Here is a 50,215-nt window from a genome sequence, read left to right on the forward strand (position 1 = left end):
CTTCTTAACGCTTGTACCTATACTCGGTTTCATCTTCAACAAGAAATCGTTCAACTATCATCGAGACGATTCCTATACCGTAAATCTGGCGCATTTGCGTTCAATGCCGATTTCGTTCGAGGCCATGATAGCCAGCCGGATTATCCAGATGATTATACCGTTAACCGTGAATGGAACGATATTTTTTACCGTACAGTATCTGTTCGCGGAGCGATTAGTTGGTGGCATGACCTTGGCACAATATATAAGTTATGCATTGGTGTGGCTTGGGTATGCAGTATTGATGTCAGCGGTATACATTTATACGGAATTAACGCGAAGCGGCAAAGTGTATTTAGGGGTAACAATCGTCCTGATGGTCTGCAACACAGCTGCTGCACTTATCTGTTGGTTCGCCAAAGTAAACGTCATTGTATTCACGGTTGAAGTCGCGAAGCAAAGCCCCCTGTTAGCGCCAATTATCATGTCTTTGGTTAGCTGGCTAGCGATTTATATATCGATTATAGGCGTCAGACGGAAGTTGAAGACACGAGACCTCATGTAGCCATAAGCCATAACAAGAGATTCAGAAGAGAAGAGGTGGGAAGGTGTGGATCCCCATTCAAATAAATGAGAATAGTGCAGAGCCTTTGTACCACCAGATTGAAGTGCAGCTTCGGTCATTGATCTTAAGTGGTCAAGTGGAGGAAGGGACTCTGCTGCCATCGATCCGGGAGTTCGCGAATGATCTGAAATGCAGTGTGATCACCGTCCGACGCGTCTATCAAGATCTTGAATCTGAAGGGCTGCTGCGGACGAAGCAAGGGACAGGAACCTTTGTAGCTAAGGTTGGATCCGATGAACGAGACAGACATCGTAGAACAGCGGTTGTTGAGGCGATGGAATCGGCCGTGGATGTTGGCATGCAGGTGCAATGTACGAAGGAAGATCTCAAGGCGATTTTCAAGGAAGTACTAGATGCGAAATATAAGGGATAACGGCAAAAGATGCAATGATTGAATATGGGGTGAGCGCATGGAAAATATGGTTGTTCGTATGAAAGGCATTGTGAAGGAGCGAGGGAAGCTCCAGATTGGGCCGATGGATCTGGACATTCCGAGCGGCTATGTGACCGCAATCGTAGGGTCCAATGGTTCAGGGAAGAGCACATTGATGAATATGGTGATGCAGCTTGTCCATCCCGATCAAGGGCAGATTGAACTGCTTGGTCATACGCTTAGAGGAGAACATCAGTGGGAGTTAAAGAAACGAATTGGCTATGTGATGGAGAAGTCATGGAACGATCAGAATGGAGATACGCTCGAGCGGATCGTCACAGAAATGAAATATTGGTATCCAACATGGAACCAGGAGCTCTATGAACGAATGGTTGACGTGTTCGAGATCGATCCGAAGCAGCGGTTCGGCAAAATGTCTAAGGGAACCCGCAGGAAGTGCGAGTTCATTATCGGATTTGTTCATGAGCCGGATTTACTGCTGCTGGATGAGCCTTCTTCCGGATTAGACCCTTTGTCATGGAAGTTCATGTTAGATGAGATTAGAGCGTATATGGATCGTGGAGATCGTGCTGTTATTTTAGCCTCACATATCATCGATGAAGTCAAACGATTAGCCGATTATGTTGTATTCATGCACAAAGGGAAACTGCTGGGTAGATATGAAAAGGACCAATTGATCGATGACTGGAAGGCTTTGTGGGTAGAAGCTTCGCCAGAGGTGGTGGATCGTGTATCGTTAAGACGGCTTGGCGGTGTGATGGCGCTGGAGAATGAAAGTCGGAATGTCGTTAAAATTGTAACGTTAGATGTCTCGATGACTGAGATGGCGCTAGAGCAAGCTGGGCTTCGTGTACTTCGTACCGGTGGCGTGGAGTTGGATGAAATTTTAACGTATTTGATTCAGCAATCTTAAGGTTATTTTTTAGAAGGATTCGGATGAGGAGGTTGATGGGATGAATGCATTGCAAGTGGAACAAGTGGTTAAAGTTTATGGGGATAAACGTGCGGTGAATCAGATCAATCTTGAAGTGAGCCGAGGCGAAATTTATGGGCTCTTAGGTGCCAATGGTGCGGGGAAGACCACGACGATGCGGATGGTGCTCGGTCTAATCTATCCTGATGAAGGTAACATTCGCTATAACGGGAAGGGATATAGCAAGGAACTGAACCGTTTGATGGGTTATTTGCCGGAAGAGCGGGGATTGTACCCGAAGATTAAAGTCAGTGAGCAGCTCGTTTATTTGGCACAACTGCGCGGGATGTCGAAAGCGGATGCCGACCGCAGCTTGAAGTATTGGCTAGATCGCTTCAACGTACCGGAATATTACGATAAGAAGATCGAAGAGTTGTCCAAAGGAAATCAACAAAAAATGCAGTTTATCGCGGCGGTGATTCATAAGCCACAAATCATCATTATGGATGAAGCGTTTAGTGGTCTCGATCCGGTCAATGTGGAGCTGTTGAAGGAGACGGTCAAAGAGGTTCGCGACGAAGGAGCGAGCATTCTGTTCTCGACGCACCGTATGGAGCATGTTGAAGAGCTATGCCAGAACATCACGATTTTGCATAAGTCGAACACCGTATTACAGGGGAATTTGAAGGACATCAAGCGTCAATTCCCGCGTGAGAGCGTCATTCTTGGGACGGATGGCGAGGTTGCAGGACTCCATCAAATTACAGGAGTTACGAAGGTGGATCGCCTAGAGACGGGCTACAAGATTGGCATTTCGGATGAGCAAGCAGCGCAGGAGATTCTTAGAACGGCGATGCAGCAGCGCACGGTGAATCGCTTCGAAGTGGTGGAACCGACGTTGAACCAAATCTTTATTAAGGCGGTGGGTGAGCGTCATGAGTAATATGAAGACAATCGTAGGGTTTACCTTTAAAAATAAAGTAAAAACAAAATCGTTCATCGTCACGACAATCATTCTCATATTACTCGTGACGGCAGGGATTAATAGTTTCTATGTGATGTCGCTGTTCAATAAAGACGAAGGCGGCCCGGCAAAAGCGGAAGTCGTCGCTATGGTCAATGACTCGGAAGGGGTCGCACCTGCATTACAGGCATATTATAAGAAGCAGTCAGACTCCAAATTGTCCATTCAAGTAAATGATGGTTCGGGTGATCCGGCAACGGACGAAGCGAAGCTGAAGCAGGATCTTGCAGCGAAGAAAATTGCAGGGTATTTGGTCGCAAGCGAAGGGAAAGCGGGAGAATTTCCGAAATTCATCTACAAATCTAGCAATATCCGAGTAACTGGAGATTCGACGACGAAATCTCTCGAGACCGCACTTGGCTCGGTGAAGACGGACTTCATCGTGTCGGATTCTCTTACCGATGCGCAGAAGAAGCAGTTGTCTGAACCAATCACGATGAATCTGGAGCAGGTCGCTGTAAGTGAAGGCAATGCCGGAACGAATCAGACGGAGGAACAGAAGATTGCCGCGAATATTCTGGTGTATGTGATGTTGTTCTTGTTCTTCATGACGGCTTACATGACCGGTAATATGATTGCTGCGGAAGTTACGGCAGAGAAGAGCTCGCGCATCATGGAGATCTTGATTACAAGTGTGTCGCCGTTATCGCAAATGTTCGGGAAAGTAATGGGGATGTTCCTCGTCGGTCTTACACAGATTGCCGTCTTCGTCGCTGCTGTCGCAGTGAACGTAAACTTACCGCATAACGTCGCGGTCTTAAAAGAAGCCCATATTGATATGTCACAAATTGACCCGATGCTCTTAATCTATGGACTTGTATTCTATATTCTAGGCTACTTCTTGTTCGCGGTGCTATTCGCAGCGGTTGGTTCAATGGTCAGCCGTACGGAAGACCTTGGTCAGGCAATCATGCCGATTACACTGTTATCGCTGGCGTCATTCTACATCAGTATGTTCAGCCTAGCGACACCGAACACGATGCTGGTGAAGGTCGCATCCTTCATTCCGTTTACGTCGCCAACCTCGATGATCTTACGTCTTGGTCTTGGTGAAGTGGCTTACTGGGAAGTATGGCTCTCGATCGTCCTTTTGCTTGTAGCGATCTTCATCTTCGGCTGGCTCTCTGCGAAGATTTATCGCACGGGTGTACTGATGTACGGCAAACGTCCATCGTGGAAAGAGCTTCGCAAAGCGATGAAGGCGTATAAGATTTAAGGATAAAATGATGTAATACGGGTCACTATAGCTCAATGAGGCTGCCGGCAACGGCAGCCTCATTGAGCTATAGTGCAGGTTTAGTTTTAATAAATTAGTTACTCTATTTACGATCTCTCACAAATACTTTTATGAAGGTTAGGAAATATGCGGTAAAATGGATATAGTAGGAAATTGAAATTTATTGAGTGTTCGCAACATTGAAATTAGACGCATAAAAACGGAGGGATTTCTTATGACGCAAGATGAATATATTGCATTAGGGCTAAATGGAGAAGAAGCCTTAAAAATTATAATGAAAGGTTCTATAGAAGAATTGGAAAATAATAAAGTCGGTATTGTATCAGTAGTATTTGCTACAACCAATAAGGAGTTAGCTCAACAAAAAATCGAAAAACTAATATCAACCCCCGATTCAAAAGACTACTATATGGTTTATAGTGTGCCATTGGACACAGACCTAACAACTCTTGAACACTACCCGTCTATAGCAATCAGCAAAGAAGAGTTATCTTAATCAAATACGCATTTTTTCAACAAAATGAAGCTACAAGTTTTGATTTATAGCAAGCCGCTACCCCTATCCAGCCAGTCAAGGGACGAGTAGTATTTTACTAACGCAAAATCTCCGCTCTCAAACTGTTTTACTAACTGGATTTTTACCGTAACATGTTCGGGACATTTGTGACATTAGCTTAAAGAAGAATATATATTTTTCCAATGACACAAAAGTGCCAACAATAACTTAACGATAAAAAGCTTGATAAACCAGGCTTTACCTTTTTTTATGTAGGAACATTTGTGTCATACAAAAATGTTCCTACATAATAGTTTTTTGACACAAAGTTACCTACATTGTTGCGATGGTGGCTAAAATAGAAAAACAATCATTATTGATAACGGGCAGATTAACGTGAAGTTTTCATGAATAAATAGCAGACGGCTTTTTAGGAAAGAGGGTATGCCATGAAACTTAAAGGGACTAATACAGAACAAGCTTATAGAAAAGAATTACAAGCCTCAAGAATTCGTCTTTTCGATGATATATCCATGCAAAGGTTCTTGAACATTATCAAAGAAACTTTTCCCTCAATGAAAACAGCGTATATCTTATATTGGACTCCTGAGCAGGGGGAAGATATTATCACTTTTCTTGTGGATACACACTCAGTTATTAATATTGAGTTGGATCGTTACGATGATAAAATAGCTCCGATAGTAGATATTTATCCAATAGAGAATTTGCTTAGGGGACGTAGCAAAACGAATCAGATAAAAATAGCTGTAGCTTTGGAATTAGCAAAGAACGATCTTAAATTTTGAAAAGAAGATTACGCTAACGGGACACGAGAGCTCAACAACAAGGCTGCTGAGCGCCAGTCTCCGAAAATAAATGACCAAAGGGATAATCAATATTAGGAGTAAAGGAGAGATTGTAATGGACGACTGTATATTCTGCAAAATCGTAAAAGGTGAGGCTAACTCTTGGAAGGTTTATGAAAATGAGTCCGTCTATGCATTTCTCGATATAAATCCTGTAAATGAATATCACACATTAGTTATTCCAAAAAAGCATTATGAGAATATCTTTGACACACCTGAGGATGAATTAACAAAAGTAATGAGTGTTGTTAAAAAGATAGCTATGTTATATAACACAAAATTAGGAATCAAAAATGTTCAGATAATTAACAGTTCAGGGCCCGAGGCACAACAAGATGCATTCCACATTCATTTCCATATTGTGCCGAGAAAACTTGGTGACAATCAAGACGTTAAATGGACGACTCACCGTGAATGGCGAGGAAATTTTGATGCTTTGTTGTTAGCTTTAGGGTAACTTTAAAAGTATAGAGTTGTACTTAAGGGACGCGCTATTTTAAACTCTCTGATTACGAGATAATCGATAGCATTATTAAGCTAACGAGACACGTTAGTTGAATGCAAGCAGTTTAAAACCTTCTATTAGAGTCAAACTAGAGTTTCTCTATAGCACAGGCTGTCGAATTGGAGAGGTCGAGAAGATAAACATGGAGAATCTGAACTGGGAAAACTGTTCTGCCATTGTAAATGGCAAGGGTTCAAAGCAAAGAGAGGTTTACTTCACCACAGAGTGTAAAGTATGGTTGAAGAAGTATTTAGCCAGTCGTTCAGACTCATGTAAGGCTTTATTTGTAACCAATACAATTCCGATAAAACGAATGGCGATTCCAACGCTTAGGTGGGCATTAAAGCGGCTTGCAGACCGGGGTGAGATCGAAGCAAATGTATACCCGCATCGCTTTCGTCATACCTATGCATGTCAGCTCCTTGATAACGGTGCACCTTTAGATTTCATACAAGGCATGCTGGGGCATGAAAAGGCATCAACTACCCAAATATATGCTCAGCTGCGCGGCGAACGCCGGCGAGAACTTTATCGCAGGTTCTTTTAGTGCCACATTGCTTATGAACATGGTATTTTAACTGGCATATTCCAATAAAAGAGAGGAAAGAAACTTGGATAGCAAATTAACTCCTAAACAACAAAGACGGCAGCACGAGCGTGAAATTATTGATGAATATCACAAATTGGTAACGGAAGAAGCTCTGGAACCCTTATATCAATCTTTTTTGGACTGGAAATCAGGATCTTTGCCGTATTTCGAACTTACAGAGCTAATCCATCTATTCCATAAGAAGAATCAGGAGATATATAAGGACTTCACGTTCAATGATCATAAAGATCTCGTTCTACTTGCCAAGTTGAAATTGGGCCGTTTAACTGAAGATGAAATTAAAGAAAATAAGCGACTTTTAGAATTTTGGGGATTTGAAGACAGAAACTTCGACTAAATAAATGTGTGCCGCTCAGATGGCGCCATTGAACCAACAGCGTCTGAAAATCTCATTTATAGATATAATAAATACAGAAAATCTCGATCGTAACCATAAATTCGCCCGATTTCCCATCATTTAGTCTCATTTCTAACCATTACGCACAAAATATAAAAATGATTTCTTTTCGCACCGTGCGCAGCTCCCAGCGCGCGGTGTTTTTCTGCATGACGGCGCTATAACCACCGAATGACAAGTGAACATCGCCCACCCTCTTATTTTTTAGTAGAATAAATATACATCAAACGATTAGGATCGTACAATGCTCACATACAACGATGAGCGGCGAAAGGAGAGTTGGCGTATGATTACGACGCTGTTATACATTGAGGATGATCAAGAGATTGGAAGCTTCGTTGAGAAGCATCTTCGCTCGCATCAATACGAAGTGAAATGGCTTCGAAGCGGAGATCGGGCCACGGAGGAGGTTGAGGGTTGCAGCCTGATCATTCTGGATGTCATGCTGCCTGGTCTGGACGGATTTACCGTAGGCCAGCGTTTGAAGAAGGCGGAGCCTTCGATCCCGATCCTTATGCTGTCAGCGCGGACAGCGATTGATGATAAGCTTCAGGGACTTCAATTCGCGGATGACTATGTGACAAAGCCATTCCATCCCGATGAGTTAATAGCTCGAATTGAGGTATTGCTGCGGCGTTCCAGCACATGTTCCAACGTTCCAACGAAAGCGAAGCACTTGCGCGTCTATGAAGAAGAGAACCGGATCGTGAATACAGATACCGAAGAAGAGATCACATTAAGCGGCAAGCAGTTCCATATCTTTATGTATCTGATCCGCCATCTCGGCCAGATTATGACGAAGGAGCAAATCTATGAATCGGTGTGGGGCGAGCCCTTTTTTGAAGGGGATAAGACATTGATGGTACATATCCGCTATCTTCGCGAGAAGATCGAAAGAGATCCTTCGTCTCCAGAAATTATCGAGACCATACGAGGCATAGGATATCGGGTTAGAGGGTGAAGAAAGCATGAAGAGAGGCATTCGTAAACCCTATAGGTCGAAATGGTTCGCAAGACAATCCCTAAGAAACAAGTACCTGCTTATTGTCCTGGGATCTTTATTGTTCCTTCCCATTGTCCTGCCCGCCATAAGCGTGTCCTATATCGTATTGGAGAATATGGTGAACAGCAATCAGGAAAGTGATTTGAAGTATGGTGACGCGTCTCAGGTAAGGACCTTGTGGTATGCCGCTGCAGCAGAAATGGAGGGAAAATCAACGCTCGAGATCAATCGCCGTTTGCAGGAGCTGAAAGCACAGTTTCCTGAGGCTTCGATGTTCTGGGTGAACAGCGAAGGGGTAACAGGGTTAGAGCTTCCCCCACAAGTCGGAATACCTGATCGATGGACACCTGGTGATGCAGTGGCCTTCATGAAAAAGAGTGTGAACAGTGATCCATATACAGTTGTAGCCTTCATGGGGAAGGACAATACCCGCTCAAGCTTTATGGTGCTGCAAATACCGAGGAATCTGGTCGAAAGACCTCCGATGATAGGGACACCTGTATATATCGCCATGATCTTTACGGTGTTAGTGCTCTTCATAACCATATCCATTCTCTTCTTCCGGCACATCCAGAAGCGCTTGCTCCATCTGCAAACCGCAATGGCTCAACAGGATGAGCATGGGATCCCAAAACCTGTAGAAATCAGGAAACAGGATGAGATTGGAGCGCTGGAAGCGGCGTTTAATGGAATGATAGAACAGCTGAGTACCAGTCGGAGGCGACAAGTCGAAGAGGAGACCTTGCGGAAATCACTCATCGCCAATCTTTCGCATGACCTACGGACGCCGCTGACCGTCATGAGTGGACATTTGTATGGCCTGCAGAGGGAAGCGCTGAGCGATCGCGGGCGGAACTCACTGGACATCGTGCAGGACAAGGTATCGGGATTAAGTGAGCTGATCGATAACTTGTTGACCCACACGTTGATGACGAGCGGCCGGTATCAGCTGGCGCCAGAGCCGCTCGATGTGCTGCGGCTGGTACGAGAGAGTGCTGCAAGCTGGTATCCGATCTGGGAGCGTGAACGTATGGAGATCGAGGTGCTGCTGCCCGAAGAGGCATGGGTATGGAACGTGGACAAGGCGGGTTTCCAGCGTATTTTGGATAATCTGTTCCAAAATATTGTGCGTCACGCTTCGCAAGGCAGATATATCGGGCTGTGTGCCCAGCAACGTGCAGGTAAGAGCGTGCTAGTTATCGCTGATCGCGGCACCGGCATGCAGTCCGATTCGGAGGCTAAGGGAGCCGGTATCGGGCTGGCAATCGTGAACTATCTGATCGTCGAGATGGGGTTAGGCATGGAAACGGATAGCTCGAATGAAGGAACTCGAATTTATATTTACGTACTGAAGAATTAGCTAGTGAATCCCGATAATTTAAACCAAATTTAAACTTTCGTCGCTGTTCATTTAACCTTGAGTAGATATGCTAGTTCTCGAGGTGATACAGATGAGTAAATGGATTATAGAGACGAAAGGTCTTAGTAAAAAGTATAAAGGGCGCTATGCGGTGTCTGATCTGAACTTGAAAATAGCGAAAGGTGAAATATACGGCTTTCTTGGCCCGAACGGCGCGGGCAAAACAACGACGATCCGTATGCTGTTAGGCTTAATCAAACCATCCAGCGGGAGTATAGAAGTGTTCGGACAGTCGCTGGCAAAAGAACGGCTATCTATTTTGCGAAAGGTAGGCTCACTGGTTGAGTATCCTTCTTACTACGGGCATTTAAATGCGGTGGAGAATTTGGAGGCGATACGACGCATCATCGACGCGCCTCGCAAGCGCATTGATGAAGTGCTGGAGATCGTGGGGCTGACGAAAGAGGCGAAGCGCGCGGTTAAAGGCTATTCCCTTGGCATGAAGCAGCGGCTCGGCATCGCCAGCGCGCTGCTCGGCAGTCCGGAGCTGCTCATTCTGGATGAACCGACGAATGGACTCGATCCTTCTGGTATTCTGGAAATTAGGGAACTCATCAAAAATATGCCGAAGCAGCATGGCATCACCGTGCTCATCTCCAGCCACTTATTAAGCGAGGTGGAACAGATGGCCTCCATCGTCGGCATTATTCGGCAGGGCGAGCTTGTGTTCCAAGATACGATTCAGAACATGCAGCTTCAGTCGCAGAGCGTCGTAACCCTGCGTGTATCGGAGGTGCAGCGTGCACTAAGGCTGCTGCGCGAACAAGGTATTGAAGCCTCCATCCAAGCTGTGGGCTCGACTTTGACGATGGGTAATACCGATGACGATCGAGTAGCTAGCGCGGTGAGGAGTCTTGTGAGCGCAGGCCACTCCGTCTATCGTGTAGAGGAAAATCGCAAGTCGCTTGAGGAGCTGTTCCTTCATATTGTCGGGGAGGGACGAAGCTTATGATCGGCAGAGCTATAAGGGCAGATCTCCTGAAGCTTAAGGGCAAAGGGCTCTGGTTTCTGGTGTTTCTGGCTCCGATTGGATTGATTGCCATGCAGGCGCTTAACTACGGCTTGCGATACGATTATTTGATGAAACAATATGCGGATGATGTATGGAGATACTTACTGGAGAACATAGCGATGTTCGTTCCTATCGCGCTCCTCATGGGCATTACAATTCTAAGCTCAATGCTCGCGAATATCGAGCACCACACGAGCGCATGGAAGCAGCTGTTGGCATTGCCGATATCGCGTTATTCCGTATTTGGCGCCAAGTTTGCGGTTGTGATATTCATGCTGACTATATCGTGCATTTTATTGGCTCTGGGTTCAATCGCATTAGGCTTGATGCTAAAATTCGGGACGAATATTCCGATCGTCGATGTGGCCAAGTTGGCCTTCTATCCATTTATCGCTTCCTGGCCCATTCTAGCATTTGTGCTATGGATGTGCATGACATATCGGAATCAGTCACTTCCCATAACGATTGGCGTAGTCCTGGCTGTGCTGTCCATCTTTCCGATCTCAGAATGGCTCCCCGTGAGTTGGCCGCTCGCTGCATTCAAAGCTTCTCAGGGGGAAGTGTTCGTAGGGGTAGGCTTCCTCTGCGGCTTCGTCGTTCTGTTGCTCGGCTCCATTCACTTCAACCGGAAGGATGTGAACTGAGATGAATATCAAATCATTTATGGGATTAATGGCTTCTGAAAGACTAAAGCTGAGCCGATCCCCCATCTGGATATTGGTTCTTGTAAGCCCGCTTATCTCGCTCATCATCGGTTTGATGGCATCGCTCGATGATAAGCCAGCACTTATACAGTACGTTCAGTTGCAGTCCGTCGTCTTCACACTTCACGCTATGCTGCTGCTTCCGATTTTGACGGGAATATTCTCTGCGTTTGTGTGCAGATATGAACATAGCGGCGGAGGCTGGAAATCACTGCTATGCTTGCCCGTATCTAGAACGGGCTTATTTATGGCAAAGTTCAGTATTGTTGTGCTGCTGCTTGCGGTTACCCAACTGCTCATGCTCGCTTCCCTAGCTGCGTCAGTAAGCTTTCATAATATTTCCGGAGGAATGAACTGGGAGTTGACGCTTCCAGCTATCATCAGCGGTTGGGTCGCTTGTCTGCCGCTCGCGGCTTTACAATTATGGGTATCGATCGGATGGAGCAGCTTTGCCGCACCGCTGGCTATTAATGTAGCACTGACGTTGCCCAATATGCTGATCGTCAACTCTGCCCAGTTCGGACCTTACTATCCTTGGGCACAACCTTCACTGGCCATGTTGACACATAGTGAGATGGACTTCGGTGCCTTCACGCTGCCGATCGAAAATATTCTGATTACGATTACGTGCAGTTTCATTCTATTCTTCATTGGAGGATTACTGCATTTGAAGCGGAAAGAGGTATAGGGATTAGAAAGCTGAATCCTAATATATCGTAAAGAACTAGGGCAACTAGCCCTAGTTTTTTTGGGTTGAGATAAAGGATTGATATTCAAATAAGTTGACCTTTGAAAAATAATGAAAAATCTTTGAATAACATGAAAAATTTTCAGTTTTTTTATTTTCATAAATTGACATTCATATATCCGTGTTATATATTGGGTTATGCTAATGGTTCGTATATACTGTTTTGCAACACATTATCTATACTCCATGCTGTATTAAGGGTATATCTGAACTGACGGCAATTACATAATTTTGGCACCCTAATCGAAAGATTAGCTCGCAAAGCTTAGGAATCTAAGAGTTCATGACTTATGATCGTCCGGCCGCAATTAACATCGTTAATGCAGTCGGGCGTTTTTGTGTTGAAAGGACAGAAGAGGAGGGTAGAAAGGGAAAATGAACAAAAAAATCACGGCCATCCTGCTTATGGTGATCGGAATCATGTTATTGGTAACTCCAAAACTGACAGAGATGTATCAAGATTATCAGCAGGAACAGCTATTAAAGGAGTGGCAGGACAGTCTTCTTAATATTGATAGCGCAGAAGAACCTACAGAGCAAGCACAGAAGGGAGCCGTGAAGCCTACATCTACCCTTCCCGCAATCCGAGGCAGTGAAGACAATACAACAGTCAAGTCTCCAGAGCATGAAGCTGCAGAAGGAATTCTGACGATTGACAAAATAGACTTAAAGCTTCCCATCCTTCATGGAGCAACGCAAGCCAACATGAGGAAAACCGTCGCTAGTATTGCTAATACAGGCAAGGCTGGTGAAGTTGGGAATTATGCCATAGCGGGTCACCGAAATCGTACATATGGAAGGAATTTCAACAGGTTGGACGAGCTGGCTGTGGGGGATTACATCAAGGTCAATAATGGAAAAGAGCAGTTCGAATACACAGTAACGGAAAAGTTACGCGTCAAGCCAGATGAGGTGTGGGTGCTTAACCCTGACGGCAAGGATAAGGAGATTACACTTGTTACTTGTGACCCCATGATAAACCCAACGCATCGTCTGATTATTAAAGGGAAAATAATAGATTAGCCCAAATGCAGCCTAGGAGAAAACAGAAAATAGGAGGACACAGTATGAAAAGGCAGTCAAAAAGAGTATTTTCAATGTTTTTAACGCTCATGATACTTATGTTTACGATAGGTCAGAGCTTTGTACCTATGATCGCAAATGCACAAGAATTGAATACTACTGGATTTGTTGATCGTTTTACGATTGACAAAAAGGAACTAAATTATGGTGAACAGACGCAAATCACAGTGAACTTTAGTGATAAATCCGGAAATCAGATGAAGACTGGAGATACACTAACATTAACATTGCCTCCAGAATTGCAAGGATTTAGTGCATCCATCCCGTTAAAAAATGAAGAAGGCGTTGATTTTGGTACTGTTCAAATTACGCCAACAAATGTGATATGCACATTTACGGATACAGTTGAGAAACTTCAAAATATTAGAGGGCAATTTTATTTTACAGTTCGGGGTACTAATGTAGCAACGGATCAAAAGAAAGATGTTGAAACAAATTTAGATACAAATTTAGATATGCAAACTGTAACGATTACCGGTCCAACCAGTGGCGGTTCTGGTTCTAAGCCATTTTTCTACAAAGCTGGTGATATCCAGCCGGATAAGGCCGATCAAGTGCGTTGGTTTTTAAATATAAACTTAAACAAAGAATATTTAAGCCGCGATATTGTAGTGTCTGATCGTTTGCAGGAAGGTCAAACTCTTAATAAAGATAGTTTTCGGATAACAGTTGATAATAGAGAGTCATTATCTATTGAAGAATTCCAAAAGCAACGTTATGGAAATATTCAGTTTAATGACGATGGTCTTTCATTTAAAGTCGTGATTAACTGGAATATGGGAAGTGCTAGGTCTTTTACCGTTTATTATACAAGTACGATAACGGAAAGCGGAAAGAGCCTAGAATTTTTGAAGAATAATTACGAGCTTGATTACCAAATTCTGTACAAAGACCCGGTTACTGAGTCGGATAGTGCCACAGTCAAAAATATTTCATTTGGCGGGGATGCTCAGGGTGATTTACCACCTAAAGGAACTTTAAGAATCGTTAAGCACATTGAAGGGAATAAAGAAAAAGTCATCCCGAATGTCTCGTTTAAGTTGTACAAAGAGTCAGGTGAACAAATTGGAGATACCTATACAACAGATGATCAAGGTATGGTTGAAGCTCCTGCTTTAGATGTAGGAAATTACTATGTACAAGAGATTGCAGCTCCAGACTATCTGGATTTCGATCCTCAAGCCAAAGTAAACTTTTCGATTGATGCGAGTGCTGAAAAAGGCGTTAAGCTGATGATTCCGAATAAAGTGAAGACGACATCCATTTCAGGAACAAAAACATGGAATGATAACAACACACCAGATCGTCCAAGTACCATTCAAGTAGACTTACTGAAGAACGGTACTGTGATCAAAACGCAAGAAGTAACAGCAGCCAACGGTTGGAACTATACATTTGCAGATGTATCTGCGTATGATGCTGATGGAAATGCTTATACGTATACTGTCAAAGAACAGTCGGTAGCAGGATATACATCCGAAGTACACGGTTATGACATTACGAATACAAAAGTGGTGCAAACAACTACCGTAGAAGGAACGAAAACGTGGAAAGATGACAATGCGGCAGATCGTCCAAGCGTCATTAAAGTCGATTTATTACAAAACGGTCAAGTCATCAACACACAAGATGTAACAGCATCCAACGGTTGGAAGTATACATTTGACAAGCTAGCAGCCTATGATGCTGATGGAAATGCCTATACGTATACAGTGAAAGAACAACCAGTAGCAGGATATACATCCGAAGTACACGGTTATGACATCACGAATACAAAAGTGGTGCAAACAACTACTGTAGAAGGAAAAAAAACGTGGAAAGATGACAATGCGGCAGATCGTCCAAGCGCCATTAAAGTCGATTTATTACAAAACGGTCAAGTCATCAACACACAAGACGTAACAGCAGCGAATGGTTGGAAATATACATTTGCGAATTTGGCAGTAAATGATGCTGATGGCAAAGCATACACGTATACAGTAAAAGAACAACCAGTAGCAGGATATCAATCCGAAGTACACGGTTATGACATCACGAATACAAAAGTGAAGGATCCAGTAGTTCCTCCTACAGATGGTGGTACACCTACAAACCCAGGAGGTTCAACTACAGATCCAGTAAATCCGCCTACGGTCGTTAAAACCAAAGTAGCAGGAACCAAAACGTGGAAAGACGACAATACAACAGATCGTCCAAGCAGCATCAATGTAGACCTGCTACAAAACGGTACTGTGATCCGGACCCAAGAAGTAACAGCAGCTAACGGTTGGAAATATACATTTACAGATTTAGCAGCAAATGATGCAAATGACAAAGCGTATATGTATGTAGTGAAAGAACAACCCGTGGATGGATATACATCCGAAGTACACGGTTATGACATTACGAATACAAAAATAAAGGATCCAGTAAATCCACTTCCACCAATTCCAGGTGGTTCAACAACTGTCGAAGGAACGAAAATCTGGAAGGGTGATAAGGCGTCTGACCGTCCAAGCATGATCCTCGTAGACTTATTACAAAACGGTACTGTGATCCAAACCCAAGAAGTAACAGCAGCAAATGGTTGGAATTATACGTTTGCAAAATTGGCAACATATGATGATGATGGCAACGAATATTTGTACGAAGTAAAAGAACAACCGGTAGCAGGGTACAAATCCGAAGTACACGGTTATGACATTACCAATACAAAGATTAAGAATTCCAAACCTACAGACACAACAACAGGTGGTTCTACACCTAGTAAAGGTGATGATAAGGTGGAATCTCTTCTTCCTAAAACGGGAGAATCATCTGCAGGAGTGATCCTTGAGGTTGTTGGTATGTTGTTGTTAATCCTTGGAGTCATGCTATTCGTTCGTTATAGAACTCAACAAAAAATTTAGGTATCTACGCCATACCCCAGAGCTGCAGAGGCCAGACGAATGATTGCATTCGGCCTGTCCTTTTTGTTGGCTTCAAATAGGAACATACTGTATTCACGTGTTAAAGATTACTTTTCCCATGATCAGAAATGGGGGAAAGTAATCTTTTTTCTTTACAAAATATTTACGTTCAGTTGATTTGTTGAAAACATTGCGATTCTACAATCAAATTGTCCTTAAAAACAACTTAAACACACAAATAACCAAAATACGGAGGAATTCATTGTGAAAAAACATCTTTCATTGAAGTCTGCCTTAATGATCAGCTTGATGGCTTTGAGCATCTCGGCGTGCGGTGCGCCTCAACAATCCTCTCCATCGACCACGAGCACTCCGGCCAAAGAACAGACTTTGGAAGAGATTCAAAAGCAGGCTAAGCAAGAAGGCAAAATTGTCAGTGTCGGGATGCCTGATGACTGGGCTAACTGGAAAGAAACGTGGGGCAACATCACTTCCAAATACAGTTTAACGCATTCGGATACGGATTTGACAAGTTCAGAGGAAATCGCCAAGTTCGATGCTGAGAAAAACAACCCAACGGCGGATATCGGGGATGTAGGCATGGCATTCGGTCCGATCGCCGTGCAAAAGGGTGTGACTATGCCTTATAAAACTTCTTACTGGAACGAGATTCCGGATTGGGCGAAGGATAAGGACGGCCACTGGCTGGTTGGTTATCAAGGGACAATCTCCGTACTTGTCGATAAATCGCAAGTGAAAAATCCGCCAAAAACATGGGACGACATCGCAAAGGGTGATTATAAAGTTCAGATCCCGGATGTTACTAAGTCTTCACAAGCACAGATGGGCGTACTGGCAGCGGCGATCGCGCACGGGGGTAATGAGGGCAACATTCAGCCCGGATTGGACTTTTTTGCGAAATTGGCTGAGCAGAACAGATTGGTCACCAAAGACGTAACCAAAGCCGATTTGGAAAAAGGGGAAGTACAAGTTGCGATTCTTTGGGATTTTGTATCTTTGGGCTTTAAAGACCAAATCGATCCGAGCCGGTTCGACGTTAGCATCATGAAGGAAGGCAGCGTCATTGGCGGATATGCAACCATCCTTAACAAGTATGCGCCACATCCGAATGCCGCGAAGCTTGCCCGAGAATATATTCTGAGTGACGAAGGACAGATCAACCTGGCCAAAGGCTATGCTCGTCCGATCCGCAGCAATGTCAAATTGCCGGAAGATGTCGCTAAGAAGCTGATTCCGAGCGAACAGTATAAAAATGCGAAGCCGATCACAGATTTTAAATCATGGGATGAGACAGCCAAGCAATTGCCGCAAATGTGGGAAGAACAAGTTTTGGTTAACATTAAGTAACGAGAAGTGAGGTTTGTCCGAATGAATCATAAAGTCACGCTGTTCGCTGTCATTGCGCTGCTTCCATTTGCCCTGCTGATCGTTGGGTTCGAGCTGCTACCTCTGACTGCCATGATCCGCGACAGCTTTCTTGCTGATGATGGGGTCACATATACGTTCAAGCAGTATATTACGGCTTTGACCAATCCTTATTATACAAAAGGAATGCTGAACAGCCTGCTCATTTCTGTATATGCGAGCTGCATCGGTATGGCGATCGCAATCGCCGCCTCGTATTCCATGACGCGAATGCCTGCGAAGATCCAGTCTATGCTGGTGACCTTCTCGAATTTAACGTCAAATTTTTCCGGCGTGCCGCTGGCCTTTGCTTTTATTATTTTGCTCGGTAACAGCGGCGTGTTCACGCTTCTTTTTAAAGAGTGGGGATGGAACATCACGGATTCGTTCAATTTATACAGTTGGAGCGGTTTGGTGGCTGTATATGTTTATTTTCAAGTGCCTTTAGCTATTTTGCTTCTATACCCGGCCTATTCCGGTATTCATAAACATTGGCGTGAATCCGCTTCGTTGCTCGGAGCATCGGCTTTTCAATTTTGGCTGCGAATCGGACTCCCTGTCATGATACCCAGCATAGTCGGTACATTCAGCATTCTACTTGCCAATGCCATGGGCGCCTATGCAACAGCTTATGCGTTAGTAGGGGGCAGCTATAATTTGCTGCCCATCCGCATCGGCGCGCTCGTAGCGGGGGATGTTGTCACAAGACCTCAATTAGGCAGCGCGCTCGCTGTAATTTTAGGAACGATGATGGTTGTCGCGATGTGGTGTAATGAACGAATGATGCGGCGATTCAGGAGAGACTTGCGATGAAGAAAAAATGGGTGCATATCATTATCATTTCGGTGGTTTTTCTATATCTCTTCTTGCCGCTCGCGGCAACGTTCTTATATTCGATTGCCAAAGAATGGCATAACACGATTCTGCCGGTATCGTATACGTTCAGTGCGTATGAGAATTTGTACACGGATCCCCGATTTTTACAAGCAGTCGGGCGAACGCTTCTCATCTCTGGGATAACCCTTGTTCTAAGTGTAGTTACGATGGCGAGTGCCACTTTTGTCGTATTCATGTACTTGCCTAAAATGGAACGAGTCCTGCAGGCGCTTGTGATGATCCCCTTTGCCGTTCCCGGTGTGGTTGCAGCCGTAGGGTTGATTAAGGTGTACTCCAGCGGGCCAATCGTCTTGTCCGGGACGATCTGGATCTTAATCGGAGCGTATTATGTACTGGTTCTTCCTTATATGTATCAAGGTATCCGCAACAATTTGCGCACGATTGACGCAAAAAGGCTAATGGAAGCCGCTGAGGTGCTTGGCGCGAGCAAAATCAAGGGTTTTGCATTCGTCATCATGCCTAATATGGTAACTGGCATTCTCTTATCTGCTCTATTATCGTTCTCGATCCTGATCGGTGAATTTGTTCTAGCCAATTTTCTAATCGGTGGATACTATGAAACGATTCAAGTTTATTTAATGAGACGTTTGAATGAAAACGGCCACTTAGCTAGCAGTATTGTGATTACGTACTTCCTTACCGTGGCGGTGATTTCTTGGATGATGCTGAGATTAGGCAGGCGTTTTGGGAAGACAGAAGAAATCAAGGAGAAGATATCATGAGCTACGTCCAAATCGATCAGGCGTTTAAGCAATATGCAGATTCTACCGTACTGAAGCAAGTATCTCTACAGATTGAAAAAGGTGAATTGGTTACCCTGCTTGGACCAAGCGGCTGCGGGAAGAGTACACTGCTCCGTTCAATCGCCGGTCTAGAGAAGCTGGACGGCGGGACGATCAACGTTAACGGGAACGATATTTCCCACCTCCCGCCGCAATTTAGAAATGTGGGCATGGTTTTTCAATCTTATGCGCTGTTCCCTAATATGACCGTCTTCGATAACATTGCCTTTGGTCTTAAAATGCGAAAATGGCCTCGAAAAGAGATTACCGACAAGGTAAAACATATGATCGAGTTAATCCATATGTCCGATAAAGCATCTTCCTATCCGCACCAATTGTCCGGCGGTCAACAGCAGCGTGTAGCGCTTGCGAGAGCGCTTGTTACAGAACCGGATATTCTACTTTTGGATGAGCCGCTAAGTGCGCTTGATGCCAAAATAAGGAAAAGTCTGCAGATCGAACTGCGAAACATTCAGCGGGAATTGAAAATGACGATGATCTTCGTTACGCATGACCAGGAAGAGGCGATGACGATATCCGACCGCATTTTTATTATGAATGGCGGGGAAATTGTTCGTCAGGGCAAGCCGGAAGACATTTACGCATCGCCGAAGAATGAGTTCGTCGCTAGATTTATAGGCAGCTATAACGTATTTACGAGTCAGGAACTTAACTGCATGACGGGACATTCTTTCAAATCGGGCAACTATGCCATTCGACCGGAGGTTATGGAACTGCATCCGCATGACTCGTTATCCGAGCAGCAGAAGTCCGGCATGTGGATCTCAGGGATCATCCGCAATATGACCATCCGCGGCAATGTACGGCGTTACACGATCCAGGCACAGGATATAACCTTATGGGTGGACGAACTGAATGTACCTCAAAAAAGCGCTTTGGATGAGGGTTTGTTCATTAAGGTATGGCTTTCGGAAGATGAATGTAACTTACTAGAATAGAAGGTGATTGATATGTCGGTTCTGTCGATAGAACGTAAAAACTTAATTCTTGATCGATTGCAGGCTTTCGGGAAAGTGAACGCAGCGGAATTAGCCAAGCTCATTGACGTATCCATGGAAACAATCAGACGTGACCTTGATATGCTGGAGAAGGAAGGATTGCTTAGGCGTGTACATGGCGGCGCCGTCAAAATCAACTATCAGCTGGGAGAACCCCCGTTCTATCAGCGGAAAAGTGTCAGTCAGGAAGGAAAGAAGAAGATAGCCCAGAAGGCCGTTCAACTGGTCAGAGACGGAGACACCATCGTCATGGGGGGAGGGACAACGATCCTCGAGATGGCTCATGCGCTCCGCGGAGTCAATCGAGTAACGATTCTAACCAATTCCGTACCTACGTCACATACGCTCATGGACTCATTAAATCAAGGTTTATTTCACGGAAAAGTGATTTTATTAGGTGGGGAATTGAATGAGGAACAGTATTCGACCAGAGGATCTGTTTGTGAGAAAATGCTGGATCTGTTTTGTGTCAATAAAGCTTTTATTTCGCCGGGAGGCCTCTCGCTTGCAGGTGTTATGGAATATTCGCTAGAAGAATCGTCGATATCGGCCAAGATGATTCAGGTCGCAAAGGAGAAAATTATCCTTGCGGATCATTTCAAGATCGGTGCAGAAGCATTGTGCAAATTCGCTCAGCTTGACCAGATAAACGTTATCGTATGTGACCAACAAGCGCCGCAATCGTGGAGCCCTTCCTTGGAGAATGTTGAATGGATTACGGCGGATGAGGAGACAATCAAGTGAAACAGATTAAAGGGATTTTATTTGATAAAGACGGAACTTTAATGGATTTCTACTCCAGTTGGGTCTTGGTGGCCACGCAGCTAGTGGATCGTTTGTTTGAAAAGCTAGAAATCACCTATTGCCCTGAGCTAAAAAATGATTTGCTCTTTTCGATCGGTCTTCATGAAAATGAAGTCGATCCCCGTGGATTTCTGGCCAGCGGCACGACACAGGATATGTACGGCGCGTTTGTTAAGGTGCTTATGAACGTGGATGTGAGTCAGGAGAAGCTGAATGGGCTGCTAGATTGGATGACAGAAGAGCTTTTCAGCTTAATCAAAGCCAACCGGGACAATCTAAAGCCGACAGCCGATTTGCCGGGTTTACTTGTGCAGCTTCGCCGCCATGGCATGAAAATAGGTATCGCAACAGCGGATGATAGAGATTCTACGAAGTACTTTTTGGATAAGATCGGCATTCAAAGTTATTTTGATTTTATCGGCACATCGGATTATTTCGAGAAAAAGCCGAATCCAAGCATGATTCAAGCATTTTGCGAGATTGCGAATATCAATGCGGAAGAAGTGGCTGTTGCCGGCGATACGGTTGTCGATCTTCAATTTGCAAGAAACGGTTCGGCGGGACTCGCGATCGGTGTACTCTCCGGTGTCAGCGGAACTAGCCAGCTGAGCGGACTAGCGGATCTCATCATAGATTCAGTCGGGGATCTCGTTACGGAGAATGGCGGATTAATTTGGCAGAATAAGGAGGCGTGATCATGAAAATTGGGTTGGAAACGGAAAGCTATCATCTGCAGTTCATTTCTGGCCGCATGGATGTTTTTCAATTTATCCGCAAGACAGCCGATCTAGGATTAGACGGGGTCATGCTGAATATTAATCCTTGGCCGGGGCTGCCGGGATGGGGAGTTCTGGAATCATTTGATCCCGAATATTTGGCGAAAGTCAGCAACGAAATCCGGAAATACGGATTTTTCGCTGAAATCGATACGCGAGGAACGGATCCGAGGTATTTAATGCAAGTGATTGAAGCTGCTCATCAAATAGGAGCCGACGTCATTCGGACGTACGTGTGCACGGACGGATTTGATCCGGATAAATTGAGTAGAGCTCCGCAAGAGATTGCACAGCTTGTCCCGTTGCTGAAGAAATATAGAATTCGACTGGCTGTGGAGAACCACGAGGAAGAACTTGCAGATGAAGTCATTCAAATTATCAAGAAGGTGAACAGCCCTTGGGTCGGCGCTCACTGCGATATTGGCAACAGTATGATGGCATGGGAAGATCCGGTTGAGGCTGTCAGGACATTGGCGCCATATGCATTTACGACCCATTTTAAAGACCACATCATTATTCATGATGGCGAGGATTACCGCGTATGTGGTGTTCCGGTGGGAACAGGCAATATTGATACGGAAGCATGCTTCAAAATACTTGTTGACCAATCGACCTTAACCCGCATTAATGTGGAGATGTGTTTTCCTTATGCTGTTTCTTTCAAAAGAGAGTCTGGAACAGGCGGAGTATCGCAGGTCGGTGAAGGCGCGTTTAAGGTTGAGCAGCCTCCATATCCATTAAGCCTGATTAAACCGTTGGAATATTACTATCCGCCTGAAGAACTATTGGAGCAAATGATTGAAGATCAAGAGAAGGGTACGGAGCAATCTGTTAAGTATACGTTGTCGTTAAGAGATAAGTATTGTCGACAAGCATAAACGCCTTCGGCGTCTTTCCAAAGGACGTGAAGCGTTTAAGCGAGAAATATAAGAACAGTTTATCCGTGAAACTTATAAATTTTTATATTTTGAACGTATTTTTCGCTACCTGTTAGATCGATCAAGGATCTAGCAGGTTTTTTACTATGATTCGATCGGTAGGAAGTTCTACGATAAAAATAACAGGATAGTTCATGTTTTATAGAGATAATTCATTTTAACCGCGATTCTAATCCTTTACGATAGAGGTATGAAGTTCAAATTATATCGCTGCTAAGAGCGAAAGGAAGAAGGGAAAATCTTGAGCTCAAACACAATTTCTGTTGTCATCGTCGGATATGGCGGCATGGGAAGCTACCATGCGAAACATTTGATTGCTGGAAATCCGCGTCTGAAGGTCACAGGAACGTATGATGTCCTGCCGGCGCGTCAAGCGGCTTCAGAGCAGGATGGATATCCAGCGTATGCAAGCTATGAAGAAGTATTAAATGATGCGGCCGTGGATGTTATTCTAATCGCTACGCCGAATGATGTTCATAAAGAACTGGCTATCGCGGCTATGAAGCACGGCAAACATGTCATCAGTGAGAAGCCTGTCACGATATATGCCGAAGAATTTGAAGAAATGATGACGGTTTCAGAAGAGACGGGACGCGTACTCATGGTACATCAGAACCGCCGTTGGGACGAGGACTTCCGCATCATTAAAGCCATGTACGATAAGAGAACGATCGGTGAATTGTTCCAGATTGAATCCAGAGTACATGGTGCGAATGGTATTCCAGGGGACTGGCGCCATCTGGAAGCGCATGGCGGCGGGATGCTGCTTGATTGGGGCGTTCATCTACTAGATCAGTTTTTATTCATGATTGATAGCAGAATTACTAGCGTATCGAGTCGCCTCAGCTTTATTCTGGGTGATGAAGTCGATGACGGATTTGATGCCATCCTTGAATTCGAGAATGGTGTAACGGCTATTGTTGAAGTGGGTACGACCAATTTCATTACACTTCCGCGCTGGTATGTGAAAGGTACGGAAGGAACGGCCGTCATCGAAGATTGGTCGCTCAAAGGACGTGCTGTCGTTCGCAACAATGAAGTGGGTAAAGTGGAACCGAAGCCGATCCAAGCGGGTGTGGGGCTGACCAAAACCATGGCTCCGCCTTCCGAGGAAGCAACGATCACAACAACCTTGCCAGCAGCCTTTGAGCATGCGAGCAGCTTCTATGACAATTTTGCAGCTGTGGTGCAAGGTACAGCGGAACCGATCGTGAAGAACCACGAAGTACTCCGTGTACTGAAATTGATTGAGAAAATCTTTGAAGCGGGTCGTACACGTGAAGTGATTAAAGACTTCGATACGTATACGTCGAACAAATAGCAATCTTTCAAAGCCAGTTAGATCAGACCTTGATCTAACTGGCTTTTTTGGCTTGCCACGCGTGGTAATTAATTAGGTGGTGATAGGGCGCAGATACATGGGGGTGGATGTTCAGTATTATCCACCTCTGGAGGTCAGTTTTGTGTATTTTACTCGTAAAGAGCATGCTCTAGAATAGTTTTTGCAGGATTAGTTTTTAACAAAATAAGGGTTATAACCAAACTTGTGGAAATGTTGAGGTGGTGGATGCGTGTAACGGAGAATAAGTGATTCCTTCTTGTTGTGCTAATAACGGTATAACTTAAAAAAGGAGCTGAAGAAATGCGTCGTTTTTCATTATTGGTCCTAATCATGGCATTAATGGCTGGTACTTTTAGTTTTCATGTCTCTGCCTCTGCTGCGGCAGGACAGTACATTTTTGAAGCTGAAAACATGACATTAACGAATTTCACGACAGAATCTGTGACCTATATGAATTATGTAAATCATCAACCCATCGAAACGATGACATTTGCTCAGGGTGCAGTAGGACAGACAAGTACGGCTAGTAGCGTATTTAACGGGACATCGGGTACCTATGATATGATCACACGGTTTGTCGGGCAGCTCCCCAATGGAGTGAGTTATACAATCGCAATCAATGGCAATACCGTTGATCAATGGGGCTCATCCCAAAGGTACGGCCCAGATTATACGGACCCGCGTAACATCGATAACCATACATCCAGCAAGGTTACACTAAATTCTGGTGACGTTATCAAGTTGACGGCTGTCTCTACTAGTGAAGCAGCGCGTGTTGATAAGTTGACTGTTCAGACTTACCAGGGACCGCCTACAAGCACGCTCACCCTTAATTCTCCGAACGCTGCGTTGAACAATGGTTTTAATTGGGCCAAGGATCGGGCGTTGGGTCTCACCTTCTACCCTGGCAACCCGATGATGGGTCATGAGTCTGAATGGTGGCGTCTCTCTGACCCGACGCATACCACGATCGTACCCGGTTATTGGGGAGCATATGTGAACCGGGAAAGCTTTTACAACCGCGATATTTCTCACCAGTCGGATGCAGGGCATTTGCTTGGTTTGGGCAATGAAACCTTTAACATGATGAAGACATTTGCCGGCGATATCACCCTTCCGGGTCAGAATGGCTGGCCGCTATGGGCCCATAGTTCATATGGCATCATGTACTATATGGATGGCACGGGGTTTAGAGAATTACCATCACCTTTTGATGTCATGCATAAGGCCTATCAACAGTATCTGTGGACGGGCGACTCCAAATGGATTAACGATCCGGTCTTGTCGGCCTACTATGATTCAACGGTTGGATCCTTCCTGACCGATCATGGCGTCGTTTGGAATGATGCAAATCCATCGAACGAACAGCCTGTCGTAAAGATGAAACAAGGAGAATTTACGTCTACTTACTATGAACATACTCCGCAAGATACTGCGAACAGGCTTGTTTCTGCCGGCGATTCTCTTGCCTTGGAATACCAATCGCTGCTAGCGTATTCGCAAATACTGAAGGCTAAAGGGGATACGAACGGCAGCACGCTCTGGAAAAACCGTGCGGACCGTTTAAAAGCCTATTATGAGACACACTGGTTTGATGCATCTACTGGTCGGTATATACGAGGTATCGATGGAAGTGGTCGCTCCAAGAGTGACTGGGGTCAGGAGAACAGCTTTTTCATGCCGTTGAAAGGGCTTGGCGACTATGGACCACGAACAAATACTTATCTGGATTATATCAGTGATCACGATGACAGCATGAATGTCGAAGCTACCACCTACCTCCCAGAGATGTACTACAATTACAACAGGTCTGCAGAGGGTTGGTCTTGGCTAAGCAAAATTCTGAACAATAAAGATACCTATCCTGAGGTTTCTTTCACTGCGATCAGCAACATCATTGTTGGCATGATGGGAGTTCAGCCGGATGCCCCTGCACACAAAGTGGCTACCATATCACGTCTTACCGCCGATGTACCTTGGGTGGAAGTGAACCATATCAAGGTTGGAGCAAATGATCTCAACATCAAACATAATGGACTTACAAACTCTACATTGACGAACAATTCAGGTGGTGCTATGACGTGGGAAGCTCAATTCTATGGAACTCATTCCACGATATATGTGAACGGCGTACCACATACGCCTCAGACGAAGTCCCTTTACGGTCAAACCATATCTTACGTAGATGTGCAGGTGAATAACGGGGAAGAATATCATGTTGGTCCTGAAACCGTTGATTATACACCTCCGACAGCGCCAGCGAACTTGACCGCAAGCAATGTAACCCAAAACAGTGCGCAGCTGAATTGGACGGCATCCACGGACGACGTCGGGGTAACCGGCTATGATATTTACAGCGGTTCAACCGTCATCGGGAGCACAACCTCTACCAACTACACGGTTACAGGTCTTGCTGCGGATGGAGCCTCCTATACCTTCACTGTTAAAGCGAAGGATGCAGCTGGTAATGCGTCTACTGCCAGCAATGCGGTAGATGTAACGACACCGATTTTGCCGCAGGTTTATTTGAGCGATCTGAACTGGCTATCGGCTACAACAGGCTGGGGGACGGTGCAGAAGGATAAAAGCGTAGGGGAAAAAACGATCACTCTGAACGGAACAACCTATGTCAAAGGAATTGGAACCCATGCCTCAAGCAATATCATCTACAACTTAAATGGACAATACGCAAGATTTACTTCCGATGTAGGCGTTGACGATGAGAGTACGGTCGGTGGTACCGTCGTATTCCAGGTATGGGCAGACGGCAGCAAAATATATGATAGCCAGACGATGAATCCGGCAAGCGCGACCCAAACCATTGACGTTAGCGTAGCAGGAGTCAACCAATTGCAGCTTACGGTAACCGATGCTGGAGACGGTATCAGTCATGACCATGCAGATTGGGCAGATGCTCAGCTGTTCCGAAGCAGCTCCGATGCACAGGCACCGACGGCGCCTACGAACCTTGCCGCAAGTAATATCACGCAGAATAGTGTACAGCTCAACTGGACGGCATCTACTGATAATGTAGGTGTAACGGGCTATGAGATATACAATGGGGCTGCTGTAACAGGTACGACGACAACGACAAGTTACAATGTGACAGGACTTACGGCAGGAACAGCCTATAGCTTTACGGTAAAAGCGAAGGATGCAGCCGGTAACGAGTCTGCTGCCAGCAATGCGGTGAATATAACCACACAGGACACGCAGCAGCAGGATCCTGTTTATTTAAGCGACCTTACCTGGGAGTCGGCGACAGCCGGTTGGGGTACGGTTCAGAAGGATAAGAGCGTAGAGGGAAATACAATAACCCTGAACGGAACAACCTACGCCAAAGGACTCGGAACCCATGCCGTAAGCAATATCACATACAACCTGAACGGACAATATGCAAAATTTCAATCGGATATAGGGGTTGATGATGAGGTTGGAGCGAATGCAACCGTCATATTTCAGGTATGGGCAGACGGCAATAAAATATTTGACAGCCAGACGATGGATCCAACCAGTGCGGCCCAATCCATCGACGTAAGTGTAGCAGGCGTTAACCAATTAGTGCTTACTGTAAGCGATACGGGAGACGGGATCAACAGCGACCATGCGGATTGGGCGAATGCAAGGTTATTGAAATAACATCCAAAGTAACTCGGTCTGAACAATGAAAAGGTGCTCCCTCTTTGGTCCCAAAGAGAGGAGCACCTTTTGCGTTGGACCTAACCCTTCTTATGAACGGAATCTCTAAATTCGGAAGGATTCATTCCGGTCCAGTTCCGGAATACTCGGCTAAAATAATGTTGGTCGGTATAACCGATAATTTCGGATATATCTTTGAAGTCCATCTCCGGGTTGTGTTCGATCAACCGCTTGGCCTCTTGAATCCGCAATGAAATGAGATACTGCAGTGGAGGAATCCCTTTATATTTCTTGAATACCCGAATGATATAGGAGGCGTTAAATTGGAATTTTTGTGCCAAATGATCCACGTTAATGGCTTTGGTAAAATTCAAACGGATGTAATCCTCCAGCATGGTATACAGTTCCTCAGCCGAATCAAGCTTCCTTTGCGTGGGCAAGTGATGGATTAGCAGCCGTAGAACGTCCTTAGATAATTCATCGATATCCTTGGCAGCGGCGACGATATGATAAATCCCTGATTCAATCGCAGCCATGGTTTGTTTAGGCTGATCATCTTGAGGTTCGAATAGGAGTCTGGCCAGCTGAATCAGTGATCTCTCAAGTAGATCCTGCGTAAATTTTTGTAGCTTCCAAGCCTCAAAAAGACGTGTAAGCTCCTGAATGAGCGGATCAAATTTCCTTTGTTTAACAAACTTCTCCATTGTGCTCGTGGTAACCGGATCCAATTGACTGATTCGTCTCTGCAGCGGGTCTGTGTCATGAAGTAAAATGACCGATGATTGGCAGGGGATAAGACCTTGATCCAGCGATTTTCGAATTCTCTGGGCAGTTTCCCATAAATCCCCGAAGGATACAGGCGCATTGTGCGTGCAGAGGGTGACGGGAATCGAATGCTGAATAAAGGCGGTGATCCCATTTTGAATCTCTATAGTCCTATTCGTCGTCGATTCATGAGGGCTCCATGTCATGATGAGAAACTTGACATTACAGCTTTTATCATCGATGACCCACCACTTTGCTTCAGATTCCAGATGCTCATGGGTGAGCTGTGTCCACTCCACCATGTCCCAGATCCTGTTGATGTGATGCACGTCCAGTTCATCCATGGCGTGCCTGTACAGATTGCCAAGACAAATGAGATACAGCATTAATTTGCTGTTTTCTAAGGTAGAGGGTACAGATAGACTCGGTCCAAGTCCGTTTAAATCTTGCGTAATGATGTTCCTTTCTTGGATCATGTTGCGCTGTTCAAGTTTGATCTTGATCTCATCGAGCGTGTCCTGCAGGCTTTCTCCGGTCATCGGCTTCAGAAGATAATCAAATACACCAAGCTTTAGCGCCTGCTGCGCAAAGCTGAAATTGTCGAAGCCGCTCAGTATAACGATATGGACTTCTGGAAAAAGCTTTTTTACCTGACGTGTTAATTCGATCCCATCCATCAGCGGCATTTTCACATCGGTAAATAGGACATCCGGTTGATAGGTTTTCACAAGCTCCAGCGCGTCCTCCCCGTTCATCGCTGTGGCGATGACTTGGAAGCTGGGGTCGATCTGTTCTATTTTTTCCGCAATGTGCTCCAGAATAATGGGTTCGTCTTCAGCAATCAAGACTTTGAATGTGTGATCTCTCGGCATTGACATCCTCCTCTGAACAGGGTCCTCCAATCCGTACCATTGCACCTTCTCTAGTGTTCAATAATTGAAAGACGGCTTGGTCATTATAAAATAACTTCAATCGATGATATATGTTTAATAATCCGATATGAGGGTCATGGTCTTCCTTGGGTTGTTCGAAATGTTCAATTTTTGCTGCAATATCCGTTAACACCTGTTCATCAAAGCCGATCCCGTTATCCGTAATTACGATCTCCCACCCGACATCACTCATTTTCCCTTCAATTAGAATGTGCCATGGGGGTCTCTTGTTAAAAGCATGTTTAAAACAGTTTTCAACAAGGGGTTGGATGATGAGCCTTGGAACGTGGATCCGATTCATCTCCATGGGGATATCGATGCTGCAAGCGAACTGATCGGAATGGCGGGACTTCATTAAGCCCAGGTACTTCATGGTATGGTCCATTTCCTGTGCCATCGTGACAGGATTCGATCCCTCAACGGCGATATATCTCAACATACCGGAGAGGTCGCTGCACATTTTGACAATATCCTGTTGATCATTGTTGTCTGCTTTGATGCTGATGACGGTCAGCGTATTATATAGAAAATGTGGATTCATCTGAGCCTGCAGGGCCAGCATTCGCGCCTTAATCTCCTGGGATCTCGCCTCTACGGCTTCCTGCAATGACGTTTCGAGTCTATCGCACATCTGTACAAAAGCCGATTTTAACTCCTCAAGCTCATTCAGATGAGAGGGAGTGTCCGGGATTCTTTGGGGCGGGAGCGTCTGCAGATTCAAGTTAGCAATCGACTTTCGAATGGCTTTGAGGGGTGTCGTCAGTCCGCTGGACACATAATAGGTCAACATCATCGTAAGCAGTAGTGCGGCAATGCCAATCAGAATGATTTGATTGCGAAATGCTTGTATCGGCTGTAATAAAGCGGTTTCAGATTCAACGAGCAGCACCGTCAAGCCGCTGAATTCGGATCGTGAGTAAGCGACAATTTCGGAAGATGGCGTGGATGATGCGTCGTGAATCATTGATAGAGATGAAGGTTTCAAGATCCCGCTTGAATTTGCAAGTTTGCTGACCTCTTTCCAATGGGTCTCGGTTGGCAGCAGCGAATCTTCAAATGGATACATCAAAGCGCCATGCTTGTCATACACATATACCTTGGTCGAAGGAGGAGTTTCTTCCCCAGGAATCGCAATCGACCGGTTGACAATATTTTCGAAAATGCGGTAGTCCTGCTGAACCTCTACAATGCTGTCAAGCGGTTCGCCCAAAACCTCGGTAAAGGCCCTGCTGAGGGACAAGACCGTCGTGTTCGTATGATCCCAATCATTCTTGCGTGGAGGAATGATGGCCCTGCGTCCATCCTCAACCAGTGTGTCATGAATCCAGGCTCTGGTTATGAATGTTTCGGGAGATAACTGCAATACATCGAAGTTTTTGCCAAATTCTATGAATCTTCCATTTATGCCAAAGATATGGATTTGATAGAACTGGAACGGATAACCGGTAATTGAAAATAAGGTATTATTGAGATTCCTTCTGTTATAGAGCTCTTTAGAGGGATTATCTGCGTTTTCAAAAAAATAGGTTCGTAGATTGTCGGATGTAATGATTCGCCCGGCAATCGCATCCATGCTGCGAAGCTCAGCATCAAATTTATCGGAGATGTTCAGGGACAGCTGATGAATGGATTCCGAAGCTTTTTGCTCTAACGTTCGGGAAACATACAAATAAAAAGAAGCCGAAAAAATGACGATGATGAATGTAATAAGGCCAGCATATACCAAAAACAGCTTGGCTTGCACCGTTTTGATTCGATTCATTCGTCTAATCCTCCCATCATGCAAACGCAGTGGTCAATTTTATCCACATCATGCAGTCACTATTCTTCATTCCCTTTCACGCTATCCATGATTAATAATAAGAATGTACCGTACAACAACACAATAATAAATAAAGGGAGGTTTGTAAATGCACCGTTTGAAACCGCTTAAATTATTCACTGTAACCCTCGTGGCACTCCTCAGTATTTCCGGATTAATAGGGTGTTCCGCGCAAAAGGATCAGCCAACCGGGGAAGACAAGAAAGAACAGACTACTCAAGATGCTCCTAAGAAAGATATTACGATTACGTTCGTAGGTTCACAAAACTGGTTGAACAAGGGCTCCAAAATCGATTCAGAACTTAATGAAGCATTTACACAGGAAACGGGAATTAAAGTGGACATGCAAGTCATTCCAGATGATCAGTATGCGAATGTTCTCAAAACGAAGCTTGCATCGGGTGAAGCACCGGATATTTTCATGGTTAGTGCTGGGGTTGGTGCCCAAAAGTTCCTTCCGGAAAAATATTTCGCGGATTTGTCGAATGAGAAGTGGGTATCTCGCTATGTGCCATATGCCAAAGCGGGCAGCACCATCGACGGCAAGGTCATGGGCTTCATGACCTGGTCCGTAGACGGATGGGGAATGCTCTACAACACGAAAATATTTGAAAAAAATAATTTGACAGTGCCTAAAACATTTGATGAATTTACGAAAACGTTGGATACATTGAAGGCAAATAACATTACGCCTGTCTATGAAGTAGGTAAAGAAGCTTGGCATTGGGGCATTTGGTTATCGCAAATGGGACCGATTGCCGAGAAAAACAATCCTGGTCTGTATGAGAAATTAAATTCGAATCAGATCAAGTATGCAGATGTTAAGGAATTTGAAACTTTCCTGACGCAATTTAAAGAGATGTATGACAAAGGTTATTTTGGTAAGAATCCGATATCGAACACGTGGGATTCCGGCTATGAAGCGATGGGTAAAGAGCAGGCGGCTTCATTCCTGGGCTATACTTCTTATCAGAATGAGGTAGCTGGTAAATTTGCAGACTCGGGCGCAAATGATTGGAAAATGTTCCCGATCCCTATGGCGGGAAATAACGTGTTCTCACATTCTGCCGGCGGTAACATGCGTGTAGCGTACAAAGATTCGAAGAACCTGGATAGTGTAAAAGCATTTTTTGATTTCTTGGCTAGACCTGATAATTTGAAGAAGTATTACGAAGCTCGCCCTGATATTCAGCCTGCGCCTTCTTTCACGGATGTGCCGGCCAAGCCGACAGCGAGCGGAAAATCGCTCCTTGAAAATGCACCTGGCGGGGATGGAATGGATATGGAATACGGCGTGCTGTATTGGGACAATACGACAGTCGGCAAATACATTCAGGATATGATGCTGGGAGGATTAACGCCTAAGCAAGTGTTGGAATCTATTGATAAAGACCGAGCAAAATTGTTTAGTGCGACAGCCAAGTAATGAAATAGATAAAGGCGAAGATGTCCGGCTTATGAAACTGGGCATCCTTCGCTTGTACAGAATATAAGAATTATAAGTTTTGTTAATGACTTATTTACTCTTATATTTCTCGCTTAAACGCTTTGTGTCCTTGAAAGGACGCCGTAGGGTTTATGCTTGGATGGTGGGTATAAGTTTCGGAGAGGGGAACCCATATGTATGCATCAAAACTGTATTCGTGGAAATTTATCGTTCCTGCATTTTTATTATTTTTTGTATTATTTCTAGTTCCCAATCTCATGGGATTCTATTATTCGCTGACGAACTGGAATGCCATGAGCGATCAAGTGAAATTTATAGGTCTGGACAATTTCATAGAGGTTTTCACGGATAAGTCGAACTTTAGGTTCATTTATAACACGCTTATGTTTGCTATTGTCACATCGATTTTAAAAGCGGTTATCGGATTAGGACTTGCATTGATGCTGAATGAAGGCGTGAAATCCAAAAATTATTTAAGAACGATTTTCTTCATGCCCGTCGTGATTTCTAATTTAATTGTGGGACTTATTTTTCAACAAATCTATAACCCCGACACCGGCATTCTAAATGGATTTCTAGAAGCGATTGGCCTTGGCGCGTTCAGTCAGTCCTGGATCGGCGATCCCAAGCTTGCGATCTGGTCCAGTATGGGCGTTGAGATCTGGAAAGCATCTGGCTTTAATATGGTCATTTTTCTGGCAGGTTTACAGATGGTGCCTAAAGATATGTACGAAGCAGCTGATATGGATGGCGCTAATTATTGGAATAAATTGATTAAAGTCACTATACCTTTCTTAATCCCCTCCATCACCATCAATATGATGCTGAATGTGATCTCGGGTTTAAAGGTGTTCGATGTTATTTTCGCTTTAACCAATGGCGGTCCGGGAAGGGCTTCTGAGGTCATTAACTTAACGATATTCAACCAATTTGGGTTAGGAACCTACGGATATGGTACTGCGCTGGGCGTCATTTTATTTTTGTTCTTGGCGGTCATTTCTATTGGCCTGGTAAAAATATTTACACGACCTGAGGTGAGCGAGAGATGACGAGAAGAACTGCGGCGATCAACGGCTTGAAAGAGATTAGCATGTGGATTTTAAGTCTAGTGATCCTTGTTCCTGTCGCTATGCTACTTTTGAACTCCGTAAAAAATGTGACGGAATCAGCTGCGATGAGCTTAAAGCTGCCTACCTCATTTCATTTTGATAACTTTATAACTGTGTTCAAGGATGGGAAAATATTCAGTTCATTCGGTAACAGCTTGCTGATTTCTTCTGTTACATCGGTGATTACGATCATTACTTCTTCGATGGCAGCCTTCGTCATGACCAGAAATCGAACGAGACTGTATCGATATGTATATATCCTTTTTCTCGTAGGCTTAATTGTCCCGATGAACTATATTACCACTATGAAAGTACTGCAGATGCTTCATATGATTAATACGTTTACAGGCATCATCCTGCTGTATTCGGCGACGTTCATTCCCTTTACCGTATTCCTGTTTTACGGCTTTGTCGGCGGAATCCCGAAAGAACTCGATGAATCGGCGGTGATTGACGGCTGTGGAGGGAGCGGTCTGTTTTTCCGGGTCATCTTCCCGCTGATGAAGCCTGTGTCGGTGACAGCGCTGATTATTAACTTTTTGAACTGCTGGAATGACTTTGTGCTTCCCCTTTATTTTTTGAATTCTTCAAGCAAATGGGGAATGATCATGACCATGTATAATTACTTCAGTCAATATATTAGTTCGTGGAATCTAGTATCCGCAGCGATGCTGATCAACTTGGTTCCAATTCTGACGGTTTATGTGCTAGGTCAGAAGTATATCATTTCCGGAATGACAGCGGGAGCCGTTAAAGGCTAATGGATTGGAATGGGGGAACAAAGGATGTCGATAATTACCATGCCTGAGCGGAATGCTTGGGTCTTACGGACAAACAATGCTGATTACGCAATCGGTGTCGACGAAAGCGGGTCACTTCAGCACCTGTATTGGGGCGAGCCTTTGAACTTACTGGACGAGTATCCGAGCACAGCTGGCCAGCATGCCTGGATCTGGGAGCCGGAGGAAGGCAACAGCAGGGAAGAATGTATGCCGTGGGGCAGACGAAGCTTTGCAGAACCAGGCTTAAAGGTTGAATTTGCAGATCGAACGCGGGATCTCGTCCTCACGTTTGACGGGGCCGGCATTGAAGGGGATACACTGCGAATTGTTTTGAAAGATGTTCTAAAGTCATTGCAAGTCACGGTCAGTTACCGCATCTATGACGAGTTTGATGTGATTGAGCGGTCGGTGGAAGTGACGAATATCGGCGAGGTTCCGGTGAATATCGAGCAGGTGATGAGCGCGATTTGGCATCTTCCTGTGTATCCATCCTATAGGCTAACGTATCTGACAGGTCATTGGGGGGCGGAGACGCAGCTTCGCCGAGAAATGCTTCAAGAGGGGAAAAAAGTAATTGAAGCCCGCAGAGGCATTACGGGACATAACAATAATCCGTTTTTTGCCGTTGATTTTGGCGACACGTCGGAAGAATACGGTCTTGTGTATTTTGGAGGGCTTGGCTTTAGCGGTCATTGGAAGATTGTCGCTGAGCGAACACCGTATCAAACGCTGCAGATCGCGGCGGGTATTCATGACTTTGATTTTCGCTGGCTGCTGGAAGCGGGCGAAACCTTCGTATCACCCGTGAGCGTGGGCGGGTTCACCGCCAAAGGGTTTGGAGATGCGAGCCGCAAGCTGCATGGCTATCAGCAAAAGCACGTTCTACGCAACAGCGGGCAGCTTCGCAAAGTTCTATATAACTCCTGGGAAGCGACTAGTTTTGATGTGAACGAAGAGAACCAGAAGCAGCTTGCGGAAAAGGCTGCACGACTTGGCGTTGAACGCTTCGTTGTCGATGATGGCTGGTTCGGTAAACGCAATGATGATAAGGCTGGTTTAGGGGACTGGTATGTGAACAAGACCAAGTTTCCGAATGGGTTGCAGCCACTGATTGACGATGTCACGTCGCTTGGCATGGACTTCGGCATCTGGGTCGAGCCTGAAATGGTGAATCCGGACAGTGACCTGTACAGACAGCATCCGGATTGGGTCTATCATTTCACGGATCGTCCACGTACGGAGGGAAGAAATCAGCTTGTACTCAATTTGGCCCGCGAAGATGTTCAGGCATTTGTCTATAACGCGGTCGATGAATTGCTGTCTACACATGCCATTTCGTTCATCAAATGGGACATGAATCGCTACTTTAGCGAGCCGGGTTGGCCGGGCGCGCCAGATGGCCGCGATCGTGAGATCTGGGTGCGGCATGTGAACGCGCTTTATGATATTTGGCGGCGGCTACAGGAAAAGCACCCTCATGTGCAGTTTGAGTCATGCGCAGGAGGCGGCGGACGCGTAGACATGGGGATTATGCGGTTCGCGGATCAGTTCTGGACCAGCGACAATACCGATGCGCTCGATCGGCTGCGGATTCAATGGGGATACTCGCATGCGTATACGGCGAAGTCGATGGTATGCTGGGTGACCGAACCGGTGAACTACATGAATGGACGCCGAATTCCTCTTAAGTTCCGTTTTCATTGTGCCATGATGGGAACACTGGGCATCGGCATGAACTTGAACCATTTGACCGAACAGGACATGGAAGAGGCCGCAGGTTATATCGCGCAGTATAAAGCAATACGGCCCATCGTTCAGGAAGGGCTCTGCTATCGGCTTTCCCCGCCAGAGCAGTCGGATCTTACTTCGGTGCAGTACGTAGGGAGGGATGCGCAGGAAGCGGTCGTGTTCGTGTTCCGGCATGCACAGCAATTCGGACATCCCGCTCTTCCCGTGAGACTCCGCGGACTTGAGCCGTTCATACCGTATCGAAATGAAGAAACGGGCGAAGTCCGAAGCGGGCAAGGCTGGATGTCGCGAGGTATTCTTCTAAGCTTAACAGGAGACTATGATAGTACGATGATCAGACTGGTCCAAGTACAGAACTAGAAAGCCCGGATGATAACACAATTTCAGATACGCCCTGATGGATTCGATGCTCTGAACCATCAGGGTTTTTCGTTATTTTAGAAAAAAGTTGTCGATTAGCGATGAATAATAATTTATGATCCATATAGAGGGCAGAAAATTTAAGAACAGGGTGGGTACCATGACGAATCTGAATGAGCAAATTACGCAGCTGCTGCAGCAAGAGCTTGTCATTGCGCTAGGATGTACCGAGCCGGTTGCGATTGCTTGGGCGGCGTCCGTCGCGAGAAGTCATGTGCACGGTGAAATGACGCATATGGATGTGACGATCAGCTCGAATGTGATGAAGAATGCGATGGCCGTTGGGATTCCTGGTATGAAGCAGACGGGAATTGATTTCGTCGCGGCGTTGGGAGCCATCGCAGGGGATCCGAATCGCAAGCTAGAAGTGCTGACGGGTGTTTCTGCTGAGGCAGAGGGTAAGGCTAAAGCCTTTATCGCAGCTAATAAAGTACAAATAAAGCTAACGGATTCGCCGAAAAAATTGTATATCGAGCTATGCGTGCATAGTGAGACTGAACAAGCCAAAGTCATCATCGAAGATGTGCATACGAATATTACGCGTATAGAAGTCGGGGATGATTTGATTTTCGCTAAAGCGTGTGAATATTATCATGAACAAGAAGATCAAGAATCCGATCTATACAGCCAGTTGAGCCTTGAGCGGATTTATCAATATATTCAGGACATATCTCTTGACGATCTGGAGCTGGTAAAAGAAAGTATTACGTTAAACCGAGCGATTTGCATGGAGGGGCTGAAGGAGAGCTACGGTCTCCAAGTGGGGAAGATTCTCAAAGAGAACGTAACCAAAGGGCTGCTATCGGATGATGTGATTACGCATGCGATGGCGCTCACCTCAGCAGGATCGGATGCACGAATGGCTGGCGTCATGATGCCGGTGATGTCCAACTCGGGGAGCGGGAATCAAGGGATTGCCGTCACGATGCCAGTCGTCGCTGTCGCTGAGAAAATAAAAGCCAGTGAAGAAAAAATGATTCGCGCGGTAGCTTTCAGCCACCTGCTCGCGATCTGGATCAAATCCAAATTTGGACGTCTATCTGCACTGTGCGGTGTGACGGTGGCAGGAGCGAGTGCGGCGGCAGCCATAACGTATTTGCTGGGCGGTGATGTGAATCAAATGTCATTTGCGATGCAGAACGCAATTGGCAATGTTACCGGGATGCTGTGTGATGGCGCGAAGGCAGGTTGTGCCATGAAGGTATCGACTTGTACGGGAGCAGCGGTACAATCCGCATTGCTCGCGACGTCTGGCATGAGGGTTCCAGGAACGAACGGGATCATTGGTGAGGGGTTGGACGAGAGTATCGATAACTTCTGTCGACTTGGGAATGAAGGCTCCTTGAAGATGGATGAACTCATACTTGACATGATGCTCAATAAGCGCAAAGAAGATAATGAATAAGCGAAAGATCGTCTTGATCTTGTTCGATGTTGATCTGAAATAGAAGTTCGAATAGGAATCCTGAAGGGTCAACATTGTTGATTTTTTCAGGATTTTTAGGTATACGGATTGTGCAAATATTCGGGCAAAAAAGGGATTGGTTTGCCAGGGGAATTGTGGTAAGGTCAGTGGGTTGATGTCGGGTTTTGCCGAAATCACCAATCGTTCAATAGGGGAAATCTTATGGAGAAATTAACGCAGACATATAGTGTGGCGCTTGTTATTGTATCTTATTTGATTGCGGTCATAGCATCTTACACGGCACTCGATTTAGGGCGGCATGTGAATGATGCGCGCGGGAAAAGCCGCTTGTTCTGGTTGATCGGCGGTGCTTGCTCCATGGGGCTCGGCATCTGGGCAATGCATTTCATTGCTATGCTGGCGATGCATCTGCCAATCGAGGTTCATTATGACGTGATGAAAGTCTTCATCTCGATTATATATGCGATCGTTGCTTCCGGTATTGCCTTATATGTCGTGACAGGTAAGCGGCTTACGATAGGCCGTCTGACGATAGGTTCCTTGTTCATGGGGGCAGGGATTGCGTCGATGCATTATACGGGAATGGCCGCGATGGACATGCCTGCCACGATACACTATAACAAGTTCTGGTTCGTTGTCTCGATCCTTATGGCGATTCTGGTATCGACTGTAGCCTTGTTAATTACATTCAAGCTGCGCACAGCACGCAGTAATCTCATAGGCACGCTCATTAAGCTGCTAAGCGGATGTGTCATGGGGGCGGCCGTTGCAGGTATGCACTATACAGGCATGTACGCGACGACCTTTGTCTCGCATCATGACCATATTAATCATTCATCCATGTCGATGAATTTTACGCTCATGGGCTACGTGATCGGTATTGTGACGTTAATCATTCTGAGTGCGACGTTAGTTACGGCGTACCTCGATCAAGTATTGACGGCGAAGACGAGAAAAGTGATGGAGAGCGATGAGCGGTATCGTTCTTTATTTGAACATAATTTAGACGGAGTCATGTCCTTTACGAAGGATGGTGGGTTCGTGAATATGAATCCAAGGGCCAATGTCATAACCAGTGAGCAGAAGATCTCGTTCGCTGCGTTCTTATCGATGTGCCGCCCAGAAGATATAGCGGGTTTGAATCGTTGTTATGAGCGGACCCTTCAAGGTGAAGCACAGAAGTGTCAAGCGGTGATGACGAATCGCCAAGGGGACACGTTAGACCTGAGCATAACGCTCGTTCCTGTATTTCTCAATGAAGAGATTGCAGGCGTGTTCATGATCGTTCGGGACATCACGAAGCGGAAGCAGACCGAACGCGAGCTGCAGGAATCGGAAGAGAAGTTACGCTCCGTCATTCAATCGGCCACAGATGCCATTATCATATCTGATGATCGCTCCATGATCATCTCGTGGAATAAAGGCGCAGAGACCATGTTCGGGTATCAGGAGCATGAAGTGTTAGGTAAGTCGCTATCCACAGTCATTCCAGAGCGATTCGGCTCCGCGCATGAGAGTGGTATCGAACGATTCGTCCATACGGAGATTCCAAAGGTCACTGGAGCAACGGTTGAATTAGTTGGAATACGGAAGGATGGTATGGAGTTCCCGCTCGAGCTCTCCCTTGCCTCGTGGAAGACGGGGGATCAAATATTCTTTACGAACATTATCCGAGACATTACAGAGCGTAAATTAGCGGAACAGAAAATCAACCATATGGTCTACCACGATTCACTGACAGGATTGCCGAATCGTAGATATTTCGAAGAGAAGCTGCAGAAGGCGGTTGCTACGGCAATGGAAGAGAAGCGTGAAGCTTACGTGATGTTCCTCGATTTAGACGGGTTTAAGCTGGTCAATGATTCGCTCGGACATGACTTCGGCGATCTGCTGCTGAAGGAGGTCGCGGGCCGAATCCTTCAGTGTGTGGAAGGGAATGGCATCGTATCCAGGCTTGGGGGCGATGAGTTTACAATTATACTTGAAGATATTACAGAGCAGGAAGCCCTTCACATCGCTGATCAGATCATTCATTTGATCGAAATGCCGATTCTTATCGACGGTCATGAGCTCTATGTCACGACGAGTATAGGAATCTCGCGTTATCCCGATGACGGAGCCGATTCGCGAACACTCATGAAACGTGCAGACACGGCGATGTATTCGGCCAAAGAGCAAGGAAAGAACAATTATCGGATCTATGCGCCGGCGATGCAGCTGGTGACCGATCAGAAAATATTCCTTCAGAACGAATTGAATCGTGCGTTAGAGAATAAGGAGCTAATCCTCTACTATCAACCGCAGATTTGTATGAAGGACGGCACGATTGCAGGAATGGAGGCGCTCATCCGTTGGAATCATCCGACGAAAGGTATCATCCCGCCGGATCAATTTATTGCACATGCCGAAGAGACGGGGTTAATCGTTCCTATTGGGGAATGGGTGCTGCGGACCGCTTGCAGACAGAATAAAGAATGGCAGGATCAAGGGTTCCCGCCGATGCGCGTCGCTGTGAATCTATCCGCCCGTCAGTTCTTGAAGAAGAACCTGGTGCAATTCGTGGAGAATGTTCTTGAAGAGACCGGACTTGCGCCGGATTATTTGGAGCTTGAGATCACGGAAGGTACGATGCTGGATGTTCAGCGTTCAACCGATGCGCTGGAGAAGCTCAAGAAACTGGGCGTCCATATCGCCATTGATGATTTTGGAACCGGGTATAGTTCATTATCTTATTTGACGAATTTCCCATTGGATAAGCTGAAAATTGATCAGTCCTTTATTCGCGATATGCCGACGAACCTGAATAATAAAGCGATCGTCTCGACGATTATTTCGATGGCTCGCCATTTGAATTTACAGGTCATTGCGGAAGGTGTTGAGACGGAGGAGCAGTTGCATTTCTTGCGCGATGAAATTTGTGATGAAGTCCAAGGGTACCTATTCAGCAAGCCTTTGTCAGTTGAGGAAATGGAACAGTATTTCATTAGAAGTATGGTTGAGGTCAGGTGAGGCTATGATCCTTGCTCATCATGACAATAGGGAGACCCTCCGAATGCGGAGCGGTCTCCCTTTTTGATTTATGCGATGAAGAATGGCAAAGATTTTAGCCCGAAGATCATCGAGCTATCCGCTCGTTCTAACGTCATACGCTGATCACGTCGGAAAATCGGGAAGCGTTCGAAGAGGATTCGCAGCGCGATTCGAGCTTCCAGTCTGGCTAGCTGCGCACCTAGGCAGAAGTGGATGCCGTGCCCGAAGGCCAAGTGTGGATTAGGGCTACGATGAATGTTAAATGTATTCGGTGATTCGAAGATGTCTGGATCATGGTTCGCCGATCCGATCCAGATGTTGATCTGTTGACCCGGGAGCAGTGAATGCCCGCGCAGCTCTGTTGCTTGCTTCACTTTACGGCTCGTGACCTGAACCGGTGAGCAGTAGCGGAGCACCTCTTCGATCGCTTGCGGGAAGAGGGAAGGGTCCGCCATCAGCTGATCCCGCGAGTCTCGTTCACTATCGAAGCAGAGCATCGACGAAGAGATCAAGTTGGTCGTTGTCTCATTTCCTGCCACGAGCAGCAGCACGCAGAAGCCAATGATCTCAAGGTCAGTCAGCTGTTCGCCATCGACATGGGTATGAACGAGGCTGCTAATGAGGTCTTGCTGTGGTGCTGTACGCCGATCATTGGCAATAGCGGTGAAATATTCACTCATCTCTTGTTGGCATGCTACGAAGGCCTCGTAGTCGTTTCCGACAAGTGCGATGGACCATTCCCTGAACTGTAACCGATCCGCAGCGGGTATCCCGAGCATTTCGGCGATAACAATCATCGGCAGTGGACTTGCGAAGTCATGGACGACATCCATGCTGCCGCGCTGCTCGATCTGATCGCATAACTCATGGGAGATGGCAGTGATTTTAGGACCTAGAGCTTCGATGACCTGCGGGGTAAAAGCCCGTGAGACGAGCATGCGAAGCTGCCTATGCTTCGGTGGATCAAGGAAGAGAATGCTAGCATCGATCGGCTCTCTTACGGTGTCGTTCAACTGAGAGGAGAAGACTTCATGATTCGTGAACATGGCTTTGATATCCTCATACCGAAATGCATCCCAGTTATTGTACTCCTCGTTGAAGGATACGGGCGTATTCGACCGCATTTGCTCGAACCAAGATAACGGGATTAATTCTTTGTTTGCCTTTAACCATTCCATAGTATTCACCAGCGCCTTCTGATCAGAATAGGGGTTTACGTTGTGGTCAGGAATAAGCCTGTCGTCATCGTCGTGTACATAAACTGCTCCAGCTGTTCCCGGGTTAATTCATCCTGATGATTCATGTAATACCTGCATCCGCTGTCGATCATGCCAATCAGCGCGGTTGCAGCGAGCCTGCAGTTCCCATCACGCATGACACCGGAGCGTTGAGATTGTTCCAGGCTATCGGCGACGAAATAAATGTAATCCAGCCGCATCTTCCGCACTTCCTCCAGCACCTCCGAATCGAGCCCATTGGATAATTCGTTGAATACGATGTGGGCGAAGCCGCTCGATTCTAAGAAGATATCGAGATTATGCTTAATGATCCGCATGATTTGTTCCTCGAGGGGGAGGTCTGCATAGAGATCCGCATGGACACGATCCATTAGTTCCGTCAATCCATCGGCGATGATCGTCTTGAACAATTCGGATTTACTCTTGAAATGATAGTACAGGGTTCCCTTCGCGACATTCGCCCGTAGCGCGATTTCATCCATACTTGCGCGGTGGAACCCGTGTTCAGAGAATACAGCTTCTGCTGCTTGAATAATTTTGATTCTACTCATGGGTTGGTGGCCTCTCTACGTGTCTTGATTTAGTTGAACTGACTAGTCAGTTCAATAATATCTCATTGGAAAATTATAGTCAATCCATCCTGCCAGACGCTAGAAAAATTTAAAAAAAGGAGTATAGTTATGGAGGTACAACAGAGAGAAAGAAGGCGCATCACGTGGCTCACACGAAAGCATCAACAAAAACAATTCTATCGATTGCATTTCTAGTCTTGATCTGGGGGTTATCGTGGTCCATCTATAAAGTAACGCTGCACTATACGCCGCCGATTTTATTCGCAGGGATGCGTTCATTCCTAGGGGGATTGTTACTGACTCTATTCTTACTGCCTACGTGGAAAAAATTGAAGTGGCGTGAGAACTGGTTCCGGTACGTCATTTCAGGTCTACTAAATGCTGCATTTTTCTACGGGCTGCAGACGGTGGGGCTCATCTACTTGCCGGGTGGTTTATTTTCCGTGCTCGTCTATTTCCAGCCGGTATTGATAGGTCTCTTCGCATGGATGTGGCTGGGTGAGCGGATGACATTCGTCAAAGTCGCAGGGCTTCTGATCGGATTTATCGGGATCTTGGCCGTGAGCTCAGGCAGCTTCACAGGACAAGTCTCCTTCGTGGGCGTAGCCTTGGCCTTATTAGCTGCAATCAGTTGGGCGCTCGGCGTGATCTACGTCAAGAAGGAGAGCGGGAAGGTCGATTCCATGTGGATGGTCGCTTCTCAATTTATGATCGGTGGGGGCCTATTAACGGCGCTCGGTACGGGGGTTGAAAGCTGGTCTAGTATCACATGGAACGGAACCTATCTCATAGGATTGGGGTTCGGCGCGACCCTTGGGATTCCGATCGCTTTTGTAATCTATTTTCATCTGATGAACACGGGAGAGGCGAGCAAGGTCGCATCTTTTACGTTCCTGGTTCCACTCATTGCGGTCCTTACGGGAACGGTGTTCTTGGATGAACCATTTACCTATTCCTTACTGCTTGGATTGGTCTTGATTGTCATCAGCATTTATTGTGTGAATTATTCGAGTAAGAAGAAGGAGATTCCGTTACTAGAGTAACGATTGGAGGTCATGGTCACGATGAATTTTATCGAGAAAAAGCTTGCTGAATTGCATCAATACATGCCGGATCTGACGGCGCCAGAGGATCTGGATTCATTCTGGGAACGTACTTTACACTTCGCCTCACAGAAGCCGCTGAATGATCGCCGGGAGCAGGTAACTTGCCTCTCCCCTTATATGACAACGTACAAGGTCACTTACGAAGGCTATGATCAGACACCGATTCATGGGTGGTACATCCTGCCGAACTTCGTTGGCGTAGAGACACGGAACCTTCCTTGTGTCGTACATTATCATGGTTATCATGGAAGTAAATCCGTACCCGAGAACTATGCGAACTGGCTGATGATGGGCTTTGCCGTCTTTGCGATGGATGTGCGTGGGCAGGGCGGCGAGACAGGGAACCTGCTGCCGCAGTCGTATGGCATGACCAAAGGATGGATTACGCAGGGACTTCTCGATCCCGAACAGAGCTATTACCAAGCGATTACCGTCGATGCGCTTCAGGCGCTCACATGGGTCAAGCAGCAGCCAGAAGTTGATGTTTCACGCATTGTTGTCGCGGGGGCAAGTCAGGGCGGAGGACTCGCGCTGATCACGTCGGCACTAAGTGATATCCCATGCAAAGTCATCGCAGATATTCCGAACATGTGCCATATGGATTTTGGCATTTTCAATTCTGTCGGTTCGCTGTCAGAGGCGGCATCCTTTGTCATGACGTACCCTGAACATTTGCAGGAAGTCATGCGGACGCTCAGTTATTTCGACATTCTCAATCTGACGGATCGTCTCACGAAGCCGATCTTCATGTCGGCTGGGTTGAAAGACCCGATCTGCCAGCCCGAGACCGTCTTCGCGGTCTATAACCGAATAACATCGCCGAAGGAAATGCATGTCTATCCATTTAACGGTCATCATACGAGCGGCGATCATTTCGGCAAAATTATTCGTTTCTTACGCGGTTAATCATCTCTTGCACTTCTTTATGCTAAAGCTTGCTGATTCCTTCCAAGGGGAATCCCAGCAGGCTTTTTTTTATGGCATCGATGCATCCATTGAGATCCTCGAATGGGAGCGGGATGAAGGGGTAACGCAGCGTGATCCTTGTTACTCCTCATGTGGAGCTTTCTAACGAACCATAATGTTCTTATATCAGTGAAAATGAAGCCAAATCAAATCTAACGAACTCAATAAATGCTAAAAGTCTTCCTAGGGCGAAATGATCCCTTTTTGCAAGGAATAACGCTTCTGAGATTCGTTAGAATGACAGATTACACGATTTATACCTAATAAGACTTGTACGGTTCGGTAGCCCCAGTTCGGACGTTAAGATTCACTAAGATGCATTCCGCATCATCGTCATCAGCCCGCGCAGTCGTTATTTATCCTCTTTAATGTCCCCTTCAGATCGGATAGAGAAATAGATAAAAATCGCCCTAATACACCGTAAGATATGGATATTGTGTGTAGAAGGTTCTTTTCTATAATAGCAATTGTAAACGCTTTCTAAATATCTGTTGAGAGGGGATCAACAATGAAGAAGAACATGATGCGATTGTTGTCTATCATGATGGCGGCATTTCTATTCACGACATTTACAGCGGGATCGGCAGCGACAGCAGCGGCGACTAAGCCAGCGGAACAGAAGAATGAGGGAGTGACCTTCTACCTCGTACGTCACGGGGAGACGCTGTTCAATGTCCAAGGCAAGATGCAAGGATGGTCGGATTCGCCATTAACCGAGGAAGGGATCCATGTCGCAGAGAACTTAAGCAGAGGTTTGAAGGATATTCCGTTCGTGGCAGCCTACAGCAGCACAAGCGAACGCGCGATGGATACGGCGAACATTGCGCTGAAGGGTAGAGGTATTCCGCTCACGACGGATAAGCGTTTGAAGGAGTTTAACTACGGCGAGTGGGAAGGCGCGAAGGGTGAAGACATCCTGAAGAAGCATCCGGATATGTATACGAACCCGAATGTATTCAAGCAAGCGGGCGGTGAGAGCACGCAGGAAGTGATTGATCGGATGACGGCAGCGCTCACAGACATTGCGGAGAAGCATAAGTCGACAGGCGGCAACGTGATGGTCGTAGCGCATGGCATGGCGACGGTTAATCTCCTTCTCGCGTTAGATGAGAATGCATGGGGCATGAAGCCGCTGCCGAATTCCAGTGTAACGACGATTCAATGGAAAGACGGCAAATTCAACGTGCTGAAAGTTGGCGACATGAGCTATGCCGAGAAGGGCGAGAAGAAGCTTCGGTTCTATTTCGTACGACATGGTGAGACCCTCTTTAATGTGCAAGGCTTGATGCAAGGGTGGTCCGATTCTCCGCTTACGAAGGAAGGCATTGAAGTTGCGAAATATTTGGGCAAAGGTCTGGAGAACGTTCCGTTCTTAGCCGCTTATAGCAGTACGAGCGAACGCGCCGTCGATACAGGCATGTTGGCCCTTGGCGGACGGGATCTTCCGCTGCAGCTCGATAAACGCCTCAAAGAATTTAATTATGGCGAATGGGAAGGCATGAAGGGGGAGGACATCTTCAAGGCCAACCTGGATATGCTCACGAATCCGAATATCTACAAGAAAGCGGGAGGTGAGAGCACGCAAGAGGTTGTGGATCGGTTCAAGGATTTCCTGAGCAGTGTTGCGGCGAAATACAAAGATGCGAATGGCAATATTATGGTCGTATCCCATGGGATGTCCACCGTGAGCCTCGTCAATGCACTCGATCCAAAAGCCTGGGGCATGAAGGCTTTGCCGAATTCCAGCGTAACCATTATCGAGTATGAGAATGGGGAGTTCAAGGTAGGCAAAGTTGGCGATCAAAGTTATGTCGAGAACGGGAAGAAAGCACTAGGACACGAATAGCAGGATGAAGAGAACAGGTCATTTGACCTGTTCTCTTTGCTAAGTCATACTAGGAATACTAGTTATTCGTAGATGACGAGATAAGCTATGAGGTGATCCGTATGGATTATATTTATGAGAGCATCCCGCTGGATGCGAAATTAAAGATCAATATTTTTCTGCATCGCGCGAAATATGTCCATGATCATTGGCACGACAGCCTCGAGCTGTTCTTCGTGTTGAAGGGTAATGTCGATATGTACATTCAGCGCAAGAAATATACACTTCATGAAGAAGATATGATCCTCATTAACAGCAATGAGATTCATTCGATCATTGCCGATGAAGATAACCTGCTGCTTGTGCTGCAGATTCCGCTTTCTTTCTTAAGCGATCATTTCGGACAGGCGGAATCGTTATCGTTCCATCTGAAATCGTTCATGTATGCGCCAGATGAGCAAGAGCGATTCAATGAGGTACGGATGCTGCTCGCCGAAATGATGTGGGTCTACAATAAGGAAAGCTACGGTTACGAGCTTAAGATGAAATCGCTGTTATTCCAGCTCCTCTATTTGCTCATATGGAAATTCAAAGAGGGCGAGAGTGAAGACAGCGCGAGGATTAGTCCGAAGCACATGGAACGAATGCTTCGCATTGCGAATTATATTCAAGTAAATTACATGAAGCCTTTGAATTTGAACGAGCTCGCTGCGCACGAATATCTGTCTGTGCCCTATCTGTCGAATTTTTTTCAGAAGCATATGGGTCAGTCGTTCACGAAATATGTGAATCAGGTTCGTCTCAACCATGCGGTGAAGGATATCGCTTATACCGATTATTCGATTACGCAGATTGCGATGGATCATGGGTTCCCGAATCTGAAGTCTTTCCACAAAGCCTTCAAGGATGTCTACAATATAACACCGAACCAGTATCGGAAAGAGTTGCAGGACGAGCATCATATGGAACGGAAAGTGACCACAGGCCAGAAAATCTCTTCCTATTTGGAGTTTGATCGCGACAATGCTTATGGGGCGTTGTTCAAATATTTACCGGATCGTAATCGGGATCGGGTCGATCGGGCATCGGACAAGGGTGTTGTTACACGGGAAATTCAACTCCAGCTGACCGGAAGCCCTAAACTGATGAAGCCCTACTGGCAGAAAATCTGCACGATCGGCAAAGCGAAGGAAGGGCTCTATTACGAGGTGCAGCAGCATCTACAGTCGATTCAGTCGATGATGAAGTTCGAATATATTCGATTCCATGGCATCTTCGATGATGAGATGATGGTATACCGTGAAGATCAGGATGGGAATCCGTTGTATAATTTTTTCTATGTGGATCAATTATTCGATTTCCTCCAGGGCCTTGGGCTCAAGCCTTATATCGAGTTCGGATTTATGCCAGCGGATCTGGCGAGCGGCGATCAGAGCATCTTCTATAAGAAGAGTAACGTGAGCAAACCGAAGGATTTGGACAAATGGTCAGAGCTTATCAGGCAATTTATGATGCATTGTGAGCATCGGTACGGACTTGAGACGCTTCGCACATGGAAATATACATGCTGGAACGAGCCGGATCTCTACCTGTTCTGGACGGACACGGTGGAAGATTATTATGCGATGTATGAAGCGACCTACCGTACGGTTAAGTCGATCTGCCCGGATTTGAAGTTCGGGGGTCCTGAGATCATCTCGGATACGATCTATCAAGAGGATTGGCTAACATCGTATTGGGCGTTCTGTCGGAGTTATGATTGCATGCCGGACTTTTTTTCCTTCCATAGTTATCCGACAGGTGTTCAAGGTGAGAGTGGGGAAATCAAGTGGTTCCAAGCCAGCAGGGCGAATGACTATCTGGCTGAGACGCTGGCTGTCTTGAAGAAGAAGCTTCGACAAGAGAAGATCAAGATGCCTGAGATCTATATTACCGAATGGAATGCAACAGGGGATCATCGGGATCTGACGAACGATACCGTCTTCAAGGCGGCTTATATTGCGAAGAATATTGTCGAGAATATGGAAGACATTACGGGACTTGCTTATTGGACGATTACCGATCATCTGGAAGAGCTGGTGCCACCTCGTGAGACCTTCCATGGGGGACTTGGGCTAATCACGAATAACGGGATCAAGAAGCCGGGGTATTATGTCTATCAGATGCTTAGCCAACTCGGCGATCAGCTGCGGGACCGAGGCAAAGGTTACTGCCTGACCCAACGGGGGGATTGCTACCAATTGTTAATGTATCATTACTGCCATTACGACAAGCTCTATGAGATGCAGGATTCGCTTGGGATCGAATCACTGAACCGGTATCATGTCTTCCAAGATATGAACGACCTGGAGATGAGCTTCACTTGTGAAGGGATCCCAGCGGGGACCTATGAACTTCGCAGCATACATGTCAATCGTGAACATGGAAGCGCTTATGACACGTGGCTTGCCATGGGGGCACCAGCGGAACTGTCGCGGGGTATGGTCGATTATTTGAACCAGAAGGCAGTGCCTTTGCAAGAATATAAGATCATTGAACTAGACGGTACCATCGCGACATTCAAGTATACACTGAGTCCACATGAGGTTCGATTCTATGAACTGAGGCCGTTGCGACATTTTTGAAAGGTCTCGATAAAGGTTTTCTCAATGCAAAAGGAAAGACATTTTCGATGGGTTTCGAAGGTGTCTTTTTGTCGTTTTTTGAAAGCGGTTCCACATGGCTCCAGATAAGCAGAAAATTGACATGGTTTCTCACAAATTTAGGGAAGACGAAGACAGCTGTGCTCGGTTTTGGTATCGGTACGGTGGGACTGTTTATCGTATTGGTTGCAGGCATGAGCTCCATCCCATTGATTGTTGCTGCTATTATGATCGGTAATGTAGGTCAAGGATTTGCAGCGGGGATCCTATTCGCGATGCTGGCGGACACCGTAGATTATGAGGAGTGGAAATCTGGTGTACGTGCGCAAGGGTTGTTAACCGCAGCAAGTGCGTTCGGGGTGAAGTTCGGTATTGGCATCGGTGGTGCGCTTGCAGCACGGATTCTGAATATTGGCCATTATGTGCCGAACCAAGATCAATCCAGCTCGGTGCTCGCATCCATTCAATTCAACTTTGTGTGGCTGCCGCGTATCTGTTTCGTGATTTCAATTATTCTGTTCATGTTCTATAAGATCGATCGTGTCGAGAAGCAAATGATTCGCGGTCTGGATCATAAGCGTCAGGGCGGTGCCGCGATTCAGGTTTAATTCAACTGTAATAACAAGAGCATAACGCTTGGGTCTGTGAAGGAGATAGACTCAGGCGTTATTTTAGTTAATGTGCCCGAAGAGGCAGCCAGGCGCCGAAATAACTGCAAAAATGCAGCTAATATGCTCGAAGAGGCTACCAGACGCCGAAATAACTGCAATAATGCAGCTAATGTGCCCGAAGAGGCAGCCAGTCGCCGAAATAACTGCAAAAATGCAGCTAATATGCTCGAAGAGGCTGCCAGTCGCC

Annotated in this window: 42 protein-coding genes and 1 riboswitch (1 of these 43 cut by a window edge); of the genes, 37 read left to right on the forward strand and 5 right to left on the reverse strand. The window is 45.9% G+C overall.

Annotated elements, in window-relative coordinates:
* From AC3WU2_RS07915 to AC3WU2_RS08040, 26 genes are all read left to right on the forward strand, one after another.
* Nucleotides 1–544, forward strand: the 3' portion of a protein-coding gene (locus AC3WU2_RS07915) for a hypothetical protein (protein ID WP_492452925.1). 179 nt of this gene lie to the left of the window's left edge; the window shows 544 of its 723 coding nt (coding positions 180–723); its start codon lies off the left edge, out of view; it ends in the stop codon at nt 542–544.
* Between the two features lie 43 nt (nt 545–587).
* Complete coding sequence (locus tag AC3WU2_RS07920) at nt 588–977, forward strand: GntR family transcriptional regulator (RefSeq protein WP_018754807.1); 390 nt, start codon at nt 588–590, stop codon at nt 975–977.
* A 37-nt stretch (nt 978–1,014) separates the two neighbouring features.
* Nucleotides 1,015–1,911, forward strand: a complete 897-nt coding sequence (locus AC3WU2_RS07925; protein ID WP_492452928.1) for an ATP-binding cassette domain-containing protein — start codon at nt 1,015–1,017, stop codon at nt 1,909–1,911.
* A 40-nt stretch (nt 1,912–1,951) separates the two neighbouring features.
* Nucleotides 1,952–2,854, forward strand: coding sequence for an ABC transporter ATP-binding protein (locus tag AC3WU2_RS07930; protein ID WP_492452930.1), 903 nt, complete (start codon nt 1,952–1,954; stop codon nt 2,852–2,854).
* Nucleotides 2,847–4,151, forward strand: a complete 1,305-nt coding sequence (locus tag AC3WU2_RS07935; RefSeq protein WP_492452932.1) for an ABC transporter permease — start codon at nt 2,847–2,849, stop codon at nt 4,149–4,151. The genes AC3WU2_RS07930 and AC3WU2_RS07935 overlap by 8 nt, the downstream gene beginning before the upstream one ends.
* Nucleotides 4,152–4,386: 235 nt before the next feature.
* Complete coding sequence (locus tag AC3WU2_RS07940; protein ID WP_492452934.1) at nt 4,387–4,668, forward strand: hypothetical protein; 282 nt, start codon at nt 4,387–4,389, stop codon at nt 4,666–4,668.
* A 449-nt stretch (nt 4,669–5,117) separates the two neighbouring features.
* The gene (locus tag AC3WU2_RS07945) at nt 5,118–5,474 is read left to right on the forward strand and encodes a hypothetical protein (protein WP_492452936.1); all 357 of its coding nucleotides are present in this window, start codon (nt 5,118–5,120) and stop codon (nt 5,472–5,474) included.
* 70 nt (nt 5,475–5,544) lie between these two features.
* Nucleotides 5,545–5,991 carry an HIT family protein gene (locus tag AC3WU2_RS07950; protein ID WP_492452937.1) on the forward strand — a complete coding sequence of 149 codons (447 nt, stop codon included), beginning with the start codon at nt 5,545–5,547 and terminating at the stop codon, nt 5,989–5,991.
* A 97-nt stretch (nt 5,992–6,088) separates the two neighbouring features.
* A complete protein-coding gene (locus AC3WU2_RS07955) occupies nt 6,089–6,586 on the forward strand; it encodes a tyrosine-type recombinase/integrase (RefSeq protein ID WP_492452939.1) in 498 nt (165 codons plus the stop codon).
* Nucleotides 6,587–6,650: 64 nt separating this feature from the next.
* The gene (locus tag AC3WU2_RS07960; protein ID WP_492452941.1) at nt 6,651–6,986 is read left to right on the forward strand and encodes a hypothetical protein; all 336 of its coding nucleotides are present in this window, start codon (nt 6,651–6,653) and stop codon (nt 6,984–6,986) included.
* 346 nt (nt 6,987–7,332) lie between these two features.
* A complete protein-coding gene (locus AC3WU2_RS07965) occupies nt 7,333–8,007 on the forward strand; it encodes a response regulator transcription factor (protein ID WP_492452943.1) in 675 nt (224 codons plus the stop codon).
* A 7-nt stretch (nt 8,008–8,014) separates the two neighbouring features.
* Nucleotides 8,015–9,409, forward strand: coding sequence for a HAMP domain-containing sensor histidine kinase (locus tag AC3WU2_RS07970; protein WP_492452945.1), 1,395 nt, complete (start codon nt 8,015–8,017; stop codon nt 9,407–9,409).
* A gap of 91 nt (nt 9,410–9,500) precedes the next feature.
* A complete protein-coding gene (locus AC3WU2_RS07975) occupies nt 9,501–10,421 on the forward strand; it encodes an ABC transporter ATP-binding protein (RefSeq protein WP_492452947.1) in 921 nt (306 codons plus the stop codon).
* Nucleotides 10,418–11,125, forward strand: coding sequence for an ABC transporter permease (locus AC3WU2_RS07980; RefSeq protein ID WP_492452949.1), 708 nt, complete (start codon nt 10,418–10,420; stop codon nt 11,123–11,125). Before AC3WU2_RS07975 ends, AC3WU2_RS07980 begins: the two co-directional genes overlap by 4 nt.
* Nucleotides 11,126–11,132: 7 nt before the next feature.
* Nucleotides 11,133–11,873 carry an ABC transporter permease gene (locus AC3WU2_RS07985; RefSeq protein ID WP_492453209.1) on the forward strand — a complete coding sequence of 247 codons (741 nt, stop codon included), beginning with the start codon at nt 11,133–11,135 and terminating at the stop codon, nt 11,871–11,873.
* Between the two features lie 283 nt (nt 11,874–12,156).
* Nucleotides 12,157–12,243: riboswitch (cyclic di-GMP riboswitch) on the forward strand.
* A gap of 65 nt (nt 12,244–12,308) precedes the next feature.
* The gene (locus tag AC3WU2_RS07990; protein ID WP_492452951.1) at nt 12,309–12,956 is read left to right on the forward strand and encodes a class D sortase; all 648 of its coding nucleotides are present in this window, start codon (nt 12,309–12,311) and stop codon (nt 12,954–12,956) included.
* A gap of 44 nt (nt 12,957–13,000) precedes the next feature.
* Complete coding sequence (locus tag AC3WU2_RS07995) at nt 13,001–15,904, forward strand: Cna B-type domain-containing protein (RefSeq protein WP_492452953.1); 2,904 nt, start codon at nt 13,001–13,003, stop codon at nt 15,902–15,904.
* A 264-nt stretch (nt 15,905–16,168) separates the two neighbouring features.
* Nucleotides 16,169–17,272: an ABC transporter substrate-binding protein gene (locus AC3WU2_RS08000; protein WP_492452955.1), complete on the forward strand. Its 1,104-nt coding sequence runs from the start codon at nt 16,169–16,171 to the stop codon at nt 17,270–17,272.
* Between the two features lie 21 nt (nt 17,273–17,293).
* Nucleotides 17,294–18,142, forward strand: coding sequence for an ABC transporter permease (locus tag AC3WU2_RS08005; RefSeq protein ID WP_018754812.1), 849 nt, complete (start codon nt 17,294–17,296; stop codon nt 18,140–18,142).
* Nucleotides 18,139–18,948, forward strand: a complete 810-nt coding sequence (locus tag AC3WU2_RS08010; RefSeq protein ID WP_492452957.1) for an ABC transporter permease — start codon at nt 18,139–18,141, stop codon at nt 18,946–18,948. Before AC3WU2_RS08005 ends, AC3WU2_RS08010 begins: the two co-directional genes overlap by 4 nt.
* Complete coding sequence (locus AC3WU2_RS08015; protein ID WP_379344677.1) at nt 18,945–19,967, forward strand: ABC transporter ATP-binding protein; 1,023 nt, start codon at nt 18,945–18,947, stop codon at nt 19,965–19,967. Before AC3WU2_RS08010 ends, AC3WU2_RS08015 begins: the two co-directional genes overlap by 4 nt.
* A gap of 12 nt (nt 19,968–19,979) precedes the next feature.
* The gene (locus tag AC3WU2_RS08020) at nt 19,980–20,771 is read left to right on the forward strand and encodes a DeoR/GlpR family DNA-binding transcription regulator (protein WP_492452960.1); all 792 of its coding nucleotides are present in this window, start codon (nt 19,980–19,982) and stop codon (nt 20,769–20,771) included.
* Complete coding sequence (locus AC3WU2_RS08025; RefSeq protein WP_492452962.1) at nt 20,768–21,526, forward strand: HAD family hydrolase; 759 nt, start codon at nt 20,768–20,770, stop codon at nt 21,524–21,526. The genes AC3WU2_RS08020 and AC3WU2_RS08025 overlap by 4 nt, the downstream gene beginning before the upstream one ends.
* 2 nt (nt 21,527–21,528) lie before the next feature.
* The gene (locus AC3WU2_RS08030; protein WP_492452964.1) at nt 21,529–22,485 is read left to right on the forward strand and encodes a sugar phosphate isomerase/epimerase family protein; all 957 of its coding nucleotides are present in this window, start codon (nt 21,529–21,531) and stop codon (nt 22,483–22,485) included.
* A 301-nt stretch (nt 22,486–22,786) separates the two neighbouring features.
* The gene (locus AC3WU2_RS08035) at nt 22,787–23,866 is read left to right on the forward strand and encodes a Gfo/Idh/MocA family protein (RefSeq protein ID WP_492452966.1); all 1,080 of its coding nucleotides are present in this window, start codon (nt 22,787–22,789) and stop codon (nt 23,864–23,866) included.
* A 321-nt stretch (nt 23,867–24,187) separates the two neighbouring features.
* Nucleotides 24,188–27,526, forward strand: coding sequence for an NPCBM/NEW2 domain-containing protein (locus AC3WU2_RS08040; RefSeq protein WP_492452968.1), 3,339 nt, complete (start codon nt 24,188–24,190; stop codon nt 27,524–27,526).
* 80 nt (nt 27,527–27,606) lie between these two features.
* On the opposite strand, the gene AC3WU2_RS08045 is transcribed toward AC3WU2_RS08040, so the two are convergent.
* Both AC3WU2_RS08045 and AC3WU2_RS08050 read right to left on the reverse strand, forming a co-directional pair.
* A complete protein-coding gene (locus AC3WU2_RS08045) occupies nt 27,607–29,163 on the reverse strand; it encodes a response regulator transcription factor (protein WP_492452970.1) in 1,557 nt (518 codons plus the stop codon).
* Nucleotides 29,126–30,985 carry a sensor histidine kinase gene (locus tag AC3WU2_RS08050; protein ID WP_492452972.1) on the reverse strand — a complete coding sequence of 620 codons (1,860 nt, stop codon included), beginning with the start codon at nt 30,983–30,985 and terminating at the stop codon, nt 29,126–29,128. The genes AC3WU2_RS08045 and AC3WU2_RS08050 overlap by 38 nt, the downstream gene beginning before the upstream one ends.
* Nucleotides 30,986–31,133: 148 nt before the next feature.
* On the opposite strand from AC3WU2_RS08050, the gene AC3WU2_RS08055 reads away from it, so the two are divergent.
* The 6 genes from AC3WU2_RS08055 (at nt 31,134) to AC3WU2_RS08080 (ending at nt 40,987) form a co-directional block, all read left to right on the forward strand.
* On the forward strand, nt 31,134–32,471 hold the full coding sequence (locus AC3WU2_RS08055) for an ABC transporter substrate-binding protein (protein ID WP_492452975.1): 1,338 nt from the start codon (nt 31,134–31,136) through the stop codon (nt 32,469–32,471).
* Nucleotides 32,472–32,665: 194 nt separating this feature from the next.
* The gene (locus tag AC3WU2_RS08060) at nt 32,666–33,541 is read left to right on the forward strand and encodes a carbohydrate ABC transporter permease (RefSeq protein ID WP_492452977.1); all 876 of its coding nucleotides are present in this window, start codon (nt 32,666–32,668) and stop codon (nt 33,539–33,541) included.
* A complete protein-coding gene (locus AC3WU2_RS08065; RefSeq protein ID WP_492452979.1) occupies nt 33,538–34,362 on the forward strand; it encodes a carbohydrate ABC transporter permease in 825 nt (274 codons plus the stop codon). Before AC3WU2_RS08060 ends, AC3WU2_RS08065 begins: the two co-directional genes overlap by 4 nt.
* A gap of 24 nt (nt 34,363–34,386) precedes the next feature.
* Nucleotides 34,387–36,492 carry an alpha-galactosidase gene (locus tag AC3WU2_RS08070; protein WP_492452981.1) on the forward strand — a complete coding sequence of 702 codons (2,106 nt, stop codon included), beginning with the start codon at nt 34,387–34,389 and terminating at the stop codon, nt 36,490–36,492.
* Nucleotides 36,493–36,652: 160 nt separating this feature from the next.
* Nucleotides 36,653–37,957, forward strand: coding sequence for an L-cysteine desulfidase family protein (locus AC3WU2_RS08075; RefSeq protein ID WP_492452983.1), 1,305 nt, complete (start codon nt 36,653–36,655; stop codon nt 37,955–37,957).
* A gap of 222 nt (nt 37,958–38,179) precedes the next feature.
* Nucleotides 38,180–40,987: a bifunctional diguanylate cyclase/phosphodiesterase gene (locus AC3WU2_RS08080; RefSeq protein WP_492452985.1), complete on the forward strand. Its 2,808-nt coding sequence runs from the start codon at nt 38,180–38,182 to the stop codon at nt 40,985–40,987.
* A 68-nt stretch (nt 40,988–41,055) separates the two neighbouring features.
* Here AC3WU2_RS08080 and AC3WU2_RS08085 read toward each other — a convergent pair whose 3' ends face one another.
* Nucleotides 41,056–42,186, reverse strand: coding sequence for a cytochrome P450 (locus AC3WU2_RS08085; protein WP_492453211.1), 1,131 nt, complete (start codon nt 42,184–42,186; stop codon nt 41,056–41,058).
* 35 nt (nt 42,187–42,221) lie between these two features.
* Nucleotides 42,222–42,797: a TetR/AcrR family transcriptional regulator gene (locus AC3WU2_RS08090; protein ID WP_492452987.1), complete on the reverse strand. Its 576-nt coding sequence runs from the start codon at nt 42,795–42,797 to the stop codon at nt 42,222–42,224.
* A 164-nt stretch (nt 42,798–42,961) separates the two neighbouring features.
* Here AC3WU2_RS08090 and AC3WU2_RS08095 point away from each other — a divergent pair, with 164 nt between their 5' ends.
* From AC3WU2_RS08095 to AC3WU2_RS08115, 5 genes are all read left to right on the forward strand, one after another.
* Nucleotides 42,962–43,861, forward strand: a complete 900-nt coding sequence (locus AC3WU2_RS08095; RefSeq protein ID WP_492452989.1) for a DMT family transporter — start codon at nt 42,962–42,964, stop codon at nt 43,859–43,861.
* A gap of 21 nt (nt 43,862–43,882) precedes the next feature.
* Nucleotides 43,883–44,830 carry an acetylxylan esterase gene (locus tag AC3WU2_RS08100; protein ID WP_492452991.1) on the forward strand — a complete coding sequence of 316 codons (948 nt, stop codon included), beginning with the start codon at nt 43,883–43,885 and terminating at the stop codon, nt 44,828–44,830.
* Nucleotides 44,831–45,398: 568 nt separating this feature from the next.
* The gene (locus AC3WU2_RS08105; protein WP_492452993.1) at nt 45,399–46,736 is read left to right on the forward strand and encodes a histidine phosphatase family protein; all 1,338 of its coding nucleotides are present in this window, start codon (nt 45,399–45,401) and stop codon (nt 46,734–46,736) included.
* A 101-nt stretch (nt 46,737–46,837) separates the two neighbouring features.
* Nucleotides 46,838–49,339 carry a GH39 family glycosyl hydrolase gene (locus AC3WU2_RS08110; RefSeq protein WP_492452995.1) on the forward strand — a complete coding sequence of 834 codons (2,502 nt, stop codon included), beginning with the start codon at nt 46,838–46,840 and terminating at the stop codon, nt 49,337–49,339.
* Nucleotides 49,340–49,407: 68 nt separating this feature from the next.
* A complete protein-coding gene (locus AC3WU2_RS08115) occupies nt 49,408–49,965 on the forward strand; it encodes an MFS transporter (protein ID WP_492452997.1) in 558 nt (185 codons plus the stop codon).
* Here the strand turns inward: AC3WU2_RS08115 and AC3WU2_RS08120 are convergent.
* Nucleotides 49,962–50,215: hypothetical protein (locus AC3WU2_RS08120; protein ID WP_492452999.1), on the reverse strand; the 254-nt coding region annotated here is incomplete at its 5' end. The genes AC3WU2_RS08115 and AC3WU2_RS08120 overlap by 4 nt on opposite strands.

It is taken from the genome of Paenibacillus sp. EB106-05-06-XG162, from assembly GCF_058791655.1.

Coding starts and splice junctions, on each gene's coding strand:
- AC3WU2_RS07925 (WP_492452928.1), top strand. CDS start 1,015: ATGGAAAATATGGTTGTTCGTATGAAAGGCATTGTGAAGGAGCGAGGG.
- AC3WU2_RS07930 (WP_492452930.1), top strand. CDS start 1,952: ATGAATGCATTGCAAGTGGAACAAGTGGTTAAAGTTTATGGGGATAAA.
- AC3WU2_RS07935 (WP_492452932.1), top strand. CDS start 2,847: ATGAGTAATATGAAGACAATCGTAGGGTTTACCTTTAAAAATAAAGTA.
- AC3WU2_RS07940 (WP_492452934.1), top strand. CDS start 4,387: ATGACGCAAGATGAATATATTGCATTAGGGCTAAATGGAGAAGAAGCC.
- AC3WU2_RS07945 (WP_492452936.1), top strand. CDS start 5,118: ATGAAACTTAAAGGGACTAATACAGAACAAGCTTATAGAAAAGAATTA.
- AC3WU2_RS07950 (WP_492452937.1), top strand. CDS start 5,545: ATGACCAAAGGGATAATCAATATTAGGAGTAAAGGAGAGATTGTAATG.
- AC3WU2_RS07965 (WP_492452943.1), top strand. CDS start 7,333: ATGATTACGACGCTGTTATACATTGAGGATGATCAAGAGATTGGAAGC.
- AC3WU2_RS07970 (WP_492452945.1), top strand. CDS start 8,015: ATGAAGAGAGGCATTCGTAAACCCTATAGGTCGAAATGGTTCGCAAGA.
- AC3WU2_RS07975 (WP_492452947.1), top strand. CDS start 9,501: ATGAGTAAATGGATTATAGAGACGAAAGGTCTTAGTAAAAAGTATAAA.
- AC3WU2_RS07980 (WP_492452949.1), top strand. CDS start 10,418: ATGATCGGCAGAGCTATAAGGGCAGATCTCCTGAAGCTTAAGGGCAAA.
- AC3WU2_RS07990 (WP_492452951.1), top strand. CDS start 12,309: ATGAACAAAAAAATCACGGCCATCCTGCTTATGGTGATCGGAATCATG.
- AC3WU2_RS07995 (WP_492452953.1), top strand. CDS start 13,001: ATGAAAAGGCAGTCAAAAAGAGTATTTTCAATGTTTTTAACGCTCATG.
- AC3WU2_RS08005 (WP_018754812.1), top strand. CDS start 17,294: ATGAATCATAAAGTCACGCTGTTCGCTGTCATTGCGCTGCTTCCATTT.
- AC3WU2_RS08010 (WP_492452957.1), top strand. CDS start 18,139: ATGAAGAAAAAATGGGTGCATATCATTATCATTTCGGTGGTTTTTCTA.
- AC3WU2_RS08015 (WP_379344677.1), top strand. CDS start 18,945: ATGAGCTACGTCCAAATCGATCAGGCGTTTAAGCAATATGCAGATTCT.
- AC3WU2_RS08020 (WP_492452960.1), top strand. CDS start 19,980: ATGTCGGTTCTGTCGATAGAACGTAAAAACTTAATTCTTGATCGATTG.
- AC3WU2_RS08030 (WP_492452964.1), top strand. CDS start 21,529: ATGAAAATTGGGTTGGAAACGGAAAGCTATCATCTGCAGTTCATTTCT.
- AC3WU2_RS08040 (WP_492452968.1), top strand. CDS start 24,188: ATGCGTCGTTTTTCATTATTGGTCCTAATCATGGCATTAATGGCTGGT.
- AC3WU2_RS08045 (WP_492452970.1), bottom strand. CDS start 29,163: ATGCCGAGAGATCACACATTCAAAGTCTTGATTGCTGAAGACGAACCC.
- AC3WU2_RS08050 (WP_492452972.1), bottom strand. CDS start 30,985: ATGAATCGAATCAAAACGGTGCAAGCCAAGCTGTTTTTGGTATATGCT.
- AC3WU2_RS08055 (WP_492452975.1), top strand. CDS start 31,134: ATGCACCGTTTGAAACCGCTTAAATTATTCACTGTAACCCTCGTGGCA.
- AC3WU2_RS08060 (WP_492452977.1), top strand. CDS start 32,666: ATGTATGCATCAAAACTGTATTCGTGGAAATTTATCGTTCCTGCATTT.
- AC3WU2_RS08065 (WP_492452979.1), top strand. CDS start 33,538: ATGACGAGAAGAACTGCGGCGATCAACGGCTTGAAAGAGATTAGCATG.
- AC3WU2_RS08070 (WP_492452981.1), top strand. CDS start 34,387: ATGTCGATAATTACCATGCCTGAGCGGAATGCTTGGGTCTTACGGACA.
- AC3WU2_RS08075 (WP_492452983.1), top strand. CDS start 36,653: ATGACGAATCTGAATGAGCAAATTACGCAGCTGCTGCAGCAAGAGCTT.
- AC3WU2_RS08080 (WP_492452985.1), top strand. CDS start 38,180: ATGGAGAAATTAACGCAGACATATAGTGTGGCGCTTGTTATTGTATCT.
- AC3WU2_RS08085 (WP_492453211.1), bottom strand. CDS start 42,186: ATGGAATGGTTAAAGGCAAACAAAGAATTAATCCCGTTATCTTGGTTC.
- AC3WU2_RS08090 (WP_492452987.1), bottom strand. CDS start 42,797: ATGAGTAGAATCAAAATTATTCAAGCAGCAGAAGCTGTATTCTCTGAA.
- AC3WU2_RS08100 (WP_492452991.1), top strand. CDS start 43,883: ATGAATTTTATCGAGAAAAAGCTTGCTGAATTGCATCAATACATGCCG.
- AC3WU2_RS08105 (WP_492452993.1), top strand. CDS start 45,399: ATGAAGAAGAACATGATGCGATTGTTGTCTATCATGATGGCGGCATTT.
- AC3WU2_RS08110 (WP_492452995.1), top strand. CDS start 46,838: ATGGATTATATTTATGAGAGCATCCCGCTGGATGCGAAATTAAAGATC.